Here is a 56,257-nt window from a genome sequence, read left to right as displayed (position 1 = left end):
GGCGGCTTGTTGGCCAGTGTGCCGGCTGACCAGGCTGAGGCCTGTGTGGATGAGCTCAAGGCCCTGGGTTATCCGCACACAGCAATTATTGGCCGGGTATTGGCCCAGGACGAGAGCGGCCCGATCGAGCCGATTACTCTCAGGGATTGAGCCGGGTACGCCCGGCCATTGCCTTGTCAATGGCGGCCAATAAAGCGGCCTGCTCTGATTCCGGGGTAAAGGAGCCAGCCAGTTCCGTCACTCGCTCCTCCAGCTCCAACAGAAATTCAGGGGAATGCTCCGCCTGCTGTAACAGTCTGGCCAGTTCGGTGTCATCACCGACAGGGAAATACCCCGGATAGTCCTCGCCCAGAAGACCGATATTGCCCGAGATATCAGAAGCAATAATGGGCAGGCCCGCACGGCAGGCTTCGGAGACAACATTGGCGCCGCCTTCCATGACCGAGCTGATCACCATGGCGCGGCAGCGATTCATCAGCTCATGGATGGCAGACTTGTCCACTTCGCCAAGCCACTGGAAGCGCGGATTGGATTGCTGCTCTGCCAGGGTTTCGTGTTCCCATTCCGCTGTATGGGCTCCGCCTGCATTAATGACGCGTATGGCGGAGGTTTTCAGCAGCCTGCGGGCTGCCCACGCGGCGCGAAGGGGGTCCTTCTCGTGGCGAAGATGACCAATAACGCAGATATCAAAGCCCTGTTTCGGTCCTGATACGTATCCGGGGCTCTCCGCTGACTGGAGCACCGTCATCAGCTTAGGGGTAAAACGTTCGGGAATGTCCTGGCAAACACGGTGATGTAGCCCTATCAGGCAATCAGCCAGCGCCATGGACTCAAGGGTGTCATCTGGAAAGCGATGTTGATGATCGTAGATATCGGTACCCGTGAGTACCACAATCAATGGCGTATCCGGATGTTCTTCGCGGAAACGCACCACCGCCTGGTGGCTTCTCCAGGCATGGAGTGCCATAAGCAGGTCGCATGGCTGACCATGGTACTCGGTCACAATGTTGACGCGATGCCCGGCCTGACCAAGTAACCGACCCCAACGCTCGGCGGTTGCCCGATTACCTGCTCTGGAGCCCGGAGGGGCGGGCGTAATCAGGGTAATATTCATGGACGAAGGGCTCCGGAAAATTTATTCATTTTTGATGGATATCCATAACCTGTTTAGCCGATGGAATCGTATAGATGTTCAGAGTTCAGGTAAATCACGTTATCCTGACCCGCTTTAAATCGCGCGCTCATGTTTCTTCTTCGGAACATTAATCACCGGAAAAAAGGAAAATTCAGATGGCCTTGAATTTTATACGGAAATTGGCACTGACCAGTTTGTTGTTTTTTACTGCCTCCACCACGGTATATGCCCAGACGTTCGTATTCACGGCAATCCCTGATGAAGATGAAACCAAGCTTGTAGAACGCTTTCGCGGAGTGGCTGACTACCTTTCTGAAGAGCTTGATGCGGATGTTCGTTATATCCCGGTGAAATCCTATGCCGCAGCGGTGTCGGCATTCCGCAATAATCAGGTTCAACTGGCCTGGTTTGGCGGCCTTTCCGGTGTTCAGGCGCGGTCCCTGGTTCCCGGCTCAGAAGCGATTGCCCAGGGCGAGGAAGACCAGGCATTTTTCAACTATTTCATCGCCCACAAGAGCACCGATCTAGAGCGCGCTGACACCCTGACGGACGATCTTCGGGGCAAGACCTTTACGTTCGGATCCAAGGGCTCAACATCAGGCCGCCTGATCCCCGAGTACCATATCCGCAACATCTTCGGCGAAGCGCCTGAGGATGTGTTTGAGCGGGTCGGCTTTAGCGGCAACCACACTCGCACCTTGAGGCTCGTGGAGTCTGGCACCTATGACGTAGGCGCTATCAACTACAAAGTGTGGGAAAAGGAACTGGAAGACGGCAACATCAACACCGACGATGTAAAAATCATCTGGAAAACCCCGGCCTACCCTAACTACCAGTGGAGCATTCGGGGAGATGTCGATCAAAATTACGGCGAAGGTTTTACAGACCGCGTACGTAAAGCCCTGCTGGCACTGGACGATCCCGAACTGCTTGAGAGCTTCCCACGTTCAGCTTTCGTTCCTGCTTCCAACTCGGACTATGAGCCAATTCGCAGCGTTGCCAAAGACATCGGAATCATCGATTAATGTCGGGATTTGACCTTACAGGCCTCACGGCCTCATTTGGGGGGGAGCGGGTCATTGGCCCGCTTTCGCTCAGTATCAGAGAGGGTGATCGAGTCGCCCTCGTCGGTCGCAGTGGTGCAGGCAAGTCAACGCTGATCAGCCTGATTCACCAGCAGGTAAAGGGGCAGTCGTCCCTGGTTCCGCAAAATCTGGGCCTGGTTAATGCACTGCCGGTTTTCCATAACGTTTACATGGGGCGCCTGGACGAACATGCCACCTGGTATAACACGCTCACGCTGATACGGCCTTTTGCGAAGGACACCCGTGACGTAAAAGCGTTGCTCGCGGAACTGGCGATGCCGGAAAAGATCTGGATTCCGGCAGCCTCTCTCTCTGGTGGTCAACGTCAGCGCATTGCCGTTGCCCGGGCGTTGTACAGGAACTCCGACCTGCTGTTAGCGGATGAGCCGATCTCTGCGCTGGATGGCCCTATGGCTCACCTGGTCATGAAACTGCTTAAGGAACGCTTCAGGACCAGTGTTATTGCACTTCACGACGTGGAGTTAGCGCTGGCGTATTGCACACGGATTGTCGGTATCCAGGACGGCCAGATCGCTCTGGACGAGCCCAGCGATAAGCTGACCCCGGCAGACATCATGCCGCTTTACTGAATCAGAACCCCAATTTATGCTGTCATCTCCAACCGTAAGAACCAGCCTGATTTTCACCGCCATTGCCGTGGTGAGTCTGGTTTTTGCGGACATTGCGGTTACCTCCGCCAACCCATGGAAAGACCTTGGTCGGTTTTTCCTAGGCATTATTACTCCGGATTTTTTCAGTACTGAAGGATTGGCCACCGCCCTGCTCCGAACGGTCGCGTTTGCGTTCGTGGGTGTGGCTCTGGGCAGCGTGGGTGGATTTCTGTTGGCATTGGCTTACCGCGCCTATCCGGTGCGGATTTTCTGCGCCTTTATAAGGGCCATCCATGAACTCTTCTGGGCCCTGATCTTCCTTCAGTTTTTTGGTTTCCACCCGCTGACGGGTGTATTGGCAATCGCTATTCCCTACGCCGGTATTTTTGCCAAGGTTTATTCCGAAATTCTGGAAGAAGCTGACCCCGAGCCGGGGCGCCTGCTGCCCCCGGGAACCGGCGTAATTTCTGCCTTTCTTTTCGCCCGAATCCCGGACTGTTGGGTGCAGATGCGCACCTATACAGCCTACCGCCTTGAATGTGGCCTCAGGTCCAGCGCTATTCTTGGCTTTGTTGGCCTGCCCACGCTCGGTTTTTATCTGGAATCCGCATTTTCCCAGGGGCACTACTCTGACGCCGGTGCCATGCTGATTCTGTTTTATGTGCTCATTGCCACACTGCCGCTATGGGTCAAGCCCAAACTGCTTCCGGTGTACATCCTTGGGGCTCCCTTTTTCCTCGGGGAGGGCATGCCAATTGTCTGGGGCAATGTAACCCGTTTCTTTACCCAGGATATTGTTCCCTCTCCCCTGAAAAACGAAGAAGGCTGGGCCGGTATGGGAAGCTGGCTGGGAGAACTTTTTGTCGATCAGGCCCTGCCGGGTATCTGGAATACCGTAATACTGACCCAGATAGCGCTGGTTGCCACAGGCATCATTGCCCTGCTTGCGTTCCCGTTGATATCCACCCATTTCGGCGGACCGGCAAGGCGTACAGGTGGCCACGTCTTCCTGGTTATCCTGCGCTCCACGCCGGAATACATCCTTGCCTACATTCTGCTGCAGTTGTGGGGGCCGTCCATGCTGCCAGCCGTGGTGGCGCTGGCGTTACATAATGGGGGCATTATCGGCCACCTGATCGGGCGTCAGTCGAGCTCCATTGCCCTGCGGCCAGACGCGCCATCAGGCCTTGACCGATACACCTACGAGCTTGTACCCCGTATCTACCGGTCATTTCTTGCGTTCCTGTTCTACCGATGGGAAATCATCATGCGGGAAACCGCCATACTGGGCATTCTGGGCATCTATACCCTTGGTTTCTATGTCGACAGTGCTATCCAGAACATCCAGTTCGACAAGGCCATGGTGCTTATCCTGATTACCGCCTCGCTTAATATCGGTGTGGATATTCTTGGTCGGTTTATTCGAAGGAAGCTTGCCCTGCAAACCATGCCCACCTGCTAGCCGTGCCCAATGATTACCACGTCACAGTTCCGTAGTTTTCGGGCCTGATTGGTCCCGTTCCCTTCGTCTCCTGAGATACATTTGGTTACAATCGTGATCGCTGATGTAACAATCACTCTCAGATAATCCGGAACGCTTATGACAACCAGCATCGTTTTACTGATCGAACTCGGGCTCATTGCTCTGTTGTTGCTGCTTGCCTTCCGAATGCTGACCCTGGTTCGCAATGATCCCTTCATACCAGCAACGTCCACCGTTTATGCAGAGCTTGCGACACAAGTTCCCGCCCCGCAGCCCGTCAGCCCTCGGGTGGTCGGGTCTGGCCGCGGCTCTGCCAGTCATGGAGTGGATAAATGTGAGCTGATTACCCGTTTGCACATACTGCTGAGCATTCAGGAACGGGATTGCCGGGAGCAAGGCCTGGAGCTCGATACTGCTCCCCACGCCGTGAAGGAATACGTTGCTGCCTGGCTGTATGGCGCGGCGTGTTCACTGTGTGACAAGTCACAACGTCACTCGGGCTCTCTGGTCAGTCTGGTGAGTCAGTTTACCAGCCGCAAAACCGGCCTTCGACAGCCTGAAGCCGTACAGGCACTGTCAACACTGACTGGCAGTGCTACCTTGCTGGCCTGTTTCCGTTACGGTGTGGAAGGCGCGGAGTACTGGAGTGAACATCGCCACGTGCCAAAGGCCTGCAGCCTTTACGACGCCATTACCTCGAACGCGTTTATCTGAACCGGGGCCGGTTCAGGTGCGGGTTGCCGGCTCAGCCAGAGCCCAGTCTGTTCCAAGCTCCCGGGGTTCAGCAGATTCCGGGGCATCAGCCGGCGCGCCGGTAATAGCCGGCCTGGAAAAGCTGCCATCCTCCAGTCGCTGCATACTGTCTACATCCACCGATCGTACGATGTAGCTCTTGCCATCAGACTCGACCCTGGAGCGATGGGTTAAACCAAAAATAAAACGACAATAATCCAGCTTCAACTGAAGCAGATCCTGTTCCGCTTTCTGGATTTTCCTGAGCAGAACCTTTTGTACACTATCGCCATAATCCATATGTGCTTCCCTGGACAATTGTTGCAATTCCGTGATTTTACACAATCCTGATCTGCTGTCATCCCGTCGTCAGGCCCGGCCCTCGGCCTCGAAGGTGAGTGTCACAGGCATATCGAGTTTTTTATCAATGCCCGTTTGCAAGTCGATTCTCCAGGTCATCTCCGGGTCGGTCGTGCAGAACGGCGCAGTAAAACGAGCTTCCCAGAGTTCGCCGCTGCCATCCGCGGCTACCCCGGCCCTGATCATCGGTACGGGATATTCCCCCAGGTACATGGATTCGCCACGCAGGACAGCCAGCAGGCTCTTCGGGGCCATGTTGGTTTTTACCGACAGCCTGTATTCGGCACCTTCCTCCTGAACACCCTCTTTTACCAGATGAGCGTCCCAATGACTGCCCTGTTGTGTCCACCGGCACGTATCATAGAGCACGTCACAATTTTCAATGCTCTTATCAGTCCGGCTTTCAGCATCCAACATGAGCCAGCGGGGGCCAAACACGCCAAGAACTACGACACATAAAATGGCAATCAAGGCCACAAACGCTCTCACCACAACCACCCCTCCAAAGTTAATGAGGCATTATGGGGATTATTGCTGCCAAGGCAAAGCTTTCTATATCAGTACCGGTCATGAGAAAATACCGCGCTTTGATTCATCACCAACAGGATAAGCCCGTGCAACCGGATATCTCCGTAAAGCACCTCAACAAAGTCTATGCTGATGGTTTCACTGCCCTCAAGGACATCAACCTCGATATTGAACCGGGTGAAATCTTTGCACTCCTGGGCCCTAATGGCGCCGGCAAAACCACACTGATCAGTATTATCTGCGGCATTGTGAACCTCTCCGACGGGGAGGTAAAAGCGGCGGGATACGATATCGTCAAGGATTATCGCAAGGCCCGGGAAAGCATCGGCCTGGTTCCCCAGGAACTCAATACGGATTCGTTCGAAACCGTCTGGGACGCCGTCTCGTTCAGCCGGGGACTGTTTGGCAAGGCTCCGGCACCGGCCCACATCGAGAAGGTATTGAAGGATCTGTCGCTGTGGGACAAGCGAAATAACCGCATCATGTCCTTGTCTGGTGGCATGAAGCGCCGTGTGATGATCGCCAAGGCGCTGTCCCACGAGCCACGCATCCTGTTCCTGGACGAGCCAACCGCTGGCGTCGACGTAGAGCTGCGTCGCGATATGTGGGAAATGGTCCGTAAGCTCAGGGAAGACGGCGTCACCATTATACTCACCACCCACTACATCGAAGAAGCCGAGGAAATGGCTGATCGCATTGGTGTTATCCGCCACGGTGAAATCATTCTTGTAGAGGACAAAACGCAGTTGATGACCAAGCTTGGCAAGAAGGAGCTGCGCCTGCACCTGCAGAACCCGCTTGCAGAAATGCCGGGAGAGCTGATCCTCGAACCGGTGGAGCTGTCGGAGGACGGCTATGAGCTCATCTACACGTTTGACTCCCAGCAGGAACAGGCCGGGGTGGCCAAATTACTTCGAACACTGGGCGAGCTAGGCATCGAGTTTCGCGATATCCAGACCAGGGAAAGCTCCCTGGAAGAGATTTTTGTGGGCCTGGTCAACAAATAATGCGGGAGTGATGCAATGAACCTGTACGGTGTCCGTGCAATCTACAAATTTGAAATGGCCCGCATGCGCCGCACCCTGATGCAGAGTGTGGCCTCGCCGGTTATATCCACGTCGCTGTATTTCGTGGTTTTTGGCTCTGCCATTGGCAGTCGCATGGGTGATATCAACAATATCAGCTACGGGGCGTTCATCATTCCCGGGCTGGTGATGCTGTCCCTGCTGATGCAGAGCATCTCCAACGCCTCTTTCGGCATCTACATGCCTAAATTCTCCGGCACCATCTACGAACTGCTGTCTGCGCCCGTGTCCTACCTGGAGGTGGTGCTCGGCTATGTGGGGGCTGCTGCCACCAAGTCGGTGATACTGGGTGTGATCATCCTGATTACCGCCAGGCTGTTCGTGGATTACGACGTGCTGCACCCATTCTGGATGTTCGCCTTCCTGGTGCTGACTGCCATCACCTTCAGCCTGTTCGGTTTCATTATCGGTATCTGGGCCGACGGGTTCGAAAAACTCCAGATTGTACCGCTGATGATTGTCACGCCCCTGGTCTTCCTGGGCGGCACTTTCTACTCCATCGATATGCTGCCGGAAGTATGGCAGACCATCAGTCTGTTCAACCCCGTGGTGTACCTGATCAGTGGTTTCCGTTGGGCGTTCTACGGCGTGTCTGACGTGCACGTGGGTATCAGCGTGGGCATGACCCTGTTGTTCCTCACCGGCTGCATGGTTGCCGTGTGGTGGATTTTCAAAACCGGCTACCGGTTACGTTCCTGATGACCAGACGGAAGCCGGCGCGCAGTGCGAGGAGCATCTTACCGTTTTCGGCTCTGCTCACGCTGATGGCTCCGCTGTTCTCCGGTTGTCTCTCAGCACTTCCGGACAATGACGCCTTGCCGGTGAAACAGGCGTGCCTGATATCTGCCACACTGGCGATTCCCATTACCCTGGAAATCGCCAGAAGCTCAGAGGAACGTAGCCGTGGGCTGATGGAAAGAACGGAGCTGGCAGCCGATGGGGGCATGCTGTTCGTATATAGCAACCAGCGGCGTGCAGATCATGGATTCTGGATGTATCGAACACTGATACCGCTGGATATCGCCTATATGGACCGCAACGGCGTTATCGGTGCCATACACCAGATGGCTCCCTGCCCTTCGGATCAGGGCAGAGATTGCCCCACTTATCCAGCCGGGGTGCCGTTTTATCTGGCCCTTGAAATGAACCATGGCTACTTTGAAAGCCGTGGCATCGAAGCAGGAGACCGGCTTTCGCTGGAGCCATCAGACTGTCGCTAGGCTGAATTATTCGTCTTTCCAGTCCGGCTTGCGCTTGTCCAGAAACGCACAGATACCCTCGTGAGCATCCGCAGCCTGCATGTTCTTTGCCATCACTTCCGACGTGTAGTCATACGCATCGGCCAGTCCCATTTCCAGCTGCTTATAGAAAGCTTCCTTGCCGATTCTCAGGGTGCAGCCTGATTTATCCGCAACAGTGGCCGCAAGGCGATAGACCGTTTCATCCAGCACTTGCTCATCCACCACCTGGTTAATCAGCCCGATCCGCTCCGCTTTGATGGCACCGACCATCTCTCCGGTCAACAGCATCTCCATGGCATGTTTGCGGGAGACGTTGCGGGAGAGCGCCACCATGGGTGTGGAGCAGAACAGGCCAATGTTCACGCCTGGCGTGGCAAAACGTGCGGTATCAGCGGCTACCGCCAGGTCACAACTGGCTACCAGTTGGCAGCCAGCGGCGGTTGCCACCCCTGCCACCCGGGCGATGACCGGCTTGGGCAGATTGACGATTTGCTGCATCACCTTGCTGCACAGGTTAAACAGCTCCAACTGGAATTCGTGGCTATCGAGCTGGCCACGGATCTCCTTCAGATCGTGCCCCGCACAGAACACCTGGCCACTGGCGGCGAGCACAACCACGCGTGTTTCCGTGTCCTCGGCAAGTTCGGTCAGCCGGTCCGAGAGCGCCTGCAACATGGCCATGGACAGGCTGTTGCGATTCTCGGGCTGGTTGAGTGTAAGCGTGGTGATACCGGTATCGGTGGCAACGGTAATCAACTCTTCCGCAGTCATGGTGCCTCACTCCTCGTCTTTTCCCCCAGTATTCCGCAGTGGTAACTGCAAGTCGAGCCGACTTTCGTCGGCATCATCGTTCGGAGGCATCAGGACACAGTTCACAGTTGTGACTACGCCCAACGTCCGCGTGGCCAAGGCTCTCTCCGCTGAAATTATGGTTTTATGCCTACAAATTGAAATAGAACGTTACTAATTAAAACAAAAAGAGGTAAGCATGAAGCTCATCAAACAGTCCCTGCCCTTTGCCGTCGCGTTGGCCCTTACCGGCTGTGGTGGCAGCGAATCGAGCATACAGCGAGCCGATGATAGCGACAGCAAGGCTGGTCCTGAACAGGAAGCAGTCGTTGGCCAGGGCGTTATTCGTGTCCTGTCGAACCGCCCGGATCTGATCAATGGTGGCGATGCGTTAATCGATGTGTCCGTACCCGATGCAAAGAATGCCAGGGTCCACCTGAATGGAAAGGACATCAGCGACACCCTGACCACTATGGAAGATGGCAATCTTCGTGGCCTGATCTCTGGACTGGAGCTTGGCAGGAACGAAGTGGCGGTTTTTACGGACAACGGTGGTGTGGTGCGCAAAACCCTCATCAACCACCCCAAAGGCGGGCCCGTATTCTCTGGCCCCCAGGTCCAACCCTGGAATTGCACGAATACCAATGCCGTGGACGACAAGTGCAACCAAACACCGGAATTCGAACTTAAGTATGTGCCGCAGTCGAAATTCGACCTGTTCGCTGAAAGCTTTGACCCCGAGTCGCCGGGGCTGCCGGGAGCCTTCCTACCCTACGACCCAGAAAACCCGCCGGCTTCGGAGGATATTGCCCAGGTCACGACTGACGAAGGCGTTACCGTACCCTACATCGTGAGAGTGGAGACGGGGGTGATCAACCGTGACCGTTACCAGATCATGTCACTGTTCCAACCGCAGCAGGAATGGACATCACTGTCCCCCCAGGAACAATGGAACGGTAAGGTTCTTATCCACCACGGCGGAAATGTCGGGGTCAGTTACAGCATGGGGCAGCCACCCAATGGTGATATTGCCGGTACTGCTCCTGAAGGCGCAGAAATTTTGCTGGGGGACAGCATCTCGGTTGCTCTCGCCCGCGGTTTTGTCACCCTGTCCACCGCCCAGGCAAACCTTGGCCACAACGTTAATCTGGTGACTGCAGCAGAGTCACTCGTGATGTCAAAGGAGCATGTCATAGAGCAGTATGGCCCGGTTCGGTACACCATCGGCACCGGGTGCTCCGGCGGTGCCATTGCTCAACAGCACATTGCCAACGCCTATCCGGGCATCTATCAGGGCCTGATCGTACAATGTTCCTATCCGGATGTTTGGACCACTGCCACCCAGTTCGCCGATTACAATTTGCTGAACGAATACCTCGGTAATCAGGTTTCCGAAGACCCTGAAGACCTCCTTGCCCTTGTGGAGAGCCTGCTCGCCTCACCTGTTTTCGCAGTCCAGTGGCCGGCCCTTTACGGGCACTTGCCGCTAAACCCGATCGTATCCGACATGGCTTTCTTCCCCTCTGCCGAACCGGACCAGGATAACTGCCCCGGCCTGGCTGGCCAGGCTGAGGTGTATGACCCCCAGAGCCGTCCGGATGGCCTGCGCTGCGGCCTGGTCGACTACATGGCCAGTCAGTTTGGCGAGCGCTTGCCCGAGGTCTGGTCCCCCAATGAGCAACTGCTATCAAGGGGCTTCACCGGCATCACGTTGGACAACACCGGCGTTCAATACGGCCTGAAGGCACTGCAGGATGGCGTTATCACCGGCGACCAGTTTCTGGCAGTGAACCGAGACATTGGTGGTCTCGATATCGACATCGATTTCCAGCCACAACGCACCATTGCAGACCCCGAGGCACTGAAGAATTCCTATCGTACCGGCGCAATCAATACGGCAGAGAATCTCGCCAATGTACCCATCATTGATCTTCGCGGCCCGGACCCCGGCATTGCCCACGATGCCTTCCACTCATGGCAGGTACGGGCAAGGCTGGAAGAGACTCAGGGCCACGCGCGTAATCATGTGATCTGGTACGGGGCCTTCCCGCTGGCTGGCGACACAATCTTCACAACGGAAGCCCTGCTCGTAATGGATCAGTGGCTGGCAGGTATCGAATCCGACCAGGACGAGACTCCGGTACCGCACAAGGTCATTGCCCACAAGCCGGTCACCGCACGGGACCGGTGCCTGTCGCTGTCGGCTCCGTTCTCGGAGGAAGGTCCGAAGGCGCCCTATACTGGCAACCTGTTCTACCCGGAACCGCAGGTGGCGGGGCTGACTTCGGAACAGATTCCCACTCTGCCAGCGGAACTGGGCCAGATACTCGACGTTGCCACAGGGCAGGTCTGTGGCCTGGACCTGGGTGAACTGGGGCTACCGGATATCATAGCCGACCCGCTCCAGCCCATTACCGACGAGGTGGTGGAAGCCCAGAAACTGGTGGTACAGACCCGTTTTGGAACACCACGAACGGTCGCCGGTGAGGAAATCACCACCCTGAACAACAAATGCCAACTGAAGCCCGTGGACCCGGCGGACTATCCTGTGAATATTCTCAACGGCGTTTACACGTCCGAAGGATTCGCCCAAAAAGTCTCGGAAATCTTCCCGGATGGCGTCTGCGATTACACTCAACCGCCTGTTGGCGAAGGGCCAACGTTGACCTGGTTGCAGTATGGAGATGAACAGACAGTCAATACCGGCGGCGAGCCCTTACCCACCAGCAAAGACAAGGTAGCCGGATGGGCATCACCGGCGTTCGGAGTAGACCTGAACCCAAGAGGCGACCTCTAGTCCCGGCCAGTTGCTCTCATGATGTATCCTGTACACCATGAGAGCTGAAAAGAAACAACGCCGCGAACTGGAAAAGCAACTCACTGAAGCCACGTCCTATGAGCAATGGTACGCCATTGCCGAACAGTTGGACGAGCTGGAGGGCTCGTTGGCATGGCGAGAACAAAGTGGTTGCGAACTACTGCATGAAGCACTGATTGGCGAACACATTGATGCCATGGTGCGCTACAGGAGAAAAGGTGACACCCGTGGCCTCACACGCGTGTTGCAGGAAAGCCTTTACCGCCACCTGGGTGAGATCGCCAACCCGGATCTCTACGCTGTCGCCTGGACAGGTACCAAATACCTGGTCACTGAATTTCTGGATGAAGTGGAACGCTCCATGCTCTTCATCTGCGACCACGATATGCCCGGCATTACCGACCAACAGAAACTCCGCCTGTTCAAAGATGCCGAGCGTGTCTACGGGCGCCCTGCCCTTATGCTCAGCGGTGGCGCGGCCTTCGGCATCTACCACATCGGAGTCACCCGTGCGCTCTGGCAGCAGGGCCTGCTGCCAGACGTCATTGCCGGTTCCAGCATGGGCGCCATCGTCGCGGGGGCAATCTGTACCCGGAACAACGACGAGCTCGAACGCTTCTTCAACGAGCCCGGAGAAATTCATCTCGACGCGTTTCGCTGGCTGGAGCCCGCCAGAATCTGGCGCAAGCGCCACGCCATGGACCAGACCCAGCTGCTCCATCACATTCATACCAACATCGGCAGTAGCAGCTTCAGGGAGGCCGCCACGCACAGCGGCCGCACACTGAATATATCAGTCTCGCCCACAAGAACACGCCAGAAACCCAGGTTGCTGAACGATCTGGCCTCACCCGAGGTGCTGGTGGACTCGGCTATTCTGGCCTCCTGCGCAGTACCGGGGATCTACCCGCCGGTAACGCTTCAGGCCCGTGACAGCGATAAGGGAAAGAAGGGCCGTAAGCCCTATATGCCCACAGAACGATGGATTGACGGCAGCGTACACGGAGACCTGCCCCTGATGCGCATGGCCCGGCTTCATAACGTAAACCGCACCATCGTGAGCCAGGCCAACCCGCACGTCCTGCCGTTTATAAGCCATCACCACGAGCGCGGCCCACGCGCATCGGCCAAACAGGCGGCGGCATCACTGATGCACGCCCAGGTGGCCACTACCCTGCAGCTTACGCGTAACAACTGGTCGTCAACGATACTGCGGCCCTTGCTTGAACAGGCCCATGCCATGGCCACGCAAACCTATCTGGGCGATATCAATATCCAGTTCCCCTTCCGGCCGTTGCTGTATCGCAAGGTACTCACCAACCCCAGCCGGGAGGATCTGGAAATGTTTATCCGGCTTGGCGAACAGGCCACCTGGCCACGCATGGCCATGATCCGGGACCAGACCCGCATCAGCCGGACCTTCAGCGACTGCATTGCCCGGCTGGAAAATGCTTGCGCCATCACCGACCAGACCGGGGAGTAGTTGCTTGCAGACCACACGGATGAAAGGCCTGACCATCGCGGCGCTGGGTGTGCTGTTTATTGTTCCGGATGCCCTGCTGGTCAAGATTACCTCGGTAGAACCCGTGGTGTTCCTGTTCTGGCGTGGCCTTCTGCTGGCCATCAGCTTCCTGGTGATCAGCGGGGTGAGATACCGCTCTCGCCTGACCACAGAAATCAGGCGCTGCGGTTGGAAGGGTTGGTTCTGTGCCGGCGCGTTCGCGATAAGCACGCTCGGATTCGTAGTGGGCATGAAAAATACCGCCGCGGGCAACGTACTGGTCATTCTCAACACCGCCCCGGTAATCGCAGCGCTGATTGCCTGGATGGTCTGGAAGGAAATCCTGCCGTGGAGAACCTGGATTGTCATTCTGGTATGCGTTACCGGCGCCACGTTCATGGCCATTGGCGAATGGGGCAAGGGCGATCCCCTGGGGCTGATGATGGCCGGCATTGCCGCGACCGCCCTGGCCTCCAACCTCAATGTGGCCCGCTCCCGCCCGGACTGTGATATGAGCGTGATGCTGATGTTTGGCGCACTGGCGTTGGCCATCGTAGCGGCCCTCATGGGCGGCGCACAGTCCCTCTCGCCAAGGGACGGATTCTTCATTGCCCTGCTCTGCCTGGTGTTCCTGCCAGCGGCCTGCATTCTTATCCAGATTGGCCCACGATACATTCCCGCCGCGGAAGTCAGCCTGATGCTGTTGCTGGAAACCGTGCTGGGGTCGTTTCTTGTGTGGCTGTTTCTGGATGAAGTACCGCCAAACCTCAGTTTGATTGGTGGGGTGATCGTGTTTTCAGCACTGGCAACCCATGGCTGGGTAGAGGTAAAGCGCTATCGGAAGGCGCGGGCGGCCGTTGCGCAGGTTTAGGAAGAATTTTGTGAGAATTATGGTGCTCCGGGCCGGAATCGAACCGGCACGACCGTGAGGTCGAGAGATTTTAAGTTATTAGAGCCTCTCTTTGAAAAAATTGGATGAAGTTTTAATAAGCCCTATAAAACAGTTCGTTATAGGGCTTTATTCGAAAACGCTGTTTGCGGTTGTTTGAAGAAATCCGCTAGAATTTGACCGGTTTTGTCTACATAGTGTCTACATGAAGACACAAGGGACTTTCTGACGAATTCGAGTGGAGCCCCCACCTGTGCGAATCACCAAGAGCTTTGTTGATAAAGTGCCCCTCCCTGATATCGGCCAGGACGGCAAATCCACCCAGGCCTTTTATCGCGATTCGGTCATTGCCGGATTCGGTCTGCGAGTAACGAGCGGCGGCGCCAAATCGTTCATAGTTGAAAAGCGGGTCGATGGCCGAGTGAAGCGGAAGACCTTGGGCCGGTATGGCAATCTGACCGTCGAGCAGGCCCGGAAGGAAGCCCAAAAATTCCTGGGCCAGGTCGCCTCAGGCATCGATCCCATCCGTGAGGTCAAGGAGCGACGGGCCAAACGCATTACCCTGGGTGACGCCTTTCAGGATTACCTGGCTACCCGCAAAAACCTGAAACCGAACACCCTGAACGACTACAACCGCTCGCTGAGCGAAATGTTCAAGGACTGGCAGACCAAAGCACTCAGCGACATCTCCCGCGACATGGTTATAAGCCGTCATGCCGAATACGGCGCCCGCAGCCCTGCCCGCGCCGATAACGGGATGCGAATCCTCCGGGCGATCTTTAATCACGCTCTACAACGCTATCAGGACGCTTCCGGCAAGCCCTTCCTCGTGGCGAACCCGGTTGACGTACTCAGCCACCAACGGGCTTGGTACAAGGTGGAGCGACGGCAAACACTGATCAAGGATCACCAGTTAAAGCCCTGGTACGAGGCCACTATGCAGCTCAACAATCAGACCACGCGGGATTACCTGCACTTGGTTCTGCTGACCGGCCTGCGCCGCACCGAAGCGGCCACCCTCACCTGGGATCAGATCGACTTCAAAGAGAAAACGCTGACCATCACCGCCACCAAGAACAACCGGATTCATCGATTGCCGTTCACCGATGCTATAGAGGAACTTCTGACTCGACGGCATGAGGAGCAATCAAGTCCGTTCGTCTTCCCCAGCGATGCAGAACGCGGCCACCTTTCCGAACCTCGAACAGCTATAAAACGGGTCACCAAATTGTCCGGGGTGTCTTTCACTCTGCATGACCTACGGCGAACCTTTATAACCGCTGCTGAGCGGTTGGAAATTCCCGCTTACGCACTCAAACGTCTGATCAATCACAAAGATCCGAATGACGTGACCGAAGGCTACATCATCTTTGACGTGGAGCGGTTGCGGTTACCCATGCAGAAGATTACCGATTTTTTCATCACGAATTTTGAGAACACACAATGATTGACGAGGAACTGGTCAAGAACGTTGACTTGTTAGCTAAGCCCAGCGACATCATCGCGTCCATTAATCCGGAGATGCTGCATAGCCTGGATCATGAATACGTTATTCGCCAAGCTCAGGAGCGGCTTAAAGGCCGCTCCAAATCGGAGCTTGAAGCAGGCGTTCGTTATGCTGGTCAACTGGTCGAGTCCGCGGAGGGAATGGCTCAGTGGGTCGGACAAACCAAAATGCGCCAAGGGGCGGAGCAAGTGTTCATGAACGACCCCATCTCATTCATTGAACTTTTCGAGCACTTCGATGTTCACGAACAAGACGATTTCCCAAACGCCACCCCTATTACCTACTTTGCGCTGATTGCGTTTCTCTATGCGCTTGAGTCCTTAAAGGCCTATTCCGCGCCCTCCGTTCAGTCAGGTGCGAACGCTGACAACAGTTACGATCACATCTTGCAGGAACATTCAGAACGTTTCGCTGGCGAGCGACTCACAGAAGCACGAGAAATGATTGCCTTCATTCTTGGCATGGAGTTCGAGGCGGTGTTTCGTCGAAAAAGGGCCAAGAGGGCTAACAAGGCAAAAAACCAGGACTACAGTGAACTCAAGAAACGAATTTTTGAATTTGTCGATACGGAGTGTGACGGTCTCTCAAACCGAAAAGCGGCAATTGCAGCGGCCAGTCGATTTGAAACTGAAATTTCTGGCGTCTCACGCTCCGATGATCCCGAGCACCAAATAGCCAAATGGATCGGAGAACACCGGAAAGGAAACCGATAGGAAAAATGAGCGAAATCGACGACGGACAACTAATAGAGCTTCGACGCAACATTGTCGCGTTGGTGGGTAAATGCATTCTTAAACTTCAGAACTATGAGCTGGGGCTCAAGCGCTTTTTGGCTACGTCGGAATTCAGCGTAACGGCGGGCGAGCCTTCAACGAACCTGCATCAACGCAGACAGCGATACTCAGGCATGACCCTGGGGCAGCTGATCAAAGAATTTACTGGCAGCTATATCTCACTCGAAAGCCCGGAAGGCTCTGACGAAGAGACCGAAGCCAACGGAAAAGAAGCTCATTATTCGCCCGAGTTCCAACTCCAGTTCTCCATTAAGCTAAACGAAGACGAATACATCACCTTCTGCGAGAGTCTTAGCACCTTGGTCACGCTGCGCAACGAAATCGTTCACCAGTTCCTGTCCAAGCACGCACTTCAGAATCAATCAGGATGTCTCGATGCAGAGAAATACCTGACCGAGGCTCTGGATCTGATTGATCATCACGTGGGGAAACTGAACGAATTTTTTGAGTTCCGGGCCACTGCTGGGCGATACCTGATTCAATCAATGGAATCGGGCGATCTTTACCACTATATGACTTTCGGGTTTATTCCAGGTCAGCCCATTGATTGGACTCAGACACGTGCGGTTGAACTGCTCAAGTCAGCTGAAGCTCAATTTCAAATCGATGGCTGGACCGGACTCCTGCCAGCCGTCGAGTGGATCAGGTCTGAAGCGCCTAAGGTATCCCCGAAAGCCTACGATTGCTCGTCATGGAGAGAGATACTCCATACATCCTCTCTATTCGAGATTCGCAAACAACGCCAAGCAAATTTACCTACCAAAACGCTCTATCGCAGCCGTTAAAAATACCGCTACTGAGCACAGGTATCCCTCTGCTCAGTAACGGTATACCTGGGCGTAGCGGGAGCATTCTCCTTCCCTCACTGCCCCAGTAAAACTAGAGCCATATCAACAGGAGCAAAGATATGGCTATCAACGACAAACTACTAACCACAAAAGAAGCCGCCGAGTACCTTGGCGTAAGCAAAGCCTTCCTTGAGCGCGACCGCTGGGCCGGCGCCCGTATCCCCTTCATCAAAGTCGGCAGTCGCACCGTTCGGTATCGTCTGAGCGATCTTGAAGAATACATCAAAAAGCAGGTTCGCCTCTCAACGTCCCAGGTTGCGTGATGAAGCCATCATGTCAGCCCTCGTGCCGGAATACTGAACCTGCACCTAATAGGTGTAGGTCCCCCCAACCCTATGGGCTCCCCCCAGCCGTACCAAGGGGTTTCGGTCAGGTACATAATCTAGGGGCTGCACCTTTAGGTACAGGTACGGTCCCCAGTCGGTCACAACCGTTCGGTCTAACTCTCACACCTGACAGTCAACGAACCAATAGTTGTTCGGCCTCAGACTGTCACCGGAGGGTTTGATGACACCCTCAGACCCAAAGCAGTTCCGGTTCTACCGCACCAAAGGCCGGCTTTACACTATTGGAACCCGCCAAACCCGAGTAGCGGTAACCCGATTTCGTAAACGTTTCCACCAAGTCTTTCCCAAACTTGAACCCCACCTGTACCTAATAGGTCAGGATAAGGGCTGCATTGCCTTGGAAATTGCCCTAGAAGACTTGGAATCTAAACTTCAGCGCCGCGATCTGAAGTTCACGATAGACGATGCCCAGGTAATAGACTTCGCACGATCCAGAGCGAAAGTGTGTTACGAAACGAGCGCTCGTATCACAAACACAGCCCACGCACTGAAAGCAATCGGCCAACTTTTGGCGCGGTATTCATTCGATCTACCCAAAAGCCAAACCGACAAAGGCTGCATTGAGCGAACTAAGGACGAAATCTGGTGGCGGCGACTGATCAGGAAAGAACAAAAACGGGTGCTGGATAACGTGGCTCGCGAGTATGGTCTCGTGTCCAAGAAAAAAGGCGTTTATGTGTCCGACTGGGGGTTAAGACTCCACCAGGAACAACTCACTCGTAATCGCTCCCTGCTTGAGGAAATGATCGCGGTTAACGATCAGTGCCAGGAATATACCCTCGCAGAACTCTCTGCCCTCTCAGTCAGCAATCCCTACGTTCGACGATCAGAGTTAATAGTTCGCGCTTCCGGGTTCGAAAAAATTGCTCAGGACCTAGGGCACGCGGGAATATTCCTCACTCTCACCACGCCTAGCAAATACCACCCGGTCAAAGTGAGCGGCCAGCCGAACCCCAAATACAATGGCTCAACACCCGGCGATGCCCAAGCCTACCTGAATTCAGTTTGGTCTCGGATTCGGGCACAGCTAGACCGGGAAGAAATCCGAACGTATGGCCTGCGGATCGTCGAACCCCATCACGACGGAACCCCCCACTGGCACCTTATGCTGTTTGTTGAGCCCGCCCACAAAGCACGACTCGTCGAAATCATGCGTACCTACGCCCTGTTGGAAGACGGAGATGAAAAAGGAGCGAAAGAAGCAAGGTTTGACGCGGTCGATATCGATTACGACCGTGGTTCAGCAACTGGCTACATCGTTAAATACATCTGCAAGAACATCGACGGTGAGTTTCAGGAAAACGGCGAGGATGCCGAGGACTGGTACGGAAATTTAACCAAAGATGTTGCCGCCCGCGTTCGCGCCTGGGCAAGCATTCACGGTATTCGCCAGTTCCAACAGATTGGCGGGCCACCCGTGACCGTCTGGCGCGAATTAAGACGCCTGGATCACGCTGATGACGAAATAGTAGAGAAAGCCCGGCAAGCGGCTGATAAAAGCGATTGGGCAGGCTTTATCGAGGCAATGAATGGCCCGAGCGCGAAGCGCGCCGATCAACCTATCAAAACAGCCAAATGGTTGGAGTTCGATCAGGAAACCGGAGAGTGCCTGGATAGCCCGGTTAACCAATACGGTGAACCCGCCAAAGGCAAGCTCTTTGGCATCTATGCTCAAGGCCAGTACTGGATAACGCGGGCGCTACGTTGGGAAATCAAGCGCCCTAAGAAGGCTGAACCCAAGGTTAGTTCTGATCGCTCATGGCTTGAACGCCTCAAGCAACTGACTCAATTTCGCGAAGCAACAGAAGCGGAAATCGCCGCATTGCCTGACGACACCGCTTATACCTGGGAGAAGCTGAGTGCTGAGGTTCACCCGCCACCTTGGAGTTCTGTCAATAACTGTACTTGGGCTACAGGTGAACTTTAGCCCTCTTCGAACTCCACCGAGACCCTAGAAACTAAACAAGTCTCTACTGAGTGGCACGAGAAGGCTCCGGCACGAAAAACCGCCACATTAAACCCGGTACCAACCGAGCTCCCGTAAAGAACCCCATCAAACCCATTGCGCTTGATCAATTCACACAGAAACTGGCTGGGAATGTAATCAATTGCCGCTGATTTGGGGAGCACCGGCCTAGAAAGTTCATTGCCCAGCCTTTCGAGGAACTGGATATCTCCTCTCAGCGTCGCCACCTCGGCCTCGTCTTCCAAAATAAAGGGCGATACGGTCTTTTTGGGATGACGTAAGTCAACATACTTGAGGTATTGAGGCAAAGGAAACTCTCCCAAACTTACCCGCTCCCCCGTGTGGGGCCTAATCTCAGAGAGTGCGGTATCTTTGCTCGACGCCAAATACAGATAAGGTATTCCAACTGGGTTGGCTCGGCCATGAGAGGCCAGGTTCGCAGGAGGAGCCCCCATTTGGTCCGCTTGAAAAGATCGAAGTCCTTCTTGAATCCGGGCTCGATACCAAACCTCGGGTAATTCATCACCGACAGTAATAAGGTGTGGAAACAATGACGAGAGCCGGTCTAAATCGATCGTCGTTTCTGGAAAGAAGCGGTTTTTGTGCTTTAGTTCTTCCCTTAATTGTCTCCACTCTTTCAGGCTATTAGAAAAACATTTCGCGGATGGCTTAAATTTTTGCCGTACAATTTCCCCGTCATCAAGAATCTCCGAGAGCAAATCTTTGGCATGAGCGGTATCCATGTGCTCATTATCAAAAATGGCCCAATCTTCTCTGAGCAGCTCGACTAGAGGCTTACCTGTGGGATCTTGGATATAAATCCCCAAGAGTGCTTCAAAGTACTCACGCAATTCGATTGGCTCTACAACGTCGCGGTTGTCATTCCCGCAATAAGAGCAGCGCCCCTTAGCTCTAGACAGAGACGGAATTATTTCTCTCGAAATATTCCTATCGCCAATACATTCACCACAACACTTCATAAAGCATCCGAAGCAAGGAAATCAGCCAATGTTTCTAAGTGATGAATCATTGACAGCTTTTTCACATACCCGAGCCCTGGAAAATGTTGGTTTTCATATAACTTCAAAAATTCCTCAATTGCAGACGTCCTCAGGATCTGACTATCTGGCGAATTGACCTCGGCAACAAGCTTTTCTAACGCTTCTAAGAACTTTCCGGCAGGGTCTTGAGGCGTATCTTGTCGAATAGACTTAAAATGATGAATGAACATAATGTCATCATTTTCTGTATCAATAAAAGTTATGTGGATCGCTACTGCGTAAGCGGGGCCGCCAGACTCGGAATAATCATCTCCAACCGTAAGAAAATCTCCAAATCCCTCCATTCCTTCGTCCTGAAAGGTCAGATGCAGATCAGAAAACATCTCCAGCTCTGGGTGTTTAGAGTTTGTTCTTTTTTCAAAACCATCTCTAACCAGCACCCTTGGGAAATCTTTAAAGTATCGCCGGTAGGTTTTTACACTGAAGTCTTCAACGAATATATGGGTTGCTTCAATATCGCTTTCCGCGAGCCACTCAGTGAGGGCCTTAGCTTTAGAAAAACCACTATGAACAAAAAATAGGTTCTCTTTACCATAGTGGTCTATTAGATCAGAAACTTCAGCTAACGAGCTGTCTTCAAGTAACAGTATGCCCGGAAAAGTATAGCCAAACTCTGCGAGTTCCGTAGCAAAATAATCTGCCAGCTGCTGCCAATTTCCCTTATGATCCCCATATCTCGGGTTAACGATAAGTATCGCCTCAGCACCTTCGGAATCGAGCGACTGAAGACAGCGAGTCAAGCTGCTGAATGATTCCTTGACTGGTTCAATAATCGGTCTAAAGCTAGCGGTTTTTATGACAGAAGCACTTTCTTTTATCGCCAACAGATCGTACTGCTTTCCTCTAAAAAAGGGGTAATACATATTGTTAAGTCCATTTCAGAAGGTTTTTGGCAGGCTGGTTGATGACTTCTAAAAGCCTACTTTGATCCTTTTTTCTTATCCGGGTTGAGATCCCTAAAGGTTGCAAAGACAGAGGAAGCTGAAGAATGAATTCCGAAAGATGCAAAGCGCTTCTCGAATTACGCAATGTCTTAACTACCTCGTGCCTCAAAAGCTCACTGGGTAATTCACAAAAAATCTCCTTGAGCACTTGGTATTTCACGGTATTTGGCACATCCGGAACGGTCCGTCCCAAGCTCTTAATTATTAGCTCTGACTCCGACAGGGATAGGGAATCAAAAACTACCGCTTGATCAACCTTTGAATTGGAATCCGTGGCCTCTCGCACTGTAGAAATCTGAAAACGCCGATTTAACGTTAATATCCCGACACATCCCGGAGCAGTGTTTAGTATTTTCCTAACGTGTTTTTCTGCACAGATTACATTCACGCGTGAAAAAACCTTGAAGTAGTCGGCAATCTGACTTTCAAGGCGTTCTAAGCTATCTCTCTCAGACTTTATCTCGTAAACAGTGGAGGTGCCATTTACTACAACGACGTCCGCTTTGGAATTTGCCACCCTAAACTCGGTGAACAGCGACGCCGTCTTCAAGCTGTGCGTGCCTAAAAGAATTTTATGCGTTATCGCTGCCTTGTACGTATGCTCAGTCCGCAACTCGACTGCTTTGCTTAGCTGGAAGGCTCGATCAAGAACTTGACCAATAGTTTTCGTGTTGAGGTCTTCTAGCAATTCGGCTTCATTAAGAATGCGAACTAATAGATCCGACCTCCCATCTCGGGCGAGTTGGCGAAACACCCCGGGAGAAAAAAGGCGAGAGAGCGCAGCACTCTTATTTTCGTTTTGTAAGCTCTTGCTCGTCATAAAAATTGCCAACGGATGTTTGACTGAGTCTAATTCACATGCTTTGAGTTTTACAAATTGAGCGCACCCTCTAACAACCTCAATATGTCTACATTATGTCTACATACGAAAAGTGAAATTCTCTAGAGGTTTGCAGAAAATGGTAAGGCATTGTTTTTTATGGTGCTCCGGGCCGGAATCGAACCGGCACGACCGTGAGGTCGAGAGATTTTAAGTCTCTTGTGTCTACCAATTTCACCACCGGAGCATTCGGAGGGGCTTTTGAGGGACAGGATTGTATAAGGCCGCGTACGGTAACGCAATTCTGAATCTGCCCCGAGGGGCGTGGTCACTCCTGGACAGGCTTCACCGCCCTGCCCTTGTAGATATAGCCGGCAATTTTTGGCGCCTTCGGGATATACAGGTTTTCCAGTTGCCGAATGTCGAACCCGGCGTGCCGGATCAGGTCGGCGATATTGCGGTTAAGGTGGCAGCCACCGGCCAGCTTTTTCCAGCCTGGCGTAATGCGGTGTTGCCATTTACGGGTAGTGGCGTGGGGCGATTCGCCGTGTTCCAGGAACAGGAGTTCCCCGCCAGGCGTCAGTACGCGCCACATTTGCTGCAGTGCGGCATGCCAGTCGGGGATCGTGCACAGGGTGAACGTTAGCAATACGGTATCCACGGAATGGTCTTCCAGGGGGATTTTTTCCCCGGGCAGGTCCAGCCACTCCACTTTGATGGGTGACCTGGCCAGGTTGGGCTGAGCTTTCCGGCGCATTCCGTCTGAAGGCTCAAGGCCATAAACCACTTCGACCTTCTCGGGGTCGTAGAACTCCATGTTGATGGCCGAGCCCATGCCCACTTCCAGTACACGGCCCCTGGCGTGAGGCACCACTTGGCTGCGCAATTTCATTACCTGGCCCATCGAGCAGGCGCGGTCTATGATGTGTGGCAGGATTCGGTTCTCGTAAAAGCTCATTATTCTTACCATACTTGTTGTATATCAAGGGGTGCGACAATACGCCCTATCGGCTTTGCCGCCATGTTTAGTAGCATGACAATCATCTGCCGGTAATAACAACATAACAAGATGAGCTAAGGCAGCGGCTGAACGGGTTCGCAGGGCCCGTTTGTTATGATGTGGACGTTACCGGAGGGTTCCCATGGAACTAGATCCTCTTATCCTATCGCGAATACAGTTCGCGTTTGTGGTGTCATTTCACGCCATTTTTCCGGTGTTTACCATCGGCCTTGCTTCCTATATTGCTGTGCTTGAGGGCCTGGCCTTCAAAACGAAGAATCCCGCATGGGTCAAGCTCTCCGCATTCTGGACCAAAGTGTTTGCCGTGGTGTTCGGTATGGGGGTGGTGTCGGGTATTGTGATGTCCTTTCAGTTTGGCACCAACTGGAGCAACTTCTCTCAGGCCTCTGCCAATTTTCTCGGGCCCATGCTGAGCTATGAAGTGGTGACGGCTTTCTTTCTCGAAGCAGCCTTTCTCGGCGTGTTGCTGTTTGGCCGCGACAAGGTTCCGCCCGGTGTTCACCTGCTTGCTGCGGTTATGGTCGCGGTGGGTACCTTCATCTCGTCGTTCTGGATTCTATCCGCTAACAGTTGGATGCATACCCCGGCAGGCACTGAGTTCCGGGACGGTGTGTTCTACGTAACCTCCTGGAGTGAGGCGATTTTCAACCCCTCTTTCCCCTACCGCTTCGCTCACATGGTGCTGGCCTCCTTCCTGACCGGCTCGTTTGTGGTGGCAGGCGTGAGTGCGTGGTATCTGCTGAAGGGGCGGGAAGTTGAGGCGAACCGCAAAGCGCTGTCTATGTGCCTTTGGTTATTGTTATTTATTGCTCCAACGCAGGCCGTTGTGGGCGATTTCCATGGCCTGAACACTATGGAGCACCAGCCAATCAAGGTGGCTGCCATGGAGGGCAACTGGGAAACCTCTCGCAATGTGCCGCTGCTGTTATTTGCGATTCCTGATCAGGAAAACCAGACCAACCATTTCGAAGTTGGCATTCCCGGCCTGGCAAGCTTCATTCTGACCCATGAATGGGACGGAGAGGTTCCCGGGCTGAACGAAGTACCGGTGGAGGAGCAGCCGCCGGTTGCCATTGTGTTCTGGTCGTTCCGGGTGATGGTTGGCCTTGGTCTGCTGATGATTGCCTTTGCCTTTGCAGGCCTTGTATTGCGGGCGGGCGGTCGCTACTGGCAAACGCCATGGTTCCTGCAGGGTTTGCGGCTCATGAGCATCACCCCGTTTATTGCGGTGCTGGCCGGCTGGTTTGTAACGGAGATCGGCCGCGCGCCCTGGCTGGTGCATGGGCTGATGGATCATAGCCAGGCCGTCACCCCTTCATTAACAGGGGGCATGGCCCTGTTTTCACTGATTGGTTACATCGTCGTCTATGCGTTGGTGTTCAGTGCAGGGGTCTATTATTTGATGCGGGTGCTGTATGTAGGGATGGAGGATAGCTACTTGGATGAGGAGCCTAACGCGGACCGGCCCAAACGCCCATTTTCCGCCGCCCATGTATCTTTCGAATTTGACGATAACAGCACTGAAAAGCCACTTAACCAGAGGGGACACTGATTATGGAAATGTTTGATCTGGTTCTGATCTGGGCCTTCATCATCGGTTTTGGCGTCATCATGTATGTGGTAATGGACGGCTTTGACCTGGGTATGGGCATCCTTTTCCCTTTCGCGCCGACCGAAGAAGACCGGGACACCATGATGAATTCCGTAGCACCGGTCTGGGATGGTAACGAGACCTGGCTGGTGCTGGGTGGTGCTGGTCTGCTGGCCGCGTTCCCCCTGGTCTATTCCACCATTCTGCCGGCGCTGTACATTGGTGTATTTCTGCTGTTGGCCGGCCTGATCTTCCGCGGGGTGGCATTCGAATTCCGCTTCAAGGCCCATACCTCGCGCTATTTGTGGAACTGGGCGTTCGCCGGCGGCTCCACGGTAGCGGCGTTTGCCCAGGGGGCGGTGGTTGGCGCCTACATCCAGGGATTCGAACTCACAGACAGGGTGTACTCTGGGGGCGCACTGGACTGGCTGACTCCGTTCACGATATTGACCGGTTTCGGACTTCTTGCCGGCTATGCCCTCTTGGGCTCCACCTGGCTGATCATGAAAACCGAAGGTCGGCTGCAGGAGTGGGCCTACAAAATAACCACACCGCTGTTGCTGTGTGTGCTCGGGGTGTTCGCCATCATCAGTATCTGGACACCCTTTGTGGATGAGATGGTGAAAGACCGTTGGTTCTCTACTATCACCGTCATCTGGATATTGCCGGCCCTCACCCTGTTGTGCGCCTACCAGGTGTTCCGCTCAGTACGTAACCGTTTTGAGGGCTGGCCTTTTGTGGCAACCTTGGGCCTGTTCATATTTACCTACCTGGGGCTGATAGTCAGTCGCTGGCCCTATGTGGTGCCGCCGGACATTACCCTGTGGGACGCAGCCTCTGCCTATGAATCCCAGCTGTTCCTGTTGCTCGGGCTGCTGTTCGTAATCCCCATTGTGCTGGCTTACACCGCCTGGACCTACTGGGTATTCCGCGGCAAGGTTCGCGCCGGCGAGGGCTACCACTAAGTGGCAGAACCGGCCACTGCCCGCGCCTGGCTGGGCGGGCTTGCAGCTCACGGCCGCCCGCTTATACTGGCGACAGTGTCTGCAGGCGTGGTGGTGGGGCTTGCAACCATCGCCCAGATGGCATTTCTGGCGGGTATAGTCCACCAGGGCCTTGTTGCCGAGGTGCCGGTTGAGCAACTTTCTCTGCTGTTTACCGGGGCCGTCGCAGCTATTCTTGTAAGAGGCCTGGCACAGGGGCTGCAGTCGCGGTTTGCGGCCCGGTGCAGTCGCAAAGTACGAAGCGAGGTCCGCCATCAGGTAAACCGTTGCTGGCAGGCGACCGGTCCTGTTGCCATGGGGCAGATATCCGCTGGTACCCTGGCGCGGGAGTGGCTCGACCATACAGATGCCCTGCATGGCTATTTCGCCCGCTTTCTCCCCCAGATGATTCTTGCTGTCATTGTGCCGTTACTGGTGCTGGTGGTGGTGTTCTCGCTGGACTGGCTAGCGGGCATATTCCTGCTACTGTCCGCCCCTCTCATTCCCCTATTCATGGCCCTGGTGGGCATGGGGGCTGAAAAGCTGAACCAGCAGCATTTCCAGACCATCGGCCGGCTGTCAGGTCAGTTTTTGGACCGCGTACGCGGGCTGACCACCTTGCAGTTGTTCGGGCAGACCGCAACGGCGGCAGAAATACTGCGGGAACGCTCCGATGATTATCGTCGCGTTACGATGAAAACCCTGCGGATTGCCTTTCTGTCCTCGGCGGTACTCGAGTTCTTCTCATCGGTCGCTATCGCCGTGGTGGCAATCTATATCGGCTTCGGCCTGCTGGGTTATATCACCTACGGCCCGGCGGAAGACCTTACTCTGTTCTCCGGATTGCTGGTGCTGTTACTGGCACCGGAGTTTTTCCAGCCGTTGCGCCTGTTGTCACAGCATTATCACGACCGTGCGGCCGCAATGGGCGCTGGTGAAGAGCTTGTAAGGCGGCTTCAGAGCGTTGAGGCGGGGGCCCAGGCTGCACAGGGCTCTTTCCAGCCACAATCGCCGGACCTGGTTTCCGTCCGGGACCTCTCTCTGGCCTACGATCGGGAGCGGCCGGTACTCGACCAGGTGTCCCTTGAAGTCAGCAAGGGCGATGTTATTGCCCTCACCGGTCCGTCCGGAGGCGGGAAGTCCTCATTACTGTACCTGATCGCGGGCTTTATGCAGCCCGACCGTGGCAACATTTCGGTCTTCGGTGCTGCGCCCGGTATACAGCCCTTCGGATGGCTCGGCCAGTCCCCGTTCCTTGTGCACGGCACCTGGGCCGACAATGTGCGGCTCACCACGCCGGATGCGACGGACATTTCCATAGAAACGGCATTGCGCCAGGTTGGCCTCGGGGACCTGCTCAACAATCGTAAAAGCGGCATTTACAGCAGGATCACTGAGGATGGGCAGGGTCTTTCCGGCGGGCAGGCTCGCAGATTAAGTCTCGCCCGGGTGTTTGTGGCCAATTACGACCTCATTCTCCTTGACGAACCCACTGCCGGGCTGGACAGCGACAGTGAGATATACATCCTTGAAGCACTCCACAAACTCGCACTGGCGGGTAAGACGCTGATCTTTGCCACTCACCACCAGGCGCTACTGACCCTTGCAAATCGCACCCTTCTGGTTTCAGAGGGAGGTGTGCAGGATGCGTGAACTCAGGCCCTGGATATCCCTGATATTCCGGCGCCCGGGGCGGTTGCTCGTCGGTGGCCTTCTGATTCTGATCACCTTGCTGTCGGGCATGGGGCTGCTGGCATTGTCGGGATGGTTCATAACCGCCACGGCGCTTACCGGCCTGCTGTTGGCTACGGGTGTGCAGGCATCACTCAATCTGTATATTCCGGGCGGCGGTATACGCTTTTTTGCCGTCGCCCGCACCGTTGCCCGTTATGCAGAGCGGGTCTATAACCACGATACCGTGCTGCGCCTGCTGACGGATATACGGGTCGCCCTGTTTGAACGGTTGAGTCTCGCCGCGCGTTACCGCAGGACCGCCTTGCGGGGGCCCCAGTGGCTGTCCAGGCTGACCAACGATGTCGATGCCCTGGACACCCTGTACCTCCGCCTGATCGCGCCTACGGCCCTCGCAGCGCTGGTTACCGCCCTATTGATTGTGGTTGCCTGGGTATTTTATAGCCAGGCCCTCGCCATTGGCCTTCTGATAACTCTGCTACCGGCATTTCTGGTGGCAACGGTTGTTGTTTATCTGCGCACCCGCCACCTGGTCTACCGGCAGACCGATGCCCGCGAAAGGGCACGAACAGACGTCATTGAGCACATTGAAGGTTTTGCGGAGCTGACTGCAGCAGGCCGTACCGGAAAACACGCCGCGCTCTGCCTGCGCCAGGCCGACCAGATCGCCCGTAATGACTCCCGGGCCGACACCCGCACTGGCTGGAATCTGGGGCTGGCACAGGTGATGGTTAACCTCGCGGTTGTGCTGGCCGTTTGGATGGGGCTGCAGTTGTTTCAGCAAGGCTCCGTCACCGGACCAGTGGTGGTGCTACTACCGGTAGCTCTGCTGGGGCTACTGGAAGTTTATTCAATGCTTCCGGACGCGTTTGCCAGGCTGGGAGGTACGCTTGCCTCTGCAGCGAGGCTGAATCGTGATTGCGTAGCGGAATCCGCCGCTGGGTCAGCGGCCAGTCAGCCCCCGGCAGACCCCCGCCATGCATTGGAGCTTGATCAGGTTACGGTCCGTTTTGGCGACCACTCCCCTGTGATCAGCCGCTTTGACCTTGCGGTGTTAAACGGCGAATGGGTGAACATTATTGGCAATTCGGGCGCGGGCAAGTCATCACTGGCCGAGGTGATGGCTGGCCTGGAAATACCTGCTTCAGGGTGCGCACGTCGTATAACATCAGCGTATCTCACGCAACAGACGGTGCTGTTCGAGGATACACTGAAAGCCAACTTGCTGATCGGCAGGCCAGATGCCTCGGACGCCGATGTCTGGCGGGTTCTGGGCCTGGTGGCCATGGCAGATCGCTTTACCCGCGAACCTGCGCAACTCAACACCTGGCTGGGTTCGATGGGCAGTCAGCTATCGGGTGGTGAAGCGCGGCGCATTGCTCTGGCCAGAGTGCTTCTGAACGAGGCGCCCCTGATCATTCTGGACGAGCCTTTCACTGGCGTGGATACCCACACCAGAAACAGTATCACTGCAGACATGAAGCAGTGGCTCGGAGAGAAAACGGTGGTAGCGCTTGGGCACGCTCCGGAGGCCTTGCCCGCCTCCGACCGTACCCTCCGCCTCAGCTGATACCTGTTCAGCTGGTTTCCAGTACCTCGAACGTCAGGCCCGCTTTGCTTGTCAGGCGCTCGAAGAGTTTGCCATCAAGCAGCGAAGACGGCGTCCAGAAACCACCCGGTTTCGCGGCATCCACATCAAATGCAAGGCTCATTCCGGCTTCACCCAGCATTTTGCTGGTGGAACCATAGCCCGGGTCCCGGTCGCCGGTCACCTTGGTTTTTATGGTCTTGCCGTCTGCGGTCTTACCCACAAAACGCAGATCGTAAAAGCCGTTCTTCTGCGCTTCCGGGCTTGGCCCCTCGCCCGGCTTGGGCACAAACTTTTCCACCACCCAGCGAGAGGGTTTGAACGCCGAAGCGGTAAAGAACCCCCCAAGTGCGCCGGTGATCCCATAAGCTGCCAGACGGCCCTTTATGCCGCGCCCTGTCATCATCGCCTCGTCGTAGGTGAACTCTTTGCCATAGCGGGCGTTCTGCAGAGCGTTGGAGCGATGAACAATCCGGGTATTGATAGCCCCCATCACGAATGGTGCCAGCCAGACCCCAAAATCCTTGTCGAACTCAGCCCCTTTCAGGCTGGGCTGTCGGGTTCTGGAACGATGTTCCGGCGGGCAGATGGAGAAGGGATTGGCCAGCTCCTTACGCAACTTCGGGTCTGCAGCAGCCTCCTTGGCAACATTCATCATGCTGGCCACTGTGCCACCGGAGAATTCGCCCTTGGCCACCTTTACCCGCATGCGAACATCCTGGCAGGGTGCTCCGAAGGTTGCTTCCGCCTGTTCCTGTAGAAACCAGACCCCCATATCCGAGGGAATGGAGTCAAAGCCACAGCAATGAACAATGCGGGCGCCAGAGGCTTTTGCTGTGTCCTCGTAGGTTTCCACCATCTTGCGAATCCACTGAACCTCGCCGGTCAGATCGCAGTAATTCGTGCCGGTTTCAGCGCAGATTTTCACCAGTGGCTCGCCATAAAGGGCGTATGGCCCCACCGTCGAGATGATCACGCGGGTCTGGTCACACATGGCTTTGAGAGCGCTTTCATCGCTGGCGTCTGCCACGATCGTTGGCAGGTTCCCCGCGCCCTTGCCAAGGCTCTGTTTCAGCGTGCTCAGCTTGCTCTCGGAACGGCCGCCAATGGCCCAGCGAACATCCTTCCCAACCCCATAAGTATCAAACAAATAGCCCGTCAGTATTTGCCCCACGAAACTGGTGCCACCGAATACCACGATGTCATAAGTGGTGTCAGTCTTTGTGCTCATTGGTTGTCCTTAATCCGTCAGTATCCATTATGAATTAGCAGCGCTGGATCGGGCTGCCTTCGCGCCCATCAATACCAGGAACAGCGCAACACCAAGACCCCAGAAGCCGTTGAGCATAAGGCCTCCAACCCAGGTCTGGGCTGAGACGGCGAGGCCCTTTAGCGGGAAGACCACCAGCATCGCAACGGCGGTGGGTCCGATGGCGCCTACTATTACATTCCCCAACCAGAACTTAAAGCCATTCAGGCGCCCAAGAATCGCCCAGAGCACCATGCCCCATAGACCACCGAAAAATGCAAGCGAAAATACGGCAGGTACCCCCAGAGGCGCCACCGGGTTCATATTGAACGGTGCTGCTGGCACCATGCCTGCGAAGTAAAAAAGGGCGAAAAGGCCCTGATGAAAAATCAACGTTGCGAGAAAGCCACTGACAAACGCCTTTAGCCAGATCATGTCATTATCCTTACGGTTGTTTCCCTGGAAATTGCGACAAAAACGTCGCACCGGCCAATCGATTCAACCGGCCGATACTGCACACTCTGTCAGGATCGATTAACCCGAAACCCGGAGGTTACCCCATTGAACACCCTGCTTCTGGTACTGAGCCTCATACTTGCCATTGTCAGCGGCTGGCTGTTCTGGCGAGTGCACCGTCAGCAAAAAGTGATCGAGGCCGCACTTTCCGAAAGCTATGGCCCTGATAATACACGGGATCCGGAGATGATACTTACGCTCCGGGTGCGGGATCCGATTGCCCTGGCCAAACGGGAATCCAAATCGGCCCGCGTACTGGCCGATCGGCTTCCCGTTATGGTGAAACGACTGGTTTACCAGGAAGTGATGAAAGAGCTGGAAATGGAGTTGGCGGAACGGGAAATCGACGTGGAAATGAAGCTGGAATACCGATAAGCATCCACAGGAGGCACTATGGACGCATCTACCCTACTCAGTCTGCTCGCCACCGCAACGACTACCGGGCTTATCGTTCTCGCTACCCGGCAACACGTCCGCAACACCTCTAACCTGAGATTGCTCAGAGCCCATCAGATTTCTGCCTACAGTCACCTTCAGAAAAGCCGCTTGGATCTGATGGAAACCCGCAATCGCGCCAGGCTGCTGGAAGAAACGGTCAAGAGCGGAACCAGCGCAGTGGAGAAAGTGCACAAGACCATCACCACCACAACATTCAGCCTGATTGATCGCTTCTCAACCAGCGAGGAATTCCGCGAGAATGCCCGCCGTGCCAGGGAAAGCCACGATCAGACCAGTGACCAGATCTATCGTGCGGTGCACACCACCAACAAGGCTCTTCATATCCTGGCAGATTCGCTGTTTATCGGTAAAAAAGAAAAGAAGCTGACCAGAAGAAAACACCCGAAGGACGAATAAATCGGTGCAAACAAAAAAGGCACCCGTAGGTGCCTTTTTAAGAAGAATCCGAAAGTTACATGACTTTCTTCAATTCTTCCTCAAGCTGCGGGATTGCTTCGAACAGATCCGCAACCAGGCCGTAATCCGCTACCTGGAAGATCGGCGCTTCTTCATCCTTGTTGATCGCAACGATCACCTTGGAGTCAGACATACCGGCCAGGTGCTGGATCGCACCGGAGATACCGACAGCGATGTACAACTGGGGTGCAACGATCTTACCGGTCTGGCCAACCTGCATGTCGTTGGGCACGAAGCCGGCGTCAACCGCAGCGCGGGAAGCACCAACAGCAGCACCCATCAGATCGGCAACCTGCTCCAGCATCTTGAAGTTTTCACCGTTCTGCATACCACGGCCACCGGAAACCACAATGCCGGCGCTTGCCAGATCCGGACGGTCAGACTTGGCCAGTTCTTCGTTGACGAACTGGGACAGGCCTGCGTCTTTTACAACGTCCAGGGCTTCAACCGCGGCGGAACCACCTTCACCGGCAACCGGATCAAAGGCAGTCGGGCGAACCGTGATTACTTTGATGTTGTCTGTGGACTTAACGGTGGCAATGGCGTTACCGGCATAGATCGGGCGAACGAAGGTGTCTTCGGACTCCACACGCATGATGTCGGATACCTGTGCAACGTCCAGCAGCGCTGCGACGCGCGGCATGAAATCCTTGCCAATAGTGCCAGCGGCGGCCAGGATATGGCTGTAGCCCTTGCCTACCTCGGCAACCAGCTCGCCCAGGTTCTCACCCAGGAAGTGGCCATAAACGGCATTGTCGGCAACCAGTACCTTGTTAACGCCTTCGGCCTTCGCCGCTGCTTCGCCTACGGCACCGCAGTTCTCGCCGGCAACCAATACGTCGATGTCGCCACCGATGGCCTTGGCAGCAGCCAGAACGTTCAGGGTTGCCTGCTTCAGCTCGCTATTGTCATGTTCAGCAATTACAAGGATGCTCATTTAGATCACCTTCGCTTCGTTCTTCAGTTTGTCGACCAGCTCAGCTACATCAGCAACCTTCACGCCTGCCTGGCGAGAGGCCGGGGCCTCTACCTTCAGGGTAGAAAGACGCGGAGCAAGCTCAACACCCAGGTCAGCCGGGGTCATGGAGTCCAGCGGCTTCTTCTTGGCCTTCATGATGTTTGGCAGAGAAGCGTAACGCGGCTCGTTCAGGCGAAGGTCAGTGGTAACAACCGCAGGCAGGTTCAGGGCAACGGTCATCAGGCCGCCGTCCACTTCACGGGTAACGTTTACCTTGTCGCCTTCAACAACGACTTCAGAAGCGAAAGTACCCTGCCCCATTCCGGTCAGCGCAGCCAGCATCTGGCCGGTCTGGTTGTTGTCGGAATCAATGGACTGTTTGCCGAGAATAACCAGTTTGGGCTCTTCTTTCTCAACAACGCTCTTGAGCAGCTTGGCCGCTTCGAGAGACTGAACCTCTTCGTCTGTTTCGATGTGGATACCACGGTCGGCACCCAGCGCCAGAGCGGTACGGATTTGCTCCTGGCAGGCCTTCGGGCCGATGGATACCACCACGATTTCACTGGCAACACCCTTCTCTTTCAGGCGAACGGCTTCTTCAACAGCGATTTCGCAGAATGGGTTCATTGCCATTTTAACGTTGGCGAGATCAACACCGGTGTTGTCCGGCTTGACGCGCACCTTCACGTTGTAGTCGATAACTCGTTTTACAGCGACCAGAACCTTCATAGATTCCTCGTTCTTCATACGATGAGTTTACATTTGAGAACAGCATATGCTTGCGGGGCCTGCTGTCTGTCAGGGCGTCATAATACTGCAGGCAAAGAACACCGGGGTCAATAGCCTCTCAGGACGTTGACAGGCCGCACTCGCGGCCAATGTACACCGGTTGACTCCACCTGAGCGTGAGACGATACTAGAAAACGACTCAAAAAACACATTTCGGCCCAGCGCCCGCCAACAATGCCAAAGGTAGACCCAAATTTCAAACAAACGTTTGTTTGATTATTCAATTGCGGTATCCTTTCAGTTAACAGAAAAGGGGCTTTCGCTTTGTGGGAGTCGTCTATCCAACGTTTTACCGGTATGATGTCGCCCCTGAGAAATTGCCTGTTGGCATCACTAAAAAAGATGAGGAGACCAACGTGGAACGCGAATCGATGGAATTTGATGTTCTGATCGTCGGCGGTGGCCCGGCCGGCCTCTCGGCAGCCTGTCGCATTATGCAGATGGCTCAGGAAGCCGAACACGAGCTGACCGTCTGTGTCGTTGAGAAAGGTTCCGAGATCGGGGCCCACATCCTGGCAGGCACGGTTTTCGAGCCCACTGCCCTCAACGAACTGTTCCCGGACTGGAAAGAGAAAGGCGCTCCGCTGAACACTCCGGTCACCCGTGATGACATTTTCCTGCTGAAAAACCAGGAAAACGCCAGCAAGATCCCCAATGCCTTTGTGCCGAAAAACATGCACAACCATGGCAACTACATTATCAGCCTGGGCAACCTCTGCCGTTGGCTGGCCGAGCAGGCGGAAGGCCTGGGTGTTGAGGTGTATCCCGGTTTTGCAGCCTCTGAAACCATCGTTGAAGACGGCCAGGTTAAAGGCATCATCACCGGAGATATGGGCGTTGCCCGTGACGGCTCCGAGAAAGACGGCTATATGCCGGGAATGGAGCTGCGCGCCAAGTACACCCTGTTTACTGAAGGCTGCCGTGGCCACCTTGGCAAGCGCCTGATCAAAGACTTCAAGCTGGACGAAGGAAAAGATCCGCAGCACTACGGCATCGGCATCAAGGAACTGTGGGACATCGATCCGGCCAAACACGAACCGGGCCTGGTTATCCACACCACCGGCTGGCCGCTGAACGAATCCGGCTCTACCGGCGGCTCCTTCCTTTATCACCTGGAGAATGGCCAGGTTTATGTGGGCCTGATCACCGATCTGTCCTACAGCAACCCGCACCTCAGCCCGTTTGATGAGTTCCAGCGCCTGAAACTGCACCCGGAGATCAGCAAACACCTGGAAGGTGGCAAGCGAGTGGCCTACGGTGCCCGTGCCATCACCAAGGGCGGCTTTAACTCCCTGCCGAAGATGAGTTTCCCTGGCGGTCTGCTGCTGGGCTGTGACGCAGGCACCCTGAACAGCTCCAAGATCAAGGGCTCCCATACGGCCATGAAGTCCGGCATTCTGGGCGCTGAAGCTGTGTTCGAGGCCCTGAAGGGCGGCAATAATGGTGAGGAAATCACCAGCTTCGAGGACCGCTTCAAGGACAGCTGGCTGTATAAAGAGCTTTACGACGAGCGCAACTTCAGCCCGGGCATGCACAAGTTCGGCAACTTCGTGGGTGGCGCCATCGCTTACTTCGAGCAGAACATTCTGCGTCGCAGTCTGCCGATTACGTTCCACGACACCACGCCGGACTATGCCACCCTCAAGCAGGCTGACCAGGCGAAGAAGATTGATTATCCGAGGCCGGATAACAAACTGACCTTCGACAAGCTGTCCTCGGTGTTTATTTCCAACACCAACCATGAGGAAGATCAGCCGATTCACCTCAAGTTGTCTGATCCAGCGATTCCCATCAAGGAGAATTTGCCGAAGTACAACGAGCCTGCGCAACGCTATTGCCCGGCCGGGGTTTACGAAGTGGTCGACGCTGATGATGGCAGCGGCAAGAAGTTCCAGATAAACGCGCAGAACTGCGTGCACTGCAAAACCTGCGACATCAAGGACCCAGCCCAGAATATTACCTGGGTAACGCCTGAAGGTGGCGGCGGCCCGAATTACCCGAACATGTAATTCGGAGTATTGGAAAAAGCGGCCCCTTGTGGGCCGTTTTTTTGTTCAGGCATAAAAAAACGGCCCACAAGGGGCCGCTTCATACAACCGGTAAAGCGATCAGTGAGCGTGACCGTGCTCTTGCTCTTCGTCGGTTGCTTCGCGCGCTTCAACCACTTCCACGTCAAAATGCAGGGTCTGGCCTGCCAGCGGGTGGTTTGCGTCGATAGTGACAGTTTCGTCGCCTACTTCCACAACACGAACTACCTGGGGGCCGCCCGGAGTCTGTGCCTGGAATTGCATGCCCGGCTCGATGGTGTCCACACCTTCAAACGCGGAGCGCGGAACCGGCTGAACCAGCTCTTCGTTGACTTCGCCGTAGCCTTCGCCGGGCTCAACAGATACTTTCACCTGATCGCCAGCGTTCTTTTCGTTCAGCGCGTTTTCCAGTCCGCCGATGATGTTCTGAGCACCTTCCACATAAGACAGAGGCTCGCGACCTTCTACGCGGGAGGAATCCAGTTCTTCTCCCTGGTCGTTGGTGAGCGTGTAATGGATGGTGACAACACGAGGTTGGGCCATGTGATCTCCTTGCGTGTCGCAATGACTGTTTGATTTAAATTTGGGTAATCGAAAGTGATCTTGAACAGCCAGACTGCACAGAGGGACTTACGACCACCGGGCCTCGTTAGAGAGCCAGGCTCGGTAACAAGTTCGAAAATACAGTTTAACAAGTGTCGTACTGCGTTTTCTACCGTCAGTTATTTGGGACGGTGCCCCTGAATTCAACCGTTGGCGCCAATTTTATAGAAATTTCCGTTACTCCAGACACCTATGGCAGTTTCGCCTGCAATGGATTCTTCTGTCACCAGGTCCGCCAGGTCGTAATACGCCGCGGTGACCAGCCGGGCTTCGATGCCATTGCGCAGGTTTACCACTGGTCGCGGCTCGTCGGTACCGTCGTAGGTTCCAATCTGTAGCGGGTGCTCCTCGCCAATCTCTATGGTTTCGCCAGTATTGGTTGTCACCGACAGTACCTGCTCTCTTCCCTCGCCAGTTGCCTGAAGTGAGTGGGCAAGAAGCGGTGCGTCTTCAACGGTAATCCGCCACTTCTCTACCGGCGTGACCAGGTAATAGTGGCCGTCTTCCTCGCGCCGGAGGATGGTAGAGAATAACCGTACGATGGCCTCCCGACCGATAGGGTTGCCCTGATAGAGCCACTGGCCATCACGGGCGATGACGATATCGATATTTCCCGACAGGTCCGGATCCCATTTGTCCAGAGGCGGCAAACCGCTACCAGCGGCCTGGGCCTTTTCAATCTGCTCTGCAATTGTTTCGGGCTTCTGGGTCATAAGAGAGATTCCTGAGTAAGTCCGGTTACGGCAGAAACTGGGCCCTTAGGTCTGCGCACCCCGGCCCGGCCACGGGCATTTCCAGCACGATTGCCTGAGCTGTCATGAAGGGAATACCTTTGCGGTGAGCATCAACCAGCAACGTCGAAAGGCTGCCAACAAAAGGCATATGAGAAACAATCATCAGCTGCGGCGGTGCCGTTTCGATCAGTTCATCCAGACAACGCCCCGGGTCATCATCCGGAGTGATATAGTCTTTTTCTGTAACCGCACAATTGAGGATTTCTGAGGCGATGGCTGCGGTCTGGCGAGCACGCACCAGCGGGCTGCACCAGATGTATTCTGGCCGCCAGGGCGATTCCGCTATTTGCGCTGCGACCTCTGCAACGCCCTGCCGACCGAATTCCGTCAGTTCCCGCTCCCTGTCGAGTGAGTGCCAGCCGGCTTCACCGTGACGCATGATGATCAAATGCACTGGTTACCTCCGGAGATGCAGAAACATTGTTGACTCGTTATTGGGTGAGCGTGCGAGGCAGAATGAATTCTACGTCGGAATTCTGCACCGACATCATCAGGCTGTTAATCACGGCACTGATGGACGCGCCTTCATAAAGTATTTCATACAGCCCTCTTACCAGTGGCATATAAATGCCAATGGCCTCGGATTTTTCCTTTACGAGTTTGAGGGTGTAAATGCCCTCTGCGACCTGCCCCAGCTCGGCAACTGCATCGTCGAGCGCCTGCCCCTTGCCAACGGCATAGCCCACACGGTAATTGCGACTCTTCGGAGAAGTGCAGGTTACGATCAGGTCTCCGACGCCCGCCAGCCCCATAAACGTCATCGGGTTGGCGCCCAGGCTGACAGCAAACCGGCTCATCTCTGCCAACCCGCGGGTGATCAGCATGGCCTTGGCGTTCTCGCCAAGATCCCGCGCCGAGGCCAGGCCAGCCACGATGGCGTAGATATTTTTCAGCGCTCCTGCCAGCTCGACACCATAAACGTCGACGTTGGCGTAAACCCGAAGGTACTCGCAGCCCAGCAGCTCCTGAACGGTACGGCGAACGTCCGGATCCTTGGCTGCAATAACTGTGGCCGTCAGATCCTGGTTTACGATTTCACCCGCAAGGTTCGGACCACTGAGAACACCGATCCGGCAGCGGGGGATTTCTTCCTGCAGGATCTCGCTCATCAGTTTGAAACCATGCTCCTCTATACCCTTGGTGAGGCTGACGACGATCTGTCCGTCACGGAACTCGGCGCTGTTATCGCGGATAACGGCCCGAAATGCCTTGCTGGGAATAGCGACTAATACAATTTCGGCTCTGCCTATTGCCTCCGAAAGGCTGGTTGTAGGCTGGATATCGCCAGTCAGGCTTATGTCAGGCATATAGCGGCTGTTAATGCCGGTATCGCGGATTTCATCAGCCTGAGCTGCATCACGCATCCAGAAGTGCACGGTATGGCCGTTTTCTCCCAGAACCTTGGCCATGGCGGTGCCGAAACTACCGCCGCCGAGAACTGCCACATCGTGGCCTGTTGGAGCAGGCTCCATGGGCCGTGGGGCTTTATTATCAGGCATAGTTGTTCCGTTGTTGCTTGCTTATCGTTGGCCCGGTACGGCCGGCAGGAATGGATAATACGATGACGATCTCCGGTTTTTAACCGGACTCTTCGCATTCCAGGGCGCGCACCAGGTTCTTGAACTCTTCCCGGTTACGGCTGTTCAGACCCATTAACACCCGATGAGCGTCGAGAACCTTGTCCCGGACGTCCTGCTCGCTGGCACGCAACACGGGTATTTCTTCCAGTTCCTCAATGCGGGAGGCGGGTTCGCGCACAATGATAAAAATCTTGTCGAAACCCATGGAAGTAATGATTCGGGTTATATCCGGGTTAGTGGAAATCATCGTTGGCAGGAAATTGCTGCGTTTCTGGGCTGCCATAGCGATCTTGGCGAGCAGCCCAAGGGTGGTACTGTCAATAATCTCGGTTTCCGTGAGATCAATAACCACCGTTTTGAACTCGGGGTCCTGGGTGATGGACTCAACCAGGTTGTCCAGCGTCGAACACAGGTTCAGCCGGATTTCGCCAATAAACTTGAGGACATAAATGCCCTGTTTTACAGCTTGCAGGATCTTGTAACCAGCCATTGAATCCACTGCCACTATTTCGACGTTGGGCTATCGGTGTCCGCCGCGGGCACGATATCCGTAACAGATACGATAGCAATATCGTCAGGTAACTCTGTGATCTCGTCGAGATTCAGAGCCTTGCTCAGCGAAGCAATAGTGTGACTACCTCCCGAGACGAGTTCAAGTAATGTCTTTTCCTTTTCATCAAGGCTTTTGGCCTTGATGACCTCCAGTATACCGTCTGAGAACAAAATGAGTCGAAATGGTTCCTCCAGCGGCACCTCGTAGACTTCCCACTCCGGTGCCTCAAACAGCCCTACCGGCAACCCGCTACCTTCGAGAAAAGCCGTACGGCCACCTTCAAACGACAGGATGGGCATGGGGAAATGTGCACCCACGGAATAGCGCAGGCGCCTGTCAGTGGTCGAAATAATTCCCACAAATACGGTCACGTGCTTACCCAGGCCGGTATCCAGCAACTCCGAGTTGATTCGCTCAAGAAATCGCTCCGGGTAGAGGATGTCGTCGCTGGAACCGCGCCTCAGGTTACGCTGAAGACGGTTGGTCAGGTTTTTAAGCAAGACGGTTACGAACGCCGAGCTGGCTCCGTGACCGGACACATCAGCAATGTAAACCAGCACTTTATCCTCGGATATACGAAAGTAATCGAGAAAGTCGCCACTGAGAAACAAGGAGGGTTTGATGAGATGGTCGATCGTAAGGCCGGACAGGATCTGCTCGTTGTCAGGCAGCATGCGCAGCTGAACCTTGCGCCCTGCCCGCTGGTCGGCTCGCAACTCGGCAATCCCGTCACGAAGGTCACGGTTGGCTTCTTCCAGTTCCTGACGGTAAAGCTGATTGAGGCGGTTAACCCGCACCCGGTCAAAAAGCTTGCCGATGACGTCGTCCAGTGCGCCACGGTCGTCGGAACAGGGTTTGAGCACAATGTCTGCTGCCCCGGCCCGCAGGGCATTGACGACCTCCGGAGCATCTTCGGTGGAATAACAGGCAACAATCGGGGTGAAAGTTTCGGCATCTTCCAGCCTGGAGGCCAGTTCACCAATGGCGTCGGGCGCCATGTCGGCGAAGATGATGTCCGGAATATTGTCATTGAACAGGGCACGGGCCGAATTCAGGTCCGGGTAGCCGGTCACGTAGAAACCCCGGGCTTCAAGGTACCGACCCAGTTCCGAACGGGCATGCTCATCCGAATCAATTATAAGAATGCGCTCGGTGCGCGCTGTCATGATTATTGCCCTAAACTACCATCGGTAAACAGGAAATTGGTTTTCTGATATCTATTCTGGCATGCCCCTGTGATATAACAAGGCATGTTTGCTGTTTTTGGGAGGTTGTAATCTATGAGAAGTGCCGTAAATGATCTGCTCGGGGCCTATGACAAGCTGATCATGGACCCGGTTCATGGCGGCATTCCGCTGTACCGGCATGAAATAAAGGTGATCGACCACCCCCTTTTTCAGCGCCTGCGCAATATCTGCCAGAACGACATCCTCAGCCTGGTATTTCCCGGCGCCACGCACTCCCGCTTCCTGCACAGTATTGGCGTGATGCATGTGGGCACCCGCATGTTCCGCTCCATGATCGACGCCTACCTGCGTGAACAACAACTCAGCGACCAGACCGACCTTAGCCTGAGCCAGCTGGACGCCATCGACTACCTCGCCAAGACCATACGCCTGGGTTGCCTCTTGCACGATAGTGGCCATTCCAGTTTTTCCCACCAGTTCACCCAGGCCCGGCGGATTCATGACCTTATGTCCCGCCCGGACCGTTTCGACGACCTCTGGGAAGGCGTAGACTATTCCCTGTACCACTCGGAACGCCCGGAGGAACTTGAGCACGAACACTATTCCGTCCGTGTCGCCCATGATGTGCTCAGCTCCATTGACCTGGAGTCCGCGGGGCTCGACGCCAGAGACGTCATCGGCATTATGGAAACAACGGACGCGTCTCCGAGTGAAGCATTCTGCCGCCACGCCCGCACGTTCTGGAGCTTCATTGCCGGGGAGGACGCCGACTCCGGCATGCTTAGCGAGGCCGATACGCCAGGGCTGGTCATGGACCTTTTGTCGTCCATTGTGTCCGGTGAGATCGATGCTGATCGGGCCGATTATATGCTTAGGGACGGGTTCCACTCTTCCGTGACCATTGGCGGATTCAACCTGGACCACTTGCTCAGTAACCTGCGCTTCGGCTGGGACGTACGCGAGCCGTGGCTCGGCCTGGCCATTACCCAGAAAGGGCTTGGCGCCCTGGAGGACTTTGTCTACAGCCGCCACCAGATGTACCGAAAGGTGTACGCCCACAAAACCGCCCTCGGGTTCGACTGGCTGCTCAGAGAAGCCATTAACGAGGTACTGGAAGACCCCGAGATCTTTGACTGGGTGGATACCTGCCTCAGCAACATGCGGTATTTCGCGGAACTCACCGACAGTTTCTTCTGGGAGGCGTTTCGCAAGGTGGCACGCAGGGACCCGTCAAGCTATTCGCGGTGTATTGTCGATCGCATCAAACTGAACCACCTGGACACCCGCGAGGACCTGACAGCCAAAGGCATTGCCGAGCACAGCAGTTGGCTGGCCAGGGAATTGAAGCTGAACCCGAAACAGGTGGTGACCTGCTCCATGCGGGCGCGGTTTTCCAATATTCAGGACAACTTCAACGGGATCAAGGTGCTGGTCCGGGACCCCATCAACCGTTCCCGTTCCCTGAAAAAGATTACCGATGTAAGCGCGTTCTTCAGCAAGTTCAGTGACGGCACCATCAGCCACTTTTATGTACGCCCGGAGGTTCTTGGCCAGCCCTGAGCCTCAATGGGAGCCCTGAGCCTCGAATAGAACCCTCTTAATGGGACAGTATTTTTTCCGCCAGCCCCTGGGCGCTCTCGAACGCGCCCTCCACACGTCCACCGCTCAGCCAATCGCCGGCCAGCCCAATTCGGTAGTCATCAAACCAACGGAAACCGGGGCCCGCGTCGGACGACGATTTTGCATAGAGCCAGCGATGGTGAACCATCTCATCCGGCTGGGCATCGCACCCGGTAACACGTTGGAACGCCGCGACCATCATTTGAGCGACCCTGTCAGGAGCGGTGTCCTGGTGACTGCGGGACCATTCAGGGTTGGCATGCAAGACCCACCATTGGCCGTCGTCGTCACGGCCCGGCTTACTGGAATTGTTGGCGATCCAGTAAAGCACGGCATCCTGGCAACGCATCCCTTCATAAGGCTGTTCCAGCGGCTTCGAAAAGTGCACCGCGGTGGCCCAGCACGGCTCGATATGGCTGACCGGGTTATCAAGCTCATCGGCAAGGGTCTGTAACTGACTGGCACGAAACAATTCCTGTGCCTGTGCCGGTGGCGCGGTTACGATAATCGCATCAAATGGGCCGTAGGAGTCGCCCTCAGTGTCCTGCAAAGTCCACTCCTGGCCATTGCCAACCAGGCGTTCAATCCGGGTTTCAGTGCGCAAATCCACCTTGGAAGACAGGCCCCGGGTGACGGCGGTCATTCGAGGGACGCCGACATACCGGCTCTCATTCGGAAAGGGCTCCCACCCACCATCGGGATTCTGGTAGCCAAACCGTCCTTTCCATAATCCGAAACCCGCCTCACCGGCATGACGGGTGAGAAACGGGACAAATGCCGGGTTTCTCGCGGTGAAATATTGGGCGCCAATGTCGGCGGAGCCACCAGGCACGCGTTTTGCGGCCAAGCGCCCGCCCGGGCCCCGGCTTTTTTCAAAAACCGTAACGGCGATATTTTCGTCCATGAGCAAAAGACCGGCTGTCAGGCCGGCGACCCCTGAACCAACAATCGCTATCCGGCGTATAACAGGCATCTGATCGGTTTGGTTAAACATCGTTTATCGTGCATCCAGAATCGGTTGAAGAAACGTATCAGAGTAAATCACGAACTAAAGGGCAATCAGGGTATGACCCGAGTGCAATACTGGCTGACAAACATTCTGAGATGGTTCGACTCCACCGCGGGTTCGGATCACCTCGACACTAGCTCGCGGACCTTCAATTTTCTACGGGTGGTGCCCTTTATAGCACTTCACCTTGCCTGTTTGCTGGTCATCGTCACCGGCACCAGCCCGTTTTCAGTGTTTTTTGCGGTGGCATTCTTCGCCGTGCGTATGTTCGCTATTACGGGTTTCTATCATCGGTACTTCGCCCATAAAACCTTCAAGACCAGCCGCGTAGCACAATTTCTTTTCGGGGCCCTGGGGGCCAGCGCTGCCCAGCGGGGTCCGTTATGGTGGGCTGCTCACCACAGACATCATCACCAACACTCCGATGACGTAAAGGATTTGCACTCTCCCCATCACGGCGGTTTCTGGTGGTCTCATGTGGGCTGGTTCACCTGTGATGCCGGTTTTGCCATGAACGAACGTCGGGTAAAAGACTGGATGAAATTTCCGGAACTGCGATTTCTCAATCGCTTCGACTCGCTGGTGCCTGCCGCCGCTGCAATTGCTATCTATGCTCTGGGGGAAGGACTGGCCGTGTGGGCGCCAGAACTGGGCACCAACGGACTCCAACTGCTGGTGTGGGGATTTTTTATTTCCACGGTCGTGCTTTTCCATGCCACCGTTTCCATCAATTCCCTGTCCCATGTATGGGGCAAACGTCGATTTGAAACCGGGGATGACAGCAGGAATAACATCTGGCTGGCCCTGATTACCATGGGCGAAGGCTGGCACAACAACCACCATCGCTGGCCACAGTCCGTGCGCCAGGGATTCAGGTGGTATGAGGTAGATATGACCTGGTACGGACTGTGGATACTTGAGCGCCTTGGAATCATCTGGGACATGAACCCGATTCCAGAACATATTCAGGAAGAAACCCGCCAACTGGATGCCATGAGGAGGAGAAGATCATGAGTACCGCCTCGATCATTGATATGGGCAACAGGAACTCGTCGGTGCACGAAACACTTGGGCGCTTCCAACAGCTGTTCAGCAACCTCTGCGCAGGCAACATGGCTGAGCTGGGCAGCGTATACGGAGACAACGTGCGGTTTACGGATCCCTTTACGACCGTTCACGGTATCGATGAGCTCACAGAGTATTTCAGTGGAGCCTACGCGAATGTCATTTCCTGCGACTTTGAGTTCGCCGATCCGGTGATCAGCGGTGAAGACGTATGCATCCCCTGGGGGATGCGTCTGCAGCACAAGCGTATTCGCAAAGGTAAGGTTGTCAAAGTGGACGGTATCAGCCAGCTGGTAATCCGTGAGGGGCGTGTTATCGCCCATCGGGACTACTTTGATGTAGGCCAGTTGTTGTACGAAAACCTTCCCGTGATGGGGGGCGTTATTCGTTGGCTGAGGAATCAGGCAGGATGACCCGCCGACTGGCTTCAGCGTCCAATATCTGGCTTACCGGCGCCAGTTCCGGCATCGGTGAGGCTGTTACCCGGGAACTGATGCAGCAGGGTCACCGCCTGATCATCACCGGGCGCCGGCAGGACGCTCTCGACCGGTTATGCACCCTGGCGCCGGAACGAATGAAATCCGCCCCTGCGGACACCACGGACAGGGAGGCTCTTCAAGCCATCAGTGGTGACCTGGAAGCGTATGGCAATCTTGATATGGCGATCCTCAACGCCGGTACCTGCGAGTATCTGGAAATTGCGGAGTATGACAGCAGCATCATAGACCACAACGTTACGACCAATGTGGTTGGTACGGCCCGCTGCCTGGACATTGCCCTGCCTGCACTTCGCCGCACTGCAGAGCTGGGGCGGCCGGCAACCCTGGTGATTGTCAGCTCGTCGGCCTGGTGGTTTCCGTTCGGTCGCGCCGAAGGGTACGGTGCTTCCAAAGCGGCGCTGACCTACTTTGCACACGCTCTGAGGGCAGACCTGGCCTCAGAAGGCATCGACGTTGTTGTAGTATCTCCGGGCTTTGTCAAAACCCCCCTGACTGACCGCAATGATTTCCCCATGCCTTTTCTGGTTTCAGCAGAGGACGCCGCCAAGCGCATCGTCACCGGGCTTCGTAATGGCAAAAGGGAGATTGCCTTTCCCAAACGTTTCACCTGGACGCTCAGACTACTCGGCGCCCTGCCCCAGGTGATCATTGACCGGATGGCGGCCAGCATGAGCCGGCAAAGCAGAAAAGAACAGGAATCCCATGAATGAATGAGAACCGTCAACGCATTGCAGTCATTGGCGCTGGTGTATCGGGGCTGACTACCGCTTGGCTCCTGTCGGAAAAGTACGACGTAGAGCTGTTTGAGGCCGGCAGTTATGCCGGCGGGCACACCAATACCGAATCGGTTGCGGCCGGCGGTCGTGAATGGCCGGTAAACACCGGTTTTATCGTCTTCAACGACTGGACCTACCCCAATTTCATCAAACTGATGGATCGGTTGGGCGTCGAGTCGGAAGTCAGTGACATGAGTTTCAGTGTCGACTGCCATTCCTCAGGCTTGCAGTACAACGGCACCAGCCTGAACACGCTGTTTGCGCAACGCAGCAATCTGCTGAATCTGCCGTTCCTGCGGATGATTCGTGAGATACTGAGATTCAACAAGGAAAGCCGTGCAGACCTGGCGGCGGGCAATATCGGCGATGAGGAAAGTCTCGGGGAATACCTCAACCGTCACGGTTACTCCCGGTATTTTCGCAAGTACTACATCGTACCCATGGGCGCTGCTATCTGGTCCGCCCCTGAGATTGTGCTGGAACAGTTCCCCATCCGTTTCTTCCTGCAGTTCTTTAACAATCACGGGATGCTGTCAGTCGATGACAGGCCCACCTGGCGGGTTATCTCCGGGGGCTCGGCCCGCTACGTAGAAGCGATGATGGGCCGTTTGCAGAAGCATACCCACCTGAACAGCCCGGTAACCGCCGTGTTGCGCGAACAGGACAAAGTGCTGGTAACCGTGAATGATGAGCAACAGGCATTCGATCAGGTCGTGTTTGCCTGCCACAGTGACCAGACACTGGCAATGATCAAAGACCCCACAGCCACCGAGCTGGAAATCCTGGGGGCAACCACCTACCAGCGTAATGATGTGGTGCTGCATACCGACAGTTCCGTACTGCCCTCGAACCGGCGTGCCTGGGCTGCCTGGAACTATTTCATTCCTCAGCACAGCACCGAGCCGGTTTCCGTCACCTACAACATGAATATCCTGCAGAACTTCCACGAGGCTCCGGAAACCTTCTGCGTTACCCTCAACCGTAGCGCTGATATCGACCCGGACCGCGTCATCAAACGGTTCGACTACGCCCACCCGGTATTTACCCTGGATGCGGTGGCCGCCCAGAAACGTTATGACGAAATCGGTGGCCACAACCGCAGCCATTTCTGCGGTGCATACTGGTTTAACGGGTTTCACGAAGATGGCGTGCGCAGTGCGTTGCGTGTCACCAATGCCCTGGGTGTGGAGCTGTAACCATGAATGCTGCCGTGCAAGATACGCTGATCGGCAATCGCCTCCACAGCCAGTGGCTGGAAGGGACCATTCGCCATCGGCGTATGACACCTGTCCGCCATGAGTTCAGCTACAGCACCGGCATGCTGGCGCTGGATCTGCGTGAATGGCAAACAGTGACCCACATAAGCCCGCTGTTTTCGCTTGAAAAATTCAACTGGCTTTCACTCCGCCGCCGGGACTACTTCCAGCCAGAGAAAGACAACCTGTTGCAGGCCGTGACCAACCAGGTTCAGAGCGCTACAGGATGGAAACCGGACGGGCCGGTGGAGCTTATAACCCACCCCCGTTATTTCGGCTATGTATTCAACCCGGTCAGCTTCTACTTCTGCTACAACGCCGGTGAAACGCCCGGTAATGGCGCGGTCCCCCGGGTTATTCTGGCGCAGATTACCAATACCCCCTGGAAAGACCGCCATGTCTATTGCCTGGAAAGCACAGGCGTCGAGCCAACCAGTGCCGGTTGGCGCACTGAACGTTTCGGATTCAGTAAACGCTTCCACGTATCGCCCTTCAATCCGATGGACCAGCATTACCAATGGACCTTCAGCTTCCGGGGGCCTGAGGTTCGCATTCACATGAACGTCTTCCAGGACGACCGTAAACATTTTGATGCCACCCTGGTGGTCCGGCGTACCCCCCTGGATCGTAAAGAACTTCATCGAAGCCTCAGGCAGTTTCCCCTCGAAGCGCTCAAGGTGGTGGGTGGTATTTACTGGCACGCGCTGAAACTTAAGCTCAAGGGCGTGCCCTTTTTCACCCACCCCGACAAGCTTCCCGAGCGCGACCCTGCCCACAGGCTCGGAAGCGATGATTCCGGCCTGGACATTACCGAGGCCACAGACCGAACAAAGACAAGCGGAAAGGTAAGCTCATGGAGAACCTGAACACCTCACTCGAATCCACAGGCGCAGGTAGCCAAGTGCCGCTGACCAGCCGGGTGGCCCGTCGCCTCGTGTGCCAGCAATTGTCATTGCTGAAAGATGGCTCCCTGACGATCCGTGAGGCCGGCCAGCCAACCATGAGTTTTGGTGATGGCGATATGCGCCATGAGCCGGCGGAGCTGATTATCCACGACAGCAGCACCTGGAAGGACCTGCTGACCGGCGGCAGCGTCGGTGCAGCAGAGTCGTATGTGGCGGACGATTGGTCAACGCCGGACCTGGTGGCGCTGTTACGCTTCTTTACCCGCAACGTTGACCGGATGAACGAATTTGAAGACAAGTTCAGCTGGATTACCAAACCGGCGCTGAAAGGGTTGCACTGGCTGAACCGTAACACCAAAGAGGGTTCCCGCAAGAATATCAGTGCCCATTACGACCTGGGCAACGGCCTGTTCGAGACCTTCCTCGACCCCACTATGATGTACTCGTCCGCTATCTATCCGCGCCTGGAGGCGACTCTTGAGGAGGCAGCGGTGCATAAACTGGACACCATCTGCCGTAAGCTTGATCTGCAGCCTGGTGACCGTGTAATGGAAATCGGAACCGGCTGGGGAGGCTTTGCGATTCACGCCGCGAAGCACTTCGGGTGCCACGTAACCACCACCACGATCTCACGTGAGCAGCTTGAACTGGCGAACGAGAAGGTGAAAGCAGAAGGTCTGGAAGACAGGATCACCCTGTTGTTTGAAGACTACAGAGACCTGGAAGGCCAGTTCGACAAGCTGGTGTCCATCGAGATGATAGAAGCCGTCGGCCCGCAATTCCTGGACAGCTATTTTTCCCAGATCAGCCGACTGCTGAGACCGGACGGGCTGGCATTGATCCAGGCCATCAATATGCCAGAACAACGCTATCTGCGTGCATTGAAGAACGTGGACTTTATCCAGAGATTCATCTTCCCGGGCAGTTTTATCCCTTCGTTTGGCGCCATCCTGGGCTCCGTGCGCACCGGCTCCGACCTTGTAATGACCCACGCAGAGGATATCGGCTTCCACTACGCACGGACTCTGCACGACTGGTGTGAGCGGTTCATGGCAAACCGCGAGAAGATTGAAAGCCAGGGGTACGATGACGCCTTCCGCAGGCTCTGGCATTTCTACTTTGCCTACTGTGAGGCCGGATTCAGCGAAAGGGCCATTGGCGTGTCCCAGATAGTATTTGCCAAGCCCGGCAATAAACGCGCGAATATCCTCAGCGTATGATTCAGTCAGAGACGGTTCGCAACACCATCAATTTCGTGCTGTTCCAGGCAGGCTGGTTCATCTGCGTTCTTTACCCGGGCCTTCCTGCTGCGGGCTTCGTGTTGCTGCTGGTTGCCTTTCATCTGGCTTTTATCAGCCGGCACCGGTTTGCCGAACTGCAGTTTATCGGCGCCGGGGCCGTGCTTGGCGGCGTGCTCGATGGCATCTGGTTCCAGACCGGCATCCTTGATGACGGAAGCACTGTACTCACGCCGGTGTGGTTGGTCGGGATCTGGGCAATATTCATGACAACACTCTCCCATTCCCTGTCATGGATCAGCAGCAAAGCCTGGCTCCCGTTCGTATGTGCCCCCGTCGCCGGCCCATTCGCCTACTGGTCGGCGAGCAAACTTGGGGCCGTTGAGCTGCCCGACCTGACCCTGTCACTGATGGCACTGGCGGTCGGCTGGCTGGTGGTGTTTCCGGCCCTGCTCTACCTGCGCAAATCCCTGTACCCGGAGCTGGTCCGATGAAACGAACAGCCATCGTTATTGCGTGCTACTTTTCTTCGCTTTCAGTCATGGCGGCCGAAGTACGATTTACCGGTGAAGCCACCGCGTTCGACGATGACAGGGTTATCTACGAAGAACGCCACGTGGTAGAAGGCGAGTGTGCAGATGGACTGTTCCGGCCCGGCGCCCAAACCGTCAGGTACGTACGCAGCGGCGACCGTGAATTTGCAGAGAAGAAACTGACCTATGACGAGTCGGTATTGCGTCCGACCGTCGAGTTCCGCCAGCCGGATTTCAATGAGGTCATGAACATCACCAACCTGGACGATAACGAGCTGCAGATTGAATGGCAGCCCCCGGGCGGCGGCACCGAAAACCATACGGTAGAGGTTACTGAGGCGCTGGTAGCAGACGCAGGATTTGATCACCTTGTGCGGGAGCACTGGCCGGCCATTACTGCCGGTGAGACAGTGGAGTTTGATTTCCTCGCACCCACCCGCGGCAAGGCCTACGGGTTTGTTCTTGAGCCGGCAGATGACGAGCGTATCAGTGCTGCCCATACGTTACGGATCAAGCCTTCCGGCACCATATTGAGCTTCCTGGTGGACCCCATCCTGCTGGGCTACAACGAGCAGGGCCTGCTGACCGACTACGTGGGGCTGACCAATATCCGCAAGGATAAAGACACCAACTACACCGCTCATATCCGCTATAGTGTGGAAACCACCCCGGATTGTGAACTGACCCGCTGAATCCGTCCTCACAGCCAACGCGGACACCCCGGCCTGTTATGATAGACTTTCTGCTTTCCGACATATCTACGACAGAGAGTTTCCGCCGATGATGTTCGTTTCCTTCAACGTCAACAGTATCCGCACCCGGCTACATCAGCTTGAGGCCGTCATCAAAGAGTTCAACCCGGATGTCATCGGCCTCCAGGAAACCAAGGTGAGCGACGAGCATTTCCCGGTGGAGGCTATCCGGGAGCTGGGTTACCACGTTCACTTTCACGGCCAGAAAACCCATTACGGTGTCGCCCTGTTATCGCGCCAGGAACCGGACAGCGTTCAGAAAGGTTATCCGTGGGACGGGGAAGACTCCCAGCGCAGACTGGTAACAGGCCACTTCACCGTGAATGGGCAGAAGTTGACGGTAATTAACGGCTATTTCCCTCAGGGTGAAAGCCGGGACCATCCCGTCAAGTTCCCGGCCAAAGAGAAGTTCTATGCCGACCTGATGCGTTATCTGGACGAGCTCAAGGCGTCTGGCAACCAGATAGTGGTGATGGGCGACATGAACATTTCCCCCACCGACCTGGATATAGGTATCGGTGCCGACAATGCCAAACGCTGGCTGCGCACGGGCAAGTGCAGCTTCCTTCCGGAAGAGCGGGAATGGCTCGGACAGGTGGAAGGTCGCGGGTTTACCGATGTATTCCGCTATCTGCACCCCCAGGAGTCCGACACCTTCAGCTGGTTTGATTATCGCAGCAAAGGGTTTGAGCGGGACCCGCGCCGGGGCCTGAGAATCGACCTGATCATGGCCAGTGACAACCTTCTCCCCAAGGCGAAGGAAGCCGGGGTGAGCTACGACATTCGTGCCATGGAGCGGCCGTCGGACCATTGTCCGGTGTGGGCCAGCTTCGACATCTGATCCTCTTCCAGGCCGCGTCATGAAAAAAATTAAAACCCGCGACCGCATTCTGGAAGCCAGCCTGATGCTGTTCAACAGTATTGGAGAGCCTAACGTCACGACCCTGCTGATATCTGACGAGCTGGACATTTCTCCCGGTAATCTTTACTACCATTTCAAGAGTAAAGGCGACATTGTCGGAGAGCTGTTCAGCCGTTACGAGCACGAGATGCTCGACCTCCTGGCAGTGCCTGGAGACGCCGATATCAGCCTGGACCAGCAGAGTTTTTTCCTGCATCTGCTGTTCGAATCCGTTGCCCGTTACCGCTTCCTGTACCAGGACCTGGTGAATGTACTGTCGAGGTACGATCAGCTGCAGACCCGTTTCCGCCGCATACTCAAAAAGAAAACGAGTGGTTTCAGGACGATCTGTGAGAGTTTTCAGCGCCAGGGCATTATGGAGATCACGGAAGGAGAACTGAGCGCCCTGTGCGACCAGCTGACCCTGACCGCGTGTTACTGGAGCAGCTTCGACAGCCTGTCACACCTGGAAGACAGGGAGTCCATGGACCCCGGCCGTGGTGTCTACCAGATGATGTACCTGCTGCTGCCCTATCTGGCGCCTGAGGAAAAAGAGCAGATTTATCTGATGAGTCGGGAGTATCTCTGACCTTCACCCGTTCTCGTGACCGGTTATTCCTCTTCGGAACGGTCTTCGGAGTCTTCCCGTAGCTTGATGAGCTCCGCTTCGAGCGCCTGTATCCGACGTTCCATGGCTTCAATTTCCTCGCGACGATGAATGCCAAGACGTCGTAGTGCACCGGAAACCCGCTCATCGAACAGGTGCTCAAGCCTGTCCCAGGTGCCAGTGGCCTTGTCACGCACATCCCCTACACGGTCTTCCACCGACCGAACGTGCTTCTCCACCACGCCGCGGGTCTTGCTTTCCAGCTGTTCGCCTTCCTGGACCAAGCGCTCAAAGAACTTGCCGGCGTCTTCTTCTGCCTTGGTATAGGCTCCCAGCCCGGCAAGCCAGATCTGTCTTGCAGACCCCTTGATCTTACCTGCCAGTTGTTCGTCGTTTTCCGGCTTGTTCCCGTTTTCATCAGACATGCAAAACCTCGGAGGACATAGACTCTCTGTAGACCATGATTGTATTACAGCAGGCCCCGAAATTCAGTCAGCAACCGGAAATCTTCCGTAACTGCTTTTATACAGTTGGCCTGAAACCCGCACTATGAGCGGCTTTAGTATAAGCACCCATTCAATATGAAAAAATGTGATCAAACGAATCGTTCGCTGGCTTGAAGTGTTCAAAATATGGTCAATACTTCACTGTACCGGTATCCCTGCTGATGCCGGTTTGTCTGGAAGTCTTTCATGGATACTACTCGCACGCCTCTGCCCGGCCATTAGCGCCGGGCTTTTTTATGCCTCAATTTAGATATATAGTTATTACCTAAAGGTATATCTATAGATCTATCGCTTCAAACTTCAATCAAGAGGGTGCGCTGCATGATTGAAATCGCATGGGATAATTTCACCCCGTGGTCGGCTTTAGCGGGCGGAATCATTATTGGTTTGTCGGCAGCCGGGTTCATATTGCTGAACGGGCGAATTGCCGGTATCAGCGGAATTCTTGGTGGTTTACTGGTCCCCCAAAAGCGGGACGTGTTCTGGCGTATTGCTTTCCTGGCGGGCATGTTTGTAGCTCCCCTGCTATGGATGATGACTGCGGAACTGCCACCCATTGAAATCAAAGCGAGCTACCCGGTCCTTGTGGCGGCGGGGCTGTTGGTGGGCATCGGTACACGCTACGGCTCCGGCTGTACCAGCGGCCATGGCGTTTGTGGTCTGTCACGGTTATCCGCACGTTCGTTGATTGCAACGCTGACGTTCATGGTTGCCGGCTTCGTTACGGTTTATATCATCCGCCACCTGATAACAGGAGCCTGATCCATGAAATTCAATCTTGCTTCCTTTGGTGCCGGCCTTCTGTTCGGTATTGGTCTGCTCGTCAGTGGTATGGCCAATCCCGAAAAAGTGCTCGGATTCCTCGATATTGCCGGGCAGTGGGATCCTTCGCTGGCTTTTGTTATGGGCGGTGCCATTCTTGTGGGCCTATTTGCCTTTACCGTGGCCAAACAACGCACCACTTCCTTTCTGGGCTTCGATATGCGTTTGCCTGCTTCAGACCGGCTCGACAAGCGGCTCGTTATTGGCAGCTTGCTGTTCGGTGCCGGCTGGGGGCTGGCAGGCTTCTGTCCGGGGCCAGGGCTGGTCGCACTGGGGGCCGGGAAATCGGGCGCACTGGTATTTGTGGTGGCCATGGTCGCTGGAATGGGTCTGTTCGAGGTAATCGAGAAAAACCGGGCCAGGAACTGAAATAACGCCTCACAACACCGCTGCCCCCTCTGACACCCGGGGGCTCACTATGGCATTATGCATTGGCTTTTCATGACTGATCAGAGGATCTTGAATGGACATCAGGCGCATTGATGAGACGATCTCCGTGGCCCCTCAGTTGTCGGTAGACGACATAGCCGAGGCGGCAAAACTCGGCTTCAGAACCCTCGTGGCCAACCGGCCAGACGGCGAAGAGCCGGGGCAACCCGCCATGGCTGACATTGAAGCCGCTGCCCGGGAAAGGGGTATGGAATGGGTTTATCTTCCGGTGGAGTCCGGCAACATTCTGGATAATGACGTGGACCGGTTCGACGCAATGATCCGGGAGGCAGAAAAACCCGTATTGGCTTTCTGTCGCTCGGGAACACGCTGTACCGTTCTCTGGGCTCTGAGCTCCGCCCGCTCCACACCGGCGCAGAACATCATCAGCAAAGCCCGCAGCGCCGGCTATGATATCGGCGGCCTGGCTCCAAGATTGGCTGAGCAGGCAACGAGGAAGTCCTGAGTCACCTTTCGCCCGGACACAAACGCTACCAGGATCCAGCACCATGCAGTACAAGGGTACCGCCAATTTTCGTCATGACCATCCGGAAAAAATCGGGGTATTGATCACCAACCTGGGGACCCCCGATGCCCCGACCTCTTCAGCACTGCGTCGTTACCTGGGGGAGTTTCTCTGGGACCCTCGTGTCGTTGAAGTACCACGCCCGATCTGGTGGCTGATCCTGCACGGCATTATTCTGCGGATACGGCCCAGCCGGTCTGCCAAAGCCTATGCCAGTGTGTGGCAACCTGATGGGTCTCCCCTTCTGACCCATACGGCGAAGCAGGCAGAGGGTATTCGCAGGGAGTTACAGGCGAAGCACGGCAACAATATAGTGGTTGGTTTTGCCATGCGCTATGGTAATCCGAGTATTCCCAAGGTGCTGGATGAAATGCAGGCTCAGGGGGTCCGCCAATTACTGGTATTGCCGTTGTACCCCCAGTACTCTGCCTCAACATCCGCTTCCACCTTTGATGCCATCGCCCACGACTTCACCCGGCGACGCTGGATACCCGATCTCCGGTTTGTCTCCCACTACCCGGACTATCCGCCCTATATCGAGGCGATGGCCAAACACATCCAGGCACACTGGGACGAGCACGGTCGTAACGACAAGCTGATTCTTTCCTATCACGGTGTTCCCTTGAAGTACCTGAAAAAGGGTGACCCGTATCATTGTGAGTGCCACAAGACGTCGCGGCTGCTGGCAGAACGCCTTGGCCTGTCAAAATACGATTACATGACAACCTTTCAGTCCCGCTTCGGACGGGAGGAATGGCTGCAACCGTACACCGATGAAACACTGAAATCTCTGCCTGGGAAGGGTGTGAAATCCGTTGATGTATTCTGCCCGGGTTTTTCCTCTGACTGCCTTGAAACCGTTGAGGAAATTGATGAAGAGAACCGGGAATACTTCGTGGAAGCGGGCGGCGAAGGTTTCAGTTATATCCCGGCTCTCAACGCGACTCCCGGCCACATCACTGCGCTGACACAACTGATCGAAGACAATCTGCAAGGCTGGAAGGTGCCAACCAACGAGCCGGAGGAACTGGCCAAACGGCTCAGGCTTGCAGAAGAGCAGAAGCAGGCCCAGTATCCGGGCCGGGATTTGTGATCAGAAGTCTTTAACTTCCGGGATCGCTACCTTCTGCACGGCTCCCGGAAGACAGGTCCGGTACCGACTCACAGAACGTACACTCCTCTGTATCCACAGCGGCGCCGCCGGCCTCCACGTAGCGAAGCCGGTGTTTGGCCCCACCCCGATTGGCGGACACCGAAAACTTCCGGTCGTGGCGAACGTCCGGTGTGGGTTGCTGATCAAGCTTTGAGTTCGGCATAAACGAAATCCCCTGCAAATCCATAAGTCCATTATGGGGATGAATTGCGCAGGATCCAACGGGTTTCAGGTTTCAAGCGGGGTTGAGGACACGGGAGAAATCATGGGAAATCAAAGATTGGGAAGAGAAAGTGGCGGTGGGCCAGGGATTCGAACCCCGGGAAGGCTACTAACCTTCGGCGGTTTTCAAGACCGCTGCATTCAGCCACTCTGCCAGCCCACCGTTTTCTCCACAGCCGTCATTGCGACAGCGGGGAGCATGATACCGGAATTCCTTTGCGTGTCAACGCCCTGGCCCTAAGCGACACTTCCCTCCTCGACATTAATTCTATTTAATGGAATCCGGGGCGCCCTTTTCTGTCGTAAATGATTGAAAGTTGAGTATCTGGCATTATGATGGAGTAAGAATTCGGATGCGGAGCCATAATGGGCTCATGCACCACACAAGCTGTTTGAAAAACGGCTGTTAAAAACCGGAGAAGATTCAGAATGGAAAACAGACAGTATAACGTTCAGAAGAGTCAGGGCATCACGATAAACCGTGGCTCTGGCACAGCCGCCATCAGTCCTGAGGCGACGAAAGTTCTGCGCAACACCTATAGCCTGCTCGCCATGACCCTGCTTTTCAGTGCTGTGATGGCTGGCGTTTCCATGTCTATTGGCCTGGGACAGGGTGCAAGCCTGATCTGTATGTTGGGCGCACTGGCCCTGGTGTGGTTCGTTCTGCCAAGGACCGCCAACAGCTCTGCCGGTATTGGTGTGGTCTTCGCGTTCACGGGTCTTCTCGGTCTTTCGATCGGTCCTACCCTGAACTACTACCTGGCCATGTCTAACGGCGGCCAGATCGTCATGCAGGCTCTCGGCGGCACGGCAGTGGTGTTCTTTGCCCTGTCAGGTTATGTGCTGA

General features: G+C 55.3%; 60 protein-coding genes and 2 tRNA genes (2 of these 62 running past the window's edge). 39 read left to right on the top strand and 23 right to left on the bottom strand.

All coding sequences use genetic code 11. The features are described 5' to 3' along the window. Window positions 1-150: the end of a selenide, water dikinase SelD gene (gene selD, locus FO268_RS10845; RefSeq protein ID WP_150992806.1), read on the top strand. It extends 2,127 nt beyond the left edge of the window; the window shows 150 of its 2,277 coding nt (coding positions 2,128-2,277); its start codon lies beyond the left edge, outside the window; its stop codon occupies window positions 148-150. Here selD and senB read toward each other — a convergent pair. Then, a complete protein-coding gene (senB, locus tag FO268_RS10840) occupies window positions 140-1,114 on the bottom strand; it encodes a selenoneine biosynthesis selenosugar synthase SenB (protein WP_150992804.1) in 975 nt (324 codons plus the stop codon). The genes selD and senB overlap by 11 nt on opposite strands. Before the next feature lie 176 nt (window positions 1,115-1,290). Between senB and FO268_RS10835 the strand changes: the two genes are divergently transcribed. The 4 genes from FO268_RS10835 (at window position 1,291) to FO268_RS10820 (ending at window position 5,028) form a co-directional block, all read left to right on the top strand. Beyond that, on the top strand, window positions 1,291-2,160 hold the full coding sequence (locus FO268_RS10835) for a putative selenate ABC transporter substrate-binding protein (RefSeq protein ID WP_150992802.1): 870 nt from the start codon (window positions 1,291-1,293) through the stop codon (window positions 2,158-2,160). Then, entirely contained in the window at window positions 2,160-2,810 is a 651-nt protein-coding gene (locus FO268_RS10830) for an ATP-binding cassette domain-containing protein (protein WP_150992800.1), read from the top strand. The genes FO268_RS10835 and FO268_RS10830 overlap by 1 nt, the downstream gene beginning before the upstream one ends. 16 nt (window positions 2,811-2,826) lie before the next feature. Then, complete coding sequence (locus FO268_RS10825; protein ID WP_150992798.1) at window positions 2,827-4,293, top strand: PhnE/PtxC family ABC transporter permease; 1,467 nt, start codon at window positions 2,827-2,829, stop codon at window positions 4,291-4,293. Between the two features lie 138 nt (window positions 4,294-4,431). Continuing rightward, complete coding sequence (locus FO268_RS10820; protein ID WP_150992796.1) at window positions 4,432-5,028, top strand: hypothetical protein; 597 nt, start codon at window positions 4,432-4,434, stop codon at window positions 5,026-5,028. Window positions 5,029-5,040: 12 nt separating this feature from the next. On the opposite strand, the gene FO268_RS10815 is transcribed toward FO268_RS10820, so the two are convergent. Then, window positions 5,041-5,346 (bottom strand): hypothetical protein, encoded by a 306-nt coding sequence (locus FO268_RS10815; RefSeq protein ID WP_150992794.1) that lies wholly within the window; start codon window positions 5,344-5,346, stop codon window positions 5,041-5,043. Between the two features lie 69 nt (window positions 5,347-5,415). Continuing rightward, complete coding sequence (locus tag FO268_RS10810; protein WP_150992793.1) at window positions 5,416-5,898, bottom strand: hypothetical protein; 483 nt, start codon at window positions 5,896-5,898, stop codon at window positions 5,416-5,418. A 122-nt stretch (window positions 5,899-6,020) separates the two neighbouring features. Here FO268_RS10810 and FO268_RS10805 point away from each other — a divergent pair, with 122 nt between their 5' ends. The 3 genes from FO268_RS10805 to FO268_RS10795 are packed head-to-tail and all read left to right on the top strand — an operon-like array spanning window position 6,021 to window position 8,239. Beyond that, window positions 6,021-6,941, top strand: a complete 921-nt coding sequence (locus FO268_RS10805; protein ID WP_150992791.1) for an ABC transporter ATP-binding protein — start codon at window positions 6,021-6,023, stop codon at window positions 6,939-6,941. Window positions 6,942-6,956: 15 nt separating this feature from the next. Then, window positions 6,957-7,718 carry an ABC transporter permease gene (locus tag FO268_RS10800; protein ID WP_150992789.1) on the top strand — a complete coding sequence of 254 codons (762 nt, stop codon included), beginning with the start codon at window positions 6,957-6,959 and terminating at the stop codon, window positions 7,716-7,718. Further along, window positions 7,718-8,239, top strand: a complete 522-nt coding sequence (locus FO268_RS10795) for a DUF192 domain-containing protein (protein WP_150992787.1) — start codon at window positions 7,718-7,720, stop codon at window positions 8,237-8,239. The genes FO268_RS10800 and FO268_RS10795 overlap by 1 nt, the downstream gene beginning before the upstream one ends. Window positions 8,240-8,245: 6 nt before the next feature. Here the strand turns inward: FO268_RS10795 and FO268_RS10790 are convergent, their stop codons facing one another. Further along, on the bottom strand, window positions 8,246-9,031 hold the full coding sequence (locus FO268_RS10790) for an enoyl-CoA hydratase (protein ID WP_150992785.1): 786 nt from the start codon (window positions 9,029-9,031) through the stop codon (window positions 8,246-8,248). 217 nt (window positions 9,032-9,248) lie between these two features. On the opposite strand from FO268_RS10790, the gene FO268_RS10785 reads away from it, so the two are divergent. The 8 genes from FO268_RS10785 to FO268_RS10750 all read left to right on the top strand — a co-directional run bounded on the left by FO268_RS10785 (window position 9,249) and on the right by FO268_RS10750 (window position 19,680). Further along, complete coding sequence (locus tag FO268_RS10785; protein WP_150992783.1) at window positions 9,249-11,846, top strand: DUF6351 family protein; 2,598 nt, start codon at window positions 9,249-9,251, stop codon at window positions 11,844-11,846. 37 nt (window positions 11,847-11,883) lie between these two features. After that, window positions 11,884-13,350, top strand: coding sequence for a patatin-like phospholipase family protein (locus tag FO268_RS10780; RefSeq protein ID WP_150992781.1), 1,467 nt, complete (start codon window positions 11,884-11,886; stop codon window positions 13,348-13,350). Between the two features lie 4 nt (window positions 13,351-13,354). Continuing rightward, a complete protein-coding gene (locus FO268_RS10775; RefSeq protein WP_150992779.1) occupies window positions 13,355-14,239 on the top strand; it encodes a DMT family transporter in 885 nt (294 codons plus the stop codon). A 271-nt stretch (window positions 14,240-14,510) separates the two neighbouring features. After that, window positions 14,511-15,704, top strand: coding sequence for a tyrosine-type recombinase/integrase (locus tag FO268_RS10770; protein WP_150992777.1), 1,194 nt, complete (start codon window positions 14,511-14,513; stop codon window positions 15,702-15,704). Beyond that, window positions 15,701-16,477 (top strand): hypothetical protein, encoded by a 777-nt coding sequence (locus tag FO268_RS10765; RefSeq protein WP_150992775.1) that lies wholly within the window; start codon window positions 15,701-15,703, stop codon window positions 16,475-16,477. The genes FO268_RS10770 and FO268_RS10765 overlap by 4 nt, the downstream gene beginning before the upstream one ends. Window positions 16,478-16,482: 5 nt before the next feature. Next, window positions 16,483-17,343, top strand: a complete 861-nt coding sequence (locus tag FO268_RS10760) for an OST-HTH/LOTUS domain-containing protein (RefSeq protein WP_150992773.1) — start codon at window positions 16,483-16,485, stop codon at window positions 17,341-17,343. Between the two features lie 122 nt (window positions 17,344-17,465). Further along, window positions 17,466-17,669, top strand: coding sequence for a helix-turn-helix transcriptional regulator (locus FO268_RS10755; RefSeq protein WP_225316607.1), 204 nt, complete (start codon window positions 17,466-17,468; stop codon window positions 17,667-17,669). Between the two features lie 244 nt (window positions 17,670-17,913). Next, entirely contained in the window at window positions 17,914-19,680 is a 1,767-nt protein-coding gene (locus FO268_RS10750) for a replication endonuclease (protein WP_150992771.1), read from the top strand. Here the strand turns inward: FO268_RS10750 and FO268_RS10745 are convergent. The 5 genes from FO268_RS10745 to FO268_RS10725 all read right to left on the bottom strand — a co-directional run bounded on the left by FO268_RS10745 (window position 19,677) and on the right by FO268_RS10725 (window position 23,502). Further along, on the bottom strand, window positions 19,677-20,570 hold the full coding sequence (locus FO268_RS10745; RefSeq protein ID WP_191966943.1) for an RES family NAD+ phosphorylase: 894 nt from the start codon (window positions 20,568-20,570) through the stop codon (window positions 19,677-19,679). The two genes, FO268_RS10750 and FO268_RS10745, sit on opposite strands and share 4 nt — an antisense overlap. Before the next feature lie 125 nt (window positions 20,571-20,695). Continuing rightward, complete coding sequence (locus FO268_RS10740) at window positions 20,696-21,643, bottom strand: sce7725 family protein (RefSeq protein WP_150992767.1); 948 nt, start codon at window positions 21,641-21,643, stop codon at window positions 20,696-20,698. Between the two features lie 4 nt (window positions 21,644-21,647). After that, window positions 21,648-22,544, bottom strand: coding sequence for a sce7726 family protein (locus FO268_RS10735; protein WP_150992765.1), 897 nt, complete (start codon window positions 22,542-22,544; stop codon window positions 21,648-21,650). Between the two features lie 160 nt (window positions 22,545-22,704). After that, window positions 22,705-22,791: transfer RNA gene (locus FO268_RS10730), tRNA-Leu, on the bottom strand. Between the two features lie 81 nt (window positions 22,792-22,872). Then, entirely contained in the window at window positions 22,873-23,502 is a 630-nt protein-coding gene (locus FO268_RS10725; protein ID WP_150992763.1) for a class I SAM-dependent methyltransferase, read from the bottom strand. 184 nt (window positions 23,503-23,686) lie between these two features. Here FO268_RS10725 and FO268_RS10720 point away from each other — a divergent pair, with 184 nt between their 5' ends. The 4 genes from FO268_RS10720 to cydC are packed head-to-tail and all read left to right on the top strand — an operon-like array spanning window position 23,687 to window position 29,401. Then, window positions 23,687-25,117, top strand: a complete 1,431-nt coding sequence (locus FO268_RS10720) for a cytochrome ubiquinol oxidase subunit I (protein WP_150992761.1) — start codon at window positions 23,687-23,689, stop codon at window positions 25,115-25,117. A 2-nt stretch (window positions 25,118-25,119) separates the two neighbouring features. Further along, a complete protein-coding gene (gene cydB, locus FO268_RS10715; RefSeq protein ID WP_150992759.1) occupies window positions 25,120-26,121 on the top strand; it encodes a cytochrome d ubiquinol oxidase subunit II in 1,002 nt (333 codons plus the stop codon). After that, on the top strand, window positions 26,122-27,792 hold the full coding sequence (cydD, locus tag FO268_RS10710; protein WP_150992757.1) for a thiol reductant ABC exporter subunit CydD: 1,671 nt from the start codon (window positions 26,122-26,124) through the stop codon (window positions 27,790-27,792). Then, window positions 27,785-29,401, top strand: a complete 1,617-nt coding sequence (gene cydC / locus FO268_RS10705; protein WP_150992755.1) for a thiol reductant ABC exporter subunit CydC — start codon at window positions 27,785-27,787, stop codon at window positions 29,399-29,401. Before cydD ends, cydC begins: the two co-directional genes overlap by 8 nt. A gap of 7 nt (window positions 29,402-29,408) precedes the next feature. Here the strand turns inward: cydC and FO268_RS10700 are convergent, their stop codons facing one another. Next, window positions 29,409-30,650, bottom strand: a complete 1,242-nt coding sequence (locus tag FO268_RS10700) for a saccharopine dehydrogenase family protein (protein WP_150992753.1) — start codon at window positions 30,648-30,650, stop codon at window positions 29,409-29,411. A gap of 27 nt (window positions 30,651-30,677) precedes the next feature. After that, entirely contained in the window at window positions 30,678-31,103 is a 426-nt protein-coding gene (locus tag FO268_RS10695) for a hypothetical protein (RefSeq protein ID WP_150992751.1), read from the bottom strand. A 126-nt stretch (window positions 31,104-31,229) separates the two neighbouring features. Between FO268_RS10695 and FO268_RS10690 the strand changes: the two genes are divergently transcribed. Together FO268_RS10690 and FO268_RS10685 are read left to right on the top strand one after the other, a co-directional pair. Beyond that, complete coding sequence (locus tag FO268_RS10690; protein WP_150992749.1) at window positions 31,230-31,559, top strand: hypothetical protein; 330 nt, start codon at window positions 31,230-31,232, stop codon at window positions 31,557-31,559. 18 nt (window positions 31,560-31,577) lie between these two features. Continuing rightward, a complete protein-coding gene (locus FO268_RS10685; protein ID WP_150992747.1) occupies window positions 31,578-32,039 on the top strand; it encodes a hypothetical protein in 462 nt (153 codons plus the stop codon). A gap of 55 nt (window positions 32,040-32,094) precedes the next feature. Here FO268_RS10685 and FO268_RS10680 read toward each other — a convergent pair whose 3' ends face one another. Continuing rightward, complete coding sequence (locus FO268_RS10680; RefSeq protein WP_150992745.1) at window positions 32,095-33,036, bottom strand: electron transfer flavoprotein subunit alpha/FixB family protein; 942 nt, start codon at window positions 33,034-33,036, stop codon at window positions 32,095-32,097. Then, window positions 33,037-33,786: an electron transfer flavoprotein subunit beta/FixA family protein gene (locus tag FO268_RS10675; protein ID WP_150992744.1), complete on the bottom strand. Its 750-nt coding sequence runs from the start codon at window positions 33,784-33,786 to the stop codon at window positions 33,037-33,039. A 416-nt stretch (window positions 33,787-34,202) separates the two neighbouring features. On the opposite strand from FO268_RS10675, the gene FO268_RS10670 reads away from it, so the two are divergent. Then, a complete protein-coding gene (locus tag FO268_RS10670) occupies window positions 34,203-35,855 on the top strand; it encodes an electron transfer flavoprotein-ubiquinone oxidoreductase (protein ID WP_150992741.1) in 1,653 nt (550 codons plus the stop codon). Window positions 35,856-35,954: 99 nt separating this feature from the next. On the opposite strand, the gene FO268_RS10665 is transcribed toward FO268_RS10670, so the two are convergent. The 6 genes from FO268_RS10665 to FO268_RS10640 form a co-directional block, all read right to left on the bottom strand. Continuing rightward, window positions 35,955-36,416, bottom strand: coding sequence for an FKBP-type peptidyl-prolyl cis-trans isomerase (locus FO268_RS10665; RefSeq protein WP_137434491.1), 462 nt, complete (start codon window positions 36,414-36,416; stop codon window positions 35,955-35,957). A 203-nt stretch (window positions 36,417-36,619) separates the two neighbouring features. Further along, the gene (locus FO268_RS10660; RefSeq protein WP_150992739.1) at window positions 36,620-37,189 is read right to left on the bottom strand and encodes a DUF1285 domain-containing protein; all 570 of its coding nucleotides are present in this window, start codon (window positions 37,187-37,189) and stop codon (window positions 36,620-36,622) included. Between the two features lie 25 nt (window positions 37,190-37,214). After that, entirely contained in the window at window positions 37,215-37,664 is a 450-nt protein-coding gene (locus FO268_RS10655) for a SixA phosphatase family protein (RefSeq protein ID WP_150992737.1), read from the bottom strand. Between the two features lie 37 nt (window positions 37,665-37,701). Next, window positions 37,702-38,769 (bottom strand): NAD(P)H-dependent glycerol-3-phosphate dehydrogenase, encoded by a 1,068-nt coding sequence (locus tag FO268_RS10650; RefSeq protein ID WP_150992735.1) that lies wholly within the window; start codon window positions 38,767-38,769, stop codon window positions 37,702-37,704. Between the two features lie 79 nt (window positions 38,770-38,848). Continuing rightward, complete coding sequence (locus FO268_RS10645) at window positions 38,849-39,340, bottom strand: STAS domain-containing protein (protein WP_150992733.1); 492 nt, start codon at window positions 39,338-39,340, stop codon at window positions 38,849-38,851. A gap of 14 nt (window positions 39,341-39,354) precedes the next feature. After that, window positions 39,355-40,569, bottom strand: coding sequence for a PP2C family protein-serine/threonine phosphatase (locus FO268_RS10640; RefSeq protein ID WP_150992731.1), 1,215 nt, complete (start codon window positions 40,567-40,569; stop codon window positions 39,355-39,357). 114 nt (window positions 40,570-40,683) lie between these two features. Here FO268_RS10640 and FO268_RS10635 point away from each other — a divergent pair, with 114 nt between their 5' ends. Then, window positions 40,684-42,150, top strand: a complete 1,467-nt coding sequence (locus FO268_RS10635; RefSeq protein WP_150992729.1) for an HD domain-containing protein — start codon at window positions 40,684-40,686, stop codon at window positions 42,148-42,150. A gap of 37 nt (window positions 42,151-42,187) precedes the next feature. Here the strand turns inward: FO268_RS10635 and FO268_RS10630 are convergent, their stop codons facing one another. Continuing rightward, entirely contained in the window at window positions 42,188-43,204 is a 1,017-nt protein-coding gene (locus FO268_RS10630; RefSeq protein WP_150992727.1) for an NAD(P)/FAD-dependent oxidoreductase, read from the bottom strand. 72 nt (window positions 43,205-43,276) lie between these two features. Here FO268_RS10630 and FO268_RS10625 point away from each other — a divergent pair, with 72 nt between their 5' ends. The 10 genes from FO268_RS10625 (at window position 43,277) to FO268_RS10580 (ending at window position 51,734) form a co-directional block, all read left to right on the top strand. Next, complete coding sequence (locus FO268_RS10625; protein ID WP_150992725.1) at window positions 43,277-44,233, top strand: acyl-CoA desaturase; 957 nt, start codon at window positions 43,277-43,279, stop codon at window positions 44,231-44,233. Continuing rightward, complete coding sequence (locus tag FO268_RS10620) at window positions 44,230-44,697, top strand: nuclear transport factor 2 family protein (protein ID WP_150992723.1); 468 nt, start codon at window positions 44,230-44,232, stop codon at window positions 44,695-44,697. Before FO268_RS10625 ends, FO268_RS10620 begins: the two co-directional genes overlap by 4 nt. Next, complete coding sequence (locus FO268_RS10615; protein ID WP_150992722.1) at window positions 44,694-45,494, top strand: SDR family NAD(P)-dependent oxidoreductase; 801 nt, start codon at window positions 44,694-44,696, stop codon at window positions 45,492-45,494. The genes FO268_RS10620 and FO268_RS10615 overlap by 4 nt, the downstream gene beginning before the upstream one ends. Next, window positions 45,491-46,756, top strand: coding sequence for an NAD(P)/FAD-dependent oxidoreductase (locus tag FO268_RS10610; RefSeq protein ID WP_150992720.1), 1,266 nt, complete (start codon window positions 45,491-45,493; stop codon window positions 46,754-46,756). The genes FO268_RS10615 and FO268_RS10610 overlap by 4 nt, the downstream gene beginning before the upstream one ends. Before the next feature lie 2 nt (window positions 46,757-46,758). Then, window positions 46,759-47,682: a DUF1365 domain-containing protein gene (locus FO268_RS10605; RefSeq protein WP_150992718.1), complete on the top strand. Its 924-nt coding sequence runs from the start codon at window positions 46,759-46,761 to the stop codon at window positions 47,680-47,682. Next, entirely contained in the window at window positions 47,670-48,941 is a 1,272-nt protein-coding gene (locus tag FO268_RS10600; RefSeq protein WP_150992716.1) for an SAM-dependent methyltransferase, read from the top strand. The genes FO268_RS10605 and FO268_RS10600 overlap by 13 nt, the downstream gene beginning before the upstream one ends. Next, a complete protein-coding gene (locus FO268_RS10595; RefSeq protein ID WP_150992714.1) occupies window positions 48,938-49,453 on the top strand; it encodes a DUF2878 domain-containing protein in 516 nt (171 codons plus the stop codon). The genes FO268_RS10600 and FO268_RS10595 overlap by 4 nt, the downstream gene beginning before the upstream one ends. Beyond that, a complete protein-coding gene (locus FO268_RS10590) occupies window positions 49,450-50,184 on the top strand; it encodes a hypothetical protein (RefSeq protein WP_150992712.1) in 735 nt (244 codons plus the stop codon). The genes FO268_RS10595 and FO268_RS10590 overlap by 4 nt, the downstream gene beginning before the upstream one ends. Window positions 50,185-50,272: 88 nt before the next feature. Beyond that, the gene (gene xthA / locus FO268_RS10585) at window positions 50,273-51,085 is read left to right on the top strand and encodes an exodeoxyribonuclease III (RefSeq protein ID WP_150992710.1); all 813 of its coding nucleotides are present in this window, start codon (window positions 50,273-50,275) and stop codon (window positions 51,083-51,085) included. Between the two features lie 19 nt (window positions 51,086-51,104). Further along, window positions 51,105-51,734: a TetR/AcrR family transcriptional regulator gene (locus tag FO268_RS10580; protein ID WP_150992708.1), complete on the top strand. Its 630-nt coding sequence runs from the start codon at window positions 51,105-51,107 to the stop codon at window positions 51,732-51,734. Between the two features lie 23 nt (window positions 51,735-51,757). Here FO268_RS10580 and FO268_RS10575 read toward each other — a convergent pair whose 3' ends face one another. Then, entirely contained in the window at window positions 51,758-52,177 is a 420-nt protein-coding gene (locus tag FO268_RS10575; RefSeq protein WP_150992706.1) for a phasin family protein, read from the bottom strand. Window positions 52,178-52,579: 402 nt separating this feature from the next. Between FO268_RS10575 and FO268_RS10570 the strand changes: the two genes are divergently transcribed. The 4 genes from FO268_RS10570 to hemH all read left to right on the top strand — a co-directional run bounded on the left by FO268_RS10570 (window position 52,580) and on the right by hemH (window position 55,128). Continuing rightward, window positions 52,580-53,020: a YeeE/YedE family protein gene (locus FO268_RS10570; protein ID WP_150992704.1), complete on the top strand. Its 441-nt coding sequence runs from the start codon at window positions 52,580-52,582 to the stop codon at window positions 53,018-53,020. A 3-nt stretch (window positions 53,021-53,023) separates the two neighbouring features. Continuing rightward, window positions 53,024-53,449: a YeeE/YedE family protein gene (locus FO268_RS10565; RefSeq protein WP_150992702.1), complete on the top strand. Its 426-nt coding sequence runs from the start codon at window positions 53,024-53,026 to the stop codon at window positions 53,447-53,449. 94 nt (window positions 53,450-53,543) lie between these two features. Further along, window positions 53,544-53,975 carry a TIGR01244 family sulfur transferase gene (locus FO268_RS10560; protein ID WP_150992700.1) on the top strand — a complete coding sequence of 144 codons (432 nt, stop codon included), beginning with the start codon at window positions 53,544-53,546 and terminating at the stop codon, window positions 53,973-53,975. Between the two features lie 43 nt (window positions 53,976-54,018). Next, on the top strand, window positions 54,019-55,128 hold the full coding sequence (gene hemH, locus FO268_RS10555; RefSeq protein ID WP_150992698.1) for a ferrochelatase: 1,110 nt from the start codon (window positions 54,019-54,021) through the stop codon (window positions 55,126-55,128). Between the two features lie 10 nt (window positions 55,129-55,138). Here the strand turns inward: hemH and FO268_RS10550 are convergent, their stop codons facing one another. Continuing rightward, window positions 55,139-55,351, bottom strand: coding sequence for a hypothetical protein (locus tag FO268_RS10550; protein WP_150992696.1), 213 nt, complete (start codon window positions 55,349-55,351; stop codon window positions 55,139-55,141). A 131-nt stretch (window positions 55,352-55,482) separates the two neighbouring features. Beyond that, window positions 55,483-55,573: transfer RNA gene (locus FO268_RS10545), tRNA-Ser, on the bottom strand. Between the two features lie 266 nt (window positions 55,574-55,839). Here FO268_RS10545 and FO268_RS10540 point away from each other — a divergent pair. Beyond that, window positions 55,840-56,257, top strand: the 5' portion of a protein-coding gene (locus FO268_RS10540) for a Bax inhibitor-1/YccA family protein (RefSeq protein WP_150992694.1). 299 nt of this gene lie beyond the right edge of the window; 418 of the gene's 717 nt are visible here — the first part of the coding sequence; its start codon is at window positions 55,840-55,842; its stop codon lies off the right edge, out of view.

The organism is Marinobacter denitrificans (assembly GCF_008795955.1).
Lineage (GTDB): Bacteria > Pseudomonadota > Gammaproteobacteria > Pseudomonadales > Oleiphilaceae > Marinobacter > Marinobacter denitrificans.
This window is presented reverse-complemented; position numbering and strand designations above follow the sequence as displayed.

Excerpts from the sequence above, each read along its gene's own strand:
- senB (WP_150992804.1), bottom strand. The coding sequence starts at position 1,114 with ATGAATATTACCCTGATTACGCCCGCCCCTCCGGGCTCCAGAGCAGGT.
- FO268_RS10835 (WP_150992802.1), top strand. The coding sequence starts at position 1,291 with ATGGCCTTGAATTTTATACGGAAATTGGCACTGACCAGTTTGTTGTTT.
- FO268_RS10830 (WP_150992800.1), top strand. The coding sequence starts at position 2,160 with ATGTCGGGATTTGACCTTACAGGCCTCACGGCCTCATTTGGGGGGGAG.
- FO268_RS10825 (WP_150992798.1), top strand. The coding sequence starts at position 2,827 with ATGCTGTCATCTCCAACCGTAAGAACCAGCCTGATTTTCACCGCCATT.
- FO268_RS10820 (WP_150992796.1), top strand. The coding sequence starts at position 4,432 with ATGACAACCAGCATCGTTTTACTGATCGAACTCGGGCTCATTGCTCTG.
- FO268_RS10815 (WP_150992794.1), bottom strand. The coding sequence starts at position 5,346 with ATGGATTATGGCGATAGTGTACAAAAGGTTCTGCTCAGGAAAATCCAG.
- FO268_RS10800 (WP_150992789.1), top strand. The coding sequence starts at position 6,957 with ATGAACCTGTACGGTGTCCGTGCAATCTACAAATTTGAAATGGCCCGC.
- FO268_RS10795 (WP_150992787.1), top strand. The coding sequence starts at position 7,718 with ATGACCAGACGGAAGCCGGCGCGCAGTGCGAGGAGCATCTTACCGTTT.
- FO268_RS10790 (WP_150992785.1), bottom strand. The coding sequence starts at position 9,031 with ATGACTGCGGAAGAGTTGATTACCGTTGCCACCGATACCGGTATCACC.
- FO268_RS10785 (WP_150992783.1), top strand. The coding sequence starts at position 9,249 with ATGAAGCTCATCAAACAGTCCCTGCCCTTTGCCGTCGCGTTGGCCCTT.
- FO268_RS10780 (WP_150992781.1), top strand. The coding sequence starts at position 11,884 with ATGAGAGCTGAAAAGAAACAACGCCGCGAACTGGAAAAGCAACTCACT.
- FO268_RS10765 (WP_150992775.1), top strand. The coding sequence starts at position 15,701 with ATGATTGACGAGGAACTGGTCAAGAACGTTGACTTGTTAGCTAAGCCC.
- FO268_RS10760 (WP_150992773.1), top strand. The coding sequence starts at position 16,483 with ATGAGCGAAATCGACGACGGACAACTAATAGAGCTTCGACGCAACATT.
- FO268_RS10755 (WP_225316607.1), top strand. The coding sequence starts at position 17,466 with ATGGCTATCAACGACAAACTACTAACCACAAAAGAAGCCGCCGAGTAC.
- FO268_RS10750 (WP_150992771.1), top strand. The coding sequence starts at position 17,914 with ATGACACCCTCAGACCCAAAGCAGTTCCGGTTCTACCGCACCAAAGGC.
- FO268_RS10740 (WP_150992767.1), bottom strand. The coding sequence starts at position 21,643 with ATGTATTACCCCTTTTTTAGAGGAAAGCAGTACGATCTGTTGGCGATA.
- FO268_RS10735 (WP_150992765.1), bottom strand. The coding sequence starts at position 22,544 with ATGACGAGCAAGAGCTTACAAAACGAAAATAAGAGTGCTGCGCTCTCT.
- FO268_RS10725 (WP_150992763.1), bottom strand. The coding sequence starts at position 23,502 with ATGAGCTTTTACGAGAACCGAATCCTGCCACACATCATAGACCGCGCC.
- FO268_RS10720 (WP_150992761.1), top strand. The coding sequence starts at position 23,687 with ATGGAACTAGATCCTCTTATCCTATCGCGAATACAGTTCGCGTTTGTG.
- cydB (WP_150992759.1), top strand. The coding sequence starts at position 25,120 with ATGGAAATGTTTGATCTGGTTCTGATCTGGGCCTTCATCATCGGTTTT.
- cydC (WP_150992755.1), top strand. The coding sequence starts at position 27,785 with ATGCGTGAACTCAGGCCCTGGATATCCCTGATATTCCGGCGCCCGGGG.
- FO268_RS10700 (WP_150992753.1), bottom strand. The coding sequence starts at position 30,650 with ATGAGCACAAAGACTGACACCACTTATGACATCGTGGTATTCGGTGGC.
- FO268_RS10695 (WP_150992751.1), bottom strand. The coding sequence starts at position 31,103 with ATGATCTGGCTAAAGGCGTTTGTCAGTGGCTTTCTCGCAACGTTGATT.
- FO268_RS10685 (WP_150992747.1), top strand. The coding sequence starts at position 31,578 with ATGGACGCATCTACCCTACTCAGTCTGCTCGCCACCGCAACGACTACC.
- FO268_RS10680 (WP_150992745.1), bottom strand. The coding sequence starts at position 33,036 with ATGAGCATCCTTGTAATTGCTGAACATGACAATAGCGAGCTGAAGCAG.
- FO268_RS10675 (WP_150992744.1), bottom strand. The coding sequence starts at position 33,786 with ATGAAGGTTCTGGTCGCTGTAAAACGAGTTATCGACTACAACGTGAAG.
- FO268_RS10665 (WP_137434491.1), bottom strand. The coding sequence starts at position 36,416 with ATGGCCCAACCTCGTGTTGTCACCATCCATTACACGCTCACCAACGAC.
- FO268_RS10660 (WP_150992739.1), bottom strand. The coding sequence starts at position 37,189 with ATGACCCAGAAGCCCGAAACAATTGCAGAGCAGATTGAAAAGGCCCAG.
- FO268_RS10650 (WP_150992735.1), bottom strand. The coding sequence starts at position 38,769 with ATGCCTGATAATAAAGCCCCACGGCCCATGGAGCCTGCTCCAACAGGC.
- FO268_RS10645 (WP_150992733.1), bottom strand. The coding sequence starts at position 39,340 with ATGGCTGGTTACAAGATCCTGCAAGCTGTAAAACAGGGCATTTATGTC.
- FO268_RS10640 (WP_150992731.1), bottom strand. The coding sequence starts at position 40,569 with ATGACAGCGCGCACCGAGCGCATTCTTATAATTGATTCGGATGAGCAT.
- FO268_RS10635 (WP_150992729.1), top strand. The coding sequence starts at position 40,684 with ATGAGAAGTGCCGTAAATGATCTGCTCGGGGCCTATGACAAGCTGATC.
- FO268_RS10630 (WP_150992727.1), bottom strand. The coding sequence starts at position 43,204 with ATGTTTAACCAAACCGATCAGATGCCTGTTATACGCCGGATAGCGATT.
- FO268_RS10625 (WP_150992725.1), top strand. The coding sequence starts at position 43,277 with ATGACCCGAGTGCAATACTGGCTGACAAACATTCTGAGATGGTTCGAC.
- FO268_RS10620 (WP_150992723.1), top strand. The coding sequence starts at position 44,230 with ATGAGTACCGCCTCGATCATTGATATGGGCAACAGGAACTCGTCGGTG.
- FO268_RS10615 (WP_150992722.1), top strand. The coding sequence starts at position 44,694 with ATGACCCGCCGACTGGCTTCAGCGTCCAATATCTGGCTTACCGGCGCC.
- FO268_RS10610 (WP_150992720.1), top strand. The coding sequence starts at position 45,491 with ATGAATGAGAACCGTCAACGCATTGCAGTCATTGGCGCTGGTGTATCG.
- FO268_RS10605 (WP_150992718.1), top strand. The coding sequence starts at position 46,759 with ATGAATGCTGCCGTGCAAGATACGCTGATCGGCAATCGCCTCCACAGC.
- FO268_RS10600 (WP_150992716.1), top strand. The coding sequence starts at position 47,670 with ATGGAGAACCTGAACACCTCACTCGAATCCACAGGCGCAGGTAGCCAA.
- FO268_RS10595 (WP_150992714.1), top strand. The coding sequence starts at position 48,938 with ATGATTCAGTCAGAGACGGTTCGCAACACCATCAATTTCGTGCTGTTC.
- FO268_RS10590 (WP_150992712.1), top strand. The coding sequence starts at position 49,450 with ATGAAACGAACAGCCATCGTTATTGCGTGCTACTTTTCTTCGCTTTCA.
- xthA (WP_150992710.1), top strand. The coding sequence starts at position 50,273 with ATGATGTTCGTTTCCTTCAACGTCAACAGTATCCGCACCCGGCTACAT.
- FO268_RS10580 (WP_150992708.1), top strand. The coding sequence starts at position 51,105 with ATGAAAAAAATTAAAACCCGCGACCGCATTCTGGAAGCCAGCCTGATG.
- FO268_RS10575 (WP_150992706.1), bottom strand. The coding sequence starts at position 52,177 with ATGTCTGATGAAAACGGGAACAAGCCGGAAAACGACGAACAACTGGCA.
- FO268_RS10570 (WP_150992704.1), top strand. The coding sequence starts at position 52,580 with ATGATTGAAATCGCATGGGATAATTTCACCCCGTGGTCGGCTTTAGCG.
- FO268_RS10565 (WP_150992702.1), top strand. The coding sequence starts at position 53,024 with ATGAAATTCAATCTTGCTTCCTTTGGTGCCGGCCTTCTGTTCGGTATT.
- FO268_RS10560 (WP_150992700.1), top strand. The coding sequence starts at position 53,544 with ATGGACATCAGGCGCATTGATGAGACGATCTCCGTGGCCCCTCAGTTG.
- hemH (WP_150992698.1), top strand. The coding sequence starts at position 54,019 with ATGCAGTACAAGGGTACCGCCAATTTTCGTCATGACCATCCGGAAAAA.
- FO268_RS10550 (WP_150992696.1), bottom strand. The coding sequence starts at position 55,351 with ATGCCGAACTCAAAGCTTGATCAGCAACCCACACCGGACGTTCGCCAC.